This is a genomic window from uncultured Parasphingopyxis sp. (assembly GCF_937129435.1).
GTDB lineage: Bacteria > Pseudomonadota > Alphaproteobacteria > Sphingomonadales > Sphingomonadaceae > Parasphingopyxis.
The window spans coordinates 57,295-113,053 of the sequence record NZ_CAKZNF010000089.1 but is presented as its reverse complement, the minus strand read 5'-3'; the positions used below and the strand labels follow the sequence as shown (position 1 = coordinate 113,053).

The 55,759-nt window shown below is 62.5% G+C and carries 55 protein-coding genes (2 of these 55 running past the window's edge); 28 read left to right on the top strand and 27 right to left on the bottom strand.

All coding sequences use genetic code 11. The features are described 5' to 3' along the window. The 6 genes in view from Q0139_RS14440 to Q0139_RS14415 are tightly spaced (at most 10 nt apart) and all read left to right on the top strand, a layout consistent with a single transcriptional unit that may run on beyond the window. Window positions 1-748, top strand: the 3' portion of a protein-coding gene (locus Q0139_RS14440; protein ID WP_298023588.1) for a FadR/GntR family transcriptional regulator. The gene continues 80 nt to the left of window position 1, outside the view; 748 of the gene's 828 nt are visible here — the last part of the coding sequence; its start codon lies beyond the left edge, outside the window; the stop codon is at window positions 746-748. A gap of 10 nt (window positions 749-758) precedes the next feature. Next, complete coding sequence (locus tag Q0139_RS14435; protein WP_298023585.1) at window positions 759-1,538, top strand: enoyl-CoA hydratase/isomerase family protein; 780 nt, start codon at window positions 759-761, stop codon at window positions 1,536-1,538. A 2-nt stretch (window positions 1,539-1,540) separates the two neighbouring features. Continuing rightward, the gene (locus Q0139_RS14430; protein WP_298023582.1) at window positions 1,541-2,437 is read left to right on the top strand and encodes an SDR family oxidoreductase; all 897 of its coding nucleotides are present in this window, start codon (window positions 1,541-1,543) and stop codon (window positions 2,435-2,437) included. Beyond that, window positions 2,434-3,189, top strand: a complete 756-nt coding sequence (locus Q0139_RS14425; protein WP_298023579.1) for an enoyl-CoA hydratase/isomerase family protein — start codon at window positions 2,434-2,436, stop codon at window positions 3,187-3,189. Before Q0139_RS14430 ends, Q0139_RS14425 begins: the two co-directional genes overlap by 4 nt. Further along, a complete protein-coding gene (locus Q0139_RS14420; protein WP_298023576.1) occupies window positions 3,189-4,340 on the top strand; it encodes an acyl-CoA dehydrogenase family protein in 1,152 nt (383 codons plus the stop codon). The genes Q0139_RS14425 and Q0139_RS14420 overlap by 1 nt, the downstream gene beginning before the upstream one ends. A 4-nt stretch (window positions 4,341-4,344) precedes the next feature. Then, entirely contained in the window at window positions 4,345-5,211 is an 867-nt protein-coding gene (locus Q0139_RS14415; protein ID WP_298023573.1) for an acyl-CoA dehydrogenase family protein, read from the top strand. A gap of 6 nt (window positions 5,212-5,217) precedes the next feature. Here Q0139_RS14415 and Q0139_RS14410 read toward each other — a convergent pair whose 3' ends face one another. Beyond that, the gene (locus Q0139_RS14410) at window positions 5,218-6,759 is read right to left on the bottom strand and encodes an acyl-CoA synthetase (protein ID WP_298023570.1); all 1,542 of its coding nucleotides are present in this window, start codon (window positions 6,757-6,759) and stop codon (window positions 5,218-5,220) included. Between the two features lie 176 nt (window positions 6,760-6,935). Between Q0139_RS14410 and Q0139_RS14405 the strand changes: the two genes are divergently transcribed. Genes Q0139_RS14405 through Q0139_RS14395 form a run of 3 tightly spaced genes read left to right on the top strand, consistent with a single transcriptional unit; the run spans window position 6,936 to window position 9,744 of the window. After that, window positions 6,936-8,099, top strand: a complete 1,164-nt coding sequence (locus Q0139_RS14405) for an acyl-CoA dehydrogenase family protein (protein WP_298023566.1) — start codon at window positions 6,936-6,938, stop codon at window positions 8,097-8,099. 49 nt (window positions 8,100-8,148) lie between these two features. Beyond that, the gene (locus Q0139_RS14400) at window positions 8,149-8,934 is read left to right on the top strand and encodes an enoyl-CoA hydratase-related protein (protein ID WP_298023563.1); all 786 of its coding nucleotides are present in this window, start codon (window positions 8,149-8,151) and stop codon (window positions 8,932-8,934) included. A 3-nt stretch (window positions 8,935-8,937) separates the two neighbouring features. Further along, complete coding sequence (locus tag Q0139_RS14395) at window positions 8,938-9,744, top strand: glutathione S-transferase family protein (protein ID WP_298023561.1); 807 nt, start codon at window positions 8,938-8,940, stop codon at window positions 9,742-9,744. A gap of 46 nt (window positions 9,745-9,790) precedes the next feature. Here Q0139_RS14395 and Q0139_RS14390 read toward each other — a convergent pair whose 3' ends face one another. Beyond that, the gene (locus Q0139_RS14390) at window positions 9,791-10,591 is read right to left on the bottom strand and encodes an enoyl-CoA hydratase/isomerase family protein (RefSeq protein WP_298023558.1); all 801 of its coding nucleotides are present in this window, start codon (window positions 10,589-10,591) and stop codon (window positions 9,791-9,793) included. A 104-nt stretch (window positions 10,592-10,695) separates the two neighbouring features. Here Q0139_RS14390 and Q0139_RS14385 point away from each other — a divergent pair, with 104 nt between their 5' ends. The 4 genes from Q0139_RS14385 to Q0139_RS14370 all read left to right on the top strand — a co-directional run bounded on the left by Q0139_RS14385 (window position 10,696) and on the right by Q0139_RS14370 (window position 14,626). Next, on the top strand, window positions 10,696-11,511 hold the full coding sequence (locus Q0139_RS14385; protein ID WP_298023555.1) for a GntR family transcriptional regulator: 816 nt from the start codon (window positions 10,696-10,698) through the stop codon (window positions 11,509-11,511). Between the two features lie 186 nt (window positions 11,512-11,697). Next, window positions 11,698-13,002 carry a MaoC family dehydratase N-terminal domain-containing protein gene (locus tag Q0139_RS14380; RefSeq protein WP_298023552.1) on the top strand — a complete coding sequence of 435 codons (1,305 nt, stop codon included), beginning with the start codon at window positions 11,698-11,700 and terminating at the stop codon, window positions 13,000-13,002. A gap of 33 nt (window positions 13,003-13,035) precedes the next feature. Further along, on the top strand, window positions 13,036-13,839 hold the full coding sequence (locus Q0139_RS14375) for an enoyl-CoA hydratase-related protein (protein WP_298023549.1): 804 nt from the start codon (window positions 13,036-13,038) through the stop codon (window positions 13,837-13,839). Next, window positions 13,832-14,626 carry an enoyl-CoA hydratase/isomerase family protein gene (locus Q0139_RS14370; protein ID WP_298023546.1) on the top strand — a complete coding sequence of 265 codons (795 nt, stop codon included), beginning with the start codon at window positions 13,832-13,834 and terminating at the stop codon, window positions 14,624-14,626. Before Q0139_RS14375 ends, Q0139_RS14370 begins: the two co-directional genes overlap by 8 nt. Window positions 14,627-14,635: 9 nt before the next feature. Here the strand turns inward: Q0139_RS14370 and Q0139_RS14365 are convergent, their stop codons facing one another. Genes Q0139_RS14365 through Q0139_RS14340 form a run of 6 tightly spaced genes read right to left on the bottom strand, consistent with a single transcriptional unit; the run spans window position 14,636 to window position 19,570 of the window. Then, entirely contained in the window at window positions 14,636-15,691 is a 1,056-nt protein-coding gene (locus Q0139_RS14365; protein ID WP_298023544.1) for a hypothetical protein, read from the bottom strand. Beyond that, window positions 15,688-16,896, bottom strand: coding sequence for a sulfotransferase (locus Q0139_RS14360; protein WP_298023541.1), 1,209 nt, complete (start codon window positions 16,894-16,896; stop codon window positions 15,688-15,690). Before Q0139_RS14360 ends, Q0139_RS14365 begins: the two co-directional genes overlap by 4 nt. Continuing rightward, window positions 16,851-17,279: a nuclear transport factor 2 family protein gene (locus Q0139_RS14355; RefSeq protein WP_298023538.1), complete on the bottom strand. Its 429-nt coding sequence runs from the start codon at window positions 17,277-17,279 to the stop codon at window positions 16,851-16,853. Before Q0139_RS14355 ends, Q0139_RS14360 begins: the two co-directional genes overlap by 46 nt. Then, window positions 17,276-18,163 (bottom strand): SDR family NAD(P)-dependent oxidoreductase, encoded by an 888-nt coding sequence (locus Q0139_RS14350; RefSeq protein WP_298023534.1) that lies wholly within the window; start codon window positions 18,161-18,163, stop codon window positions 17,276-17,278. Before Q0139_RS14350 ends, Q0139_RS14355 begins: the two co-directional genes overlap by 4 nt. 25 nt (window positions 18,164-18,188) lie before the next feature. Next, window positions 18,189-18,692: an SDR family oxidoreductase gene (locus tag Q0139_RS14345; RefSeq protein ID WP_298023531.1), complete on the bottom strand. Its 504-nt coding sequence runs from the start codon at window positions 18,690-18,692 to the stop codon at window positions 18,189-18,191. After that, window positions 18,689-19,570, bottom strand: a complete 882-nt coding sequence (locus tag Q0139_RS14340) for an SDR family oxidoreductase (RefSeq protein WP_298023528.1) — start codon at window positions 19,568-19,570, stop codon at window positions 18,689-18,691. The genes Q0139_RS14345 and Q0139_RS14340 overlap by 4 nt, the downstream gene beginning before the upstream one ends. 71 nt (window positions 19,571-19,641) lie before the next feature. Here Q0139_RS14340 and Q0139_RS14335 point away from each other — a divergent pair, with 71 nt between their 5' ends. Continuing rightward, window positions 19,642-20,262 carry a cysteine hydrolase gene (locus Q0139_RS14335; RefSeq protein WP_298023526.1) on the top strand — a complete coding sequence of 207 codons (621 nt, stop codon included), beginning with the start codon at window positions 19,642-19,644 and terminating at the stop codon, window positions 20,260-20,262. 12 nt (window positions 20,263-20,274) lie between these two features. Here the strand turns inward: Q0139_RS14335 and Q0139_RS14330 are convergent, their stop codons facing one another. The 5 genes from Q0139_RS14330 to Q0139_RS14310 are packed head-to-tail and all read right to left on the bottom strand — an operon-like array spanning window position 20,275 to window position 25,019. Beyond that, entirely contained in the window at window positions 20,275-21,081 is an 807-nt protein-coding gene (locus Q0139_RS14330; RefSeq protein WP_298023523.1) for an SDR family NAD(P)-dependent oxidoreductase, read from the bottom strand. A gap of 9 nt (window positions 21,082-21,090) precedes the next feature. Then, entirely contained in the window at window positions 21,091-21,879 is a 789-nt protein-coding gene (locus Q0139_RS14325; protein ID WP_298023520.1) for an SDR family oxidoreductase, read from the bottom strand. Between the two features lie 10 nt (window positions 21,880-21,889). Further along, on the bottom strand, window positions 21,890-23,389 hold the full coding sequence (locus tag Q0139_RS14320) for an aldehyde dehydrogenase family protein (protein WP_298023517.1): 1,500 nt from the start codon (window positions 23,387-23,389) through the stop codon (window positions 21,890-21,892). A gap of 2 nt (window positions 23,390-23,391) precedes the next feature. After that, window positions 23,392-23,808 (bottom strand): VOC family protein, encoded by a 417-nt coding sequence (locus Q0139_RS14315; RefSeq protein WP_298023629.1) that lies wholly within the window; start codon window positions 23,806-23,808, stop codon window positions 23,392-23,394. Between the two features lie 20 nt (window positions 23,809-23,828). Further along, window positions 23,829-25,019 carry a cytochrome P450 gene (locus tag Q0139_RS14310; RefSeq protein ID WP_298023514.1) on the bottom strand — a complete coding sequence of 397 codons (1,191 nt, stop codon included), beginning with the start codon at window positions 25,017-25,019 and terminating at the stop codon, window positions 23,829-23,831. Between the two features lie 68 nt (window positions 25,020-25,087). On the opposite strand from Q0139_RS14310, the gene Q0139_RS14305 reads away from it, so the two are divergent. After that, window positions 25,088-25,654: a TetR family transcriptional regulator gene (locus Q0139_RS14305; RefSeq protein WP_298023511.1), complete on the top strand. Its 567-nt coding sequence runs from the start codon at window positions 25,088-25,090 to the stop codon at window positions 25,652-25,654. An 18-nt stretch (window positions 25,655-25,672) separates the two neighbouring features. Continuing rightward, the gene (locus Q0139_RS14300) at window positions 25,673-26,431 is read left to right on the top strand and encodes an SDR family oxidoreductase (RefSeq protein WP_298023508.1); all 759 of its coding nucleotides are present in this window, start codon (window positions 25,673-25,675) and stop codon (window positions 26,429-26,431) included. On the opposite strand, the gene Q0139_RS14295 is transcribed toward Q0139_RS14300, so the two are convergent. After that, window positions 26,428-27,204, bottom strand: coding sequence for a thioesterase family protein (locus tag Q0139_RS14295; protein WP_298023505.1), 777 nt, complete (start codon window positions 27,202-27,204; stop codon window positions 26,428-26,430). The genes Q0139_RS14300 and Q0139_RS14295 overlap by 4 nt on opposite strands. A 115-nt stretch (window positions 27,205-27,319) precedes the next feature. Here Q0139_RS14295 and Q0139_RS14290 point away from each other — a divergent pair, with 115 nt between their 5' ends. The 4 genes from Q0139_RS14290 to Q0139_RS14275 are packed head-to-tail and all read left to right on the top strand — an operon-like array spanning window position 27,320 to window position 31,919. Further along, complete coding sequence (locus Q0139_RS14290) at window positions 27,320-28,510, top strand: acyl-CoA dehydrogenase family protein (protein WP_298023502.1); 1,191 nt, start codon at window positions 27,320-27,322, stop codon at window positions 28,508-28,510. Between the two features lie 3 nt (window positions 28,511-28,513). Next, window positions 28,514-29,572 carry an acyl-CoA dehydrogenase family protein gene (locus Q0139_RS14285; protein WP_298023499.1) on the top strand — a complete coding sequence of 353 codons (1,059 nt, stop codon included), beginning with the start codon at window positions 28,514-28,516 and terminating at the stop codon, window positions 29,570-29,572. An 8-nt stretch (window positions 29,573-29,580) separates the two neighbouring features. Further along, window positions 29,581-30,954 (top strand): wax ester/triacylglycerol synthase domain-containing protein, encoded by a 1,374-nt coding sequence (locus Q0139_RS14280; protein ID WP_298023496.1) that lies wholly within the window; start codon window positions 29,581-29,583, stop codon window positions 30,952-30,954. 47 nt (window positions 30,955-31,001) lie between these two features. Next, on the top strand, window positions 31,002-31,919 hold the full coding sequence (locus Q0139_RS14275) for a nitronate monooxygenase (protein WP_298023493.1): 918 nt from the start codon (window positions 31,002-31,004) through the stop codon (window positions 31,917-31,919). Here Q0139_RS14275 and Q0139_RS14270 read toward each other — a convergent pair. Beyond that, a complete protein-coding gene (locus Q0139_RS14270) occupies window positions 31,916-32,938 on the bottom strand; it encodes an NADPH:quinone oxidoreductase family protein (protein ID WP_298023490.1) in 1,023 nt (340 codons plus the stop codon). The two genes, Q0139_RS14275 and Q0139_RS14270, sit on opposite strands and share 4 nt — an antisense overlap. Before the next feature lie 119 nt (window positions 32,939-33,057). Between Q0139_RS14270 and Q0139_RS14265 the strand changes: the two genes are divergently transcribed. From Q0139_RS14265 to Q0139_RS14245, 5 genes are read left to right on the top strand one after another with little or no spacing between them, the layout of a single operon-like run. Then, window positions 33,058-34,044, top strand: coding sequence for a nitronate monooxygenase family protein (locus tag Q0139_RS14265; protein WP_298023487.1), 987 nt, complete (start codon window positions 33,058-33,060; stop codon window positions 34,042-34,044). 25 nt (window positions 34,045-34,069) lie between these two features. Further along, complete coding sequence (locus Q0139_RS14260) at window positions 34,070-34,864, top strand: SDR family oxidoreductase (RefSeq protein WP_298023484.1); 795 nt, start codon at window positions 34,070-34,072, stop codon at window positions 34,862-34,864. A gap of 4 nt (window positions 34,865-34,868) precedes the next feature. Then, on the top strand, window positions 34,869-37,208 hold the full coding sequence (locus tag Q0139_RS14255) for an acyl-CoA dehydrogenase (RefSeq protein WP_298023482.1): 2,340 nt from the start codon (window positions 34,869-34,871) through the stop codon (window positions 37,206-37,208). A gap of 4 nt (window positions 37,209-37,212) precedes the next feature. Continuing rightward, the gene (locus Q0139_RS14250) at window positions 37,213-38,727 is read left to right on the top strand and encodes a class I adenylate-forming enzyme family protein (RefSeq protein ID WP_298023478.1); all 1,515 of its coding nucleotides are present in this window, start codon (window positions 37,213-37,215) and stop codon (window positions 38,725-38,727) included. Beyond that, a complete protein-coding gene (locus Q0139_RS14245) occupies window positions 38,724-39,497 on the top strand; it encodes a tyrosine-protein phosphatase (protein ID WP_298023475.1) in 774 nt (257 codons plus the stop codon). Before Q0139_RS14250 ends, Q0139_RS14245 begins: the two co-directional genes overlap by 4 nt. Window positions 39,498-39,509: 12 nt before the next feature. Here the strand turns inward: Q0139_RS14245 and Q0139_RS14240 are convergent, their stop codons facing one another. From Q0139_RS14240 to Q0139_RS14220, 5 genes are all read right to left on the bottom strand, one after another. Continuing rightward, window positions 39,510-41,714, bottom strand: coding sequence for a CoA transferase (locus Q0139_RS14240; RefSeq protein ID WP_298023472.1), 2,205 nt, complete (start codon window positions 41,712-41,714; stop codon window positions 39,510-39,512). A gap of 10 nt (window positions 41,715-41,724) precedes the next feature. Then, the gene (locus Q0139_RS14235) at window positions 41,725-42,171 is read right to left on the bottom strand and encodes an OB-fold domain-containing protein (RefSeq protein WP_298023469.1); all 447 of its coding nucleotides are present in this window, start codon (window positions 42,169-42,171) and stop codon (window positions 41,725-41,727) included. A 2-nt stretch (window positions 42,172-42,173) separates the two neighbouring features. Further along, complete coding sequence (locus Q0139_RS14230) at window positions 42,174-43,385, bottom strand: thiolase (protein WP_298023466.1); 1,212 nt, start codon at window positions 43,383-43,385, stop codon at window positions 42,174-42,176. Between the two features lie 88 nt (window positions 43,386-43,473). After that, complete coding sequence (locus tag Q0139_RS14225; RefSeq protein WP_298023463.1) at window positions 43,474-44,697, bottom strand: alpha/beta fold hydrolase; 1,224 nt, start codon at window positions 44,695-44,697, stop codon at window positions 43,474-43,476. Between the two features lie 20 nt (window positions 44,698-44,717). Then, a complete protein-coding gene (locus tag Q0139_RS14220; protein WP_298023459.1) occupies window positions 44,718-45,731 on the bottom strand; it encodes a DUF2889 domain-containing protein in 1,014 nt (337 codons plus the stop codon). 71 nt (window positions 45,732-45,802) lie between these two features. Between Q0139_RS14220 and Q0139_RS14215 the strand changes: the two genes are divergently transcribed. Then, complete coding sequence (locus tag Q0139_RS14215; protein WP_298023456.1) at window positions 45,803-47,056, top strand: acetyl-CoA C-acetyltransferase; 1,254 nt, start codon at window positions 45,803-45,805, stop codon at window positions 47,054-47,056. Between the two features lie 46 nt (window positions 47,057-47,102). Here the strand turns inward: Q0139_RS14215 and Q0139_RS14210 are convergent, their stop codons facing one another. From Q0139_RS14210 to Q0139_RS14180, 7 genes are read right to left on the bottom strand one after another with little or no spacing between them, the layout of a single operon-like run. Then, the gene (locus Q0139_RS14210) at window positions 47,103-47,849 is read right to left on the bottom strand and encodes an SDR family NAD(P)-dependent oxidoreductase (protein ID WP_298023453.1); all 747 of its coding nucleotides are present in this window, start codon (window positions 47,847-47,849) and stop codon (window positions 47,103-47,105) included. Then, entirely contained in the window at window positions 47,846-49,177 is a 1,332-nt protein-coding gene (locus tag Q0139_RS14205) for an acyl-CoA dehydrogenase family protein (RefSeq protein ID WP_298023450.1), read from the bottom strand. The genes Q0139_RS14210 and Q0139_RS14205 overlap by 4 nt, the downstream gene beginning before the upstream one ends. A gap of 10 nt (window positions 49,178-49,187) precedes the next feature. Beyond that, window positions 49,188-50,261 carry a phosphotransferase family protein gene (locus Q0139_RS14200; RefSeq protein WP_298023447.1) on the bottom strand — a complete coding sequence of 358 codons (1,074 nt, stop codon included), beginning with the start codon at window positions 50,259-50,261 and terminating at the stop codon, window positions 49,188-49,190. 13 nt (window positions 50,262-50,274) lie between these two features. Continuing rightward, complete coding sequence (locus tag Q0139_RS14195) at window positions 50,275-51,177, bottom strand: SMP-30/gluconolactonase/LRE family protein (protein WP_298023444.1); 903 nt, start codon at window positions 51,175-51,177, stop codon at window positions 50,275-50,277. 3 nt (window positions 51,178-51,180) lie between these two features. Then, entirely contained in the window at window positions 51,181-52,137 is a 957-nt protein-coding gene (locus Q0139_RS14190; protein ID WP_298023441.1) for a hypothetical protein, read from the bottom strand. Between the two features lie 8 nt (window positions 52,138-52,145). Then, window positions 52,146-53,525 carry a phosphotransferase family protein gene (locus Q0139_RS14185; protein ID WP_298023438.1) on the bottom strand — a complete coding sequence of 460 codons (1,380 nt, stop codon included), beginning with the start codon at window positions 53,523-53,525 and terminating at the stop codon, window positions 52,146-52,148. Between the two features lie 43 nt (window positions 53,526-53,568). Next, on the bottom strand, window positions 53,569-54,468 hold the full coding sequence (locus Q0139_RS14180; protein ID WP_298023436.1) for a LysR family transcriptional regulator: 900 nt from the start codon (window positions 54,466-54,468) through the stop codon (window positions 53,569-53,571). A gap of 101 nt (window positions 54,469-54,569) precedes the next feature. On the opposite strand from Q0139_RS14180, the gene Q0139_RS14175 reads away from it, so the two are divergent. Then, the gene (locus Q0139_RS14175; protein ID WP_298023433.1) at window positions 54,570-55,415 is read left to right on the top strand and encodes a sterol desaturase family protein; all 846 of its coding nucleotides are present in this window, start codon (window positions 54,570-54,572) and stop codon (window positions 55,413-55,415) included. An 87-nt stretch (window positions 55,416-55,502) separates the two neighbouring features. Then, window positions 55,503-55,759: the 5' end (the start) of a class I adenylate-forming enzyme family protein gene (locus Q0139_RS14170; protein ID WP_298023430.1), read on the top strand. 1,294 nt of this gene lie beyond the right edge of the window; 257 of the gene's 1,551 nt are visible here — the first part of the coding sequence; the start codon lies at window positions 55,503-55,505; its stop codon lies off the right edge, out of view.

Sequence of the window (55,759 nt, the reverse complement as noted above, 5' to 3'; positions counted from 1 at the left end):
GGAGGAATCCGCCAAGCGCGACACGCGCGTTGGACGCACCGTCCGCAAACTTTTCGGACTGAGCATGGATGCGGATCCGGGGAGCTATCTCGGGTCCGAAGCCGATTTGCTCGATCGGCTCGATGTCAGTCGTCCCACATTGCGGCAGGCGGCGAAGATCCTGCAAAACGATCACCTGCTGGAGATACGGCGGGGGGCGGCAGGCGGGTTTTACGCCGCGCGCCCCGATGTCGGCCATGTCATTCAGTTGCCGGCATTCTATTTGCGCATGCAGGGCGCCTCGCTCCGCCAGATGCGCGAGGCAAGCACGGTGATCGTTGCCGAGACCATCGCCAGCGCGGCGCTGTGCGAGGATAGCGACCGATTGGCCGAACTCGCGGAAATCCGAGCGTCATTGAACATCAGCGTAGGCGATGAAGTGGCAACGCGCTACATCATCGAGGTCGAGCGGCGCCTGTCCCATTTGCTGTCGCGCATGGCATCCAACCCGTTCCTCGGCCTTTTCATGGATATTCTATACGAGTTCGGATTGCTCGAGCGCAATTTGCGCTTTTACGACGGCAAGCCCGATCGGCGGAAGGAATGGCTCGGCCTGCAGCAGAACCTTTGCGACGCCGTGGCTGCCGGTGACACAGAAAGGGCTCGGAAGATATCTCGCGCCCGAAGTGCGCTGATCGAGCAATGGATCGCCGACGACCTCTCTCCTTCCGTCCAAATGGTCAAGCGCGACCACCGGCGCGGGCACTGAGGAACGGACCATGACCAGCACGATCCTGACCCGCACGGAAGACGGCGTGCGCGTCATTTCCTACAACCGGCCAGAGCGGCACAACGCGATCGACGATGAGATGGGCGATGCATTTCGCGATGCTTTTGCCAGTGCCGTCGAGGACCAGTCGGTTCGTGCCATCCTGTTGCGGGGCGAGGGAAAGTCCTTCTGTTCGGGCCGGGACGTCTCGGTCCTCGGCCACCGGGCGCGCGACGAGAGCGATTTCGATTTCGTCCGCCGTGCTCAGGACGGCCGGTTGGCGATCCAGGATTGCCCGAAGCCGATTGTTGCCGCGTTGAAGGGCGGCGTCATCGGCGGCGGATGCGAAGGCGCGCTTTGCGCCGACATTCGGGTTGCCGACAGCACGCTGAAAATGGCGCTTCCGGAGATCAATTTCGGTCTGCTGCCCGATACGGGAGGGACGCAGCTGCTGGCCACGGCGATCGGCTCGAGCAGGGCCAAGTACATGATTTTGTCGGGCGACCCGATCGATGCGGAAACGGCGCTGTCCTGGGGGGCGGTCGATTTTCTCGTAGCACCGGACGAACTCGATACCTTCGCACTCGATATGGCGAAGAAGCTTGCATCGAAGCCGCCGATCGCGCTCGCCATGGGCAAGCAGATGATCGACCAGATGCATGGCGGCGCGATCCGGAACGGCACGCGCCAGGAACTGATGGCGCAGACGGCGCTGTTCCTCACCGAAGATTACAAGGAAGCGCGCGCCGCCCATCGTGAAGGGCGCACACCCAACTACAAGGGGAGATAGCGATGGCGTTGCGGTTGCCCCCGCCTGACGGCACGGCCATGTTGCCAGCAGGCACCTTTGCCGGGCAGACGGTGATGGTTACCGGGGGTGGAACGGGGCTCGGCAAGGGCATGGCGAAAGAATTCGCCCGGCTAGGCGCGAAGCTCGCGATCGTGAGCCGCAAGCCCGAACATCTGGAGGCAGGCGTCTCAGCAATCCGTGGAATCGGTGGCGAAGCCGAAGCATTCGCCTGCGATATCCGCGACGCTGACAGGGTTACCGCCGTGTTCGACGAGATCGAACAGGCGCTCGGCCCGGTTTCGGTACTGATCAACAATGCGGCCGGAAACTTTCCGGTGCCGGCCGAACAGATGTCGCCCAATGCGTGGCGGACGGTTGTCGATATCGTCCTCAACGGAACATTCAATTGCAGCCACGAATTCGGCGCGAGACGTCTGGCGGCCGGCGAAGGGGGCGCGATCCTCAATATCGGCGCGACCTATGCCTGGACCGGCGGACCCGGGACATCGCATTCGGCCGCGGCCAAGGCGGGCGTCACGAACCTTACCCAGTCGCTCGCGGTCGAATGGGCGGGAGACGACATTCGCGTCAATTGCATCGCGCCGGGCCGCTTTCCGCATCACGATCTGCCGGCGCACATGACCAAGCATCGCGAGGACGAGAGCGCCGACGATACAATTCCGGGCGGCCGTGTTGGGCTGGTGCGCGAACTGGGCTGGGCCGCGACCTATCTGTGTTCGCCCTATGCTGCGTATATTACCGGCCACACGCTTGTCGTCGACGCCGCTAACTGGCTGCGGCGTTCGCTCGTCATGCCGGAGTTTGTGCCGATTCGGGAACAGTTTGGCACCGATGCAAGCAAGGCGGCGGTCAAGAAAGCACGGGGTGACCGAAAATGACTGAGACGCTGGTTCTGCGTGTTGACGACAACGGCGTCTGTACGTTGACGTTGAACCGACCGGAAAGCCGTAATGCCGTCAACCGCGACCTGTTCCGCGCCTTCCGCGCCCATGTCGAAGATATCGAACAACAGGGCGATGACATAGGTATCGTCGTCCTGAAGGGGGCGGGCGACCATTTTTGTGCCGGGCACGACCTGAAGAGCAAGCCGCACGCGGATTCCTTCGGCTGGCTGCGGCAGGAGATGCTGATCCTCGAACGGCTGACCAAATTGCGCCAGCCAGTGATCGCGGCGGTCCAGGGCAGTTGCTACACCGGCGGGCTCGAATTCGCGCTGTCCGCCGATTTCATCGTCGCCGCGCAAAGCGCCCGTTTTGCGGACACGCATGGCAAATGGGGGCTGGTCCCCGGCTGGGGTCTGAGCCAGCGGCTGCCGCGAAGGGTTGGGCAGGCGAAGGCGCTCGAAATGATGCTGACCTGCCGTCCCTATACCGGCGACGAAGCCGCGGCGATGTGTTTGGCCAATTATTGCGTGTCCGATGACGAGCTCGACGCGAAGGTGGACGATCTGTGCCGAACGATTCTCGCCAATTCCTGGCACAGCAACGCTGAGAACAAACGGCTGGTCTATGAGACTGACGGTCTGCCGCTTCCCGACGGGCTCAATCACGAGTTGATGCGCAATGCGGGCTTCGATCCGGCGATGCGGAAAAAGGGCGAGCCGATCGGTGGTCGCGGGAAGGGCGCCTGATGGATATCGGGTTTTCGGCCGAGGAGCAGCGCTTTCGCGAGGAATGCCGCGACTGGCTGCACAGCAATGTGCCGGACGAGCGCCGGCCGCTCGACGCCGCCGACGCGCTGGAATTCGACAAGGCGTGGCAGCGCCGCCTGTTCGATGCGGGTTGGGCCGGGATCAACTGGCCGGCTGAATATGGCGGACGGGGATTTTCGATCGTCCAGCAGGTCATATGGCTCGAAGAATATGCGAAGGCGAAGGCGCCGTGGATCGGCGCCAACTTCGTCGGCGTCAATCATGGCGGGCCGACGCTGATCGCCAATGCGACGGACGAACAGAAGGCCTTTCACCTGCCCCGGATCCTGAAGGCCGAAGCGATCTGGTGCCAAGGCTTTTCCGAACCGGGCGCGGGATCGGACCTCGCTGGCATCAAAACGCGCGGCCGTGTCGAGGGCAACGAGTTGGTCGTCAACGGATCGAAGATCTGGACGAGCTTCGCCCATGTCGCCGACTATCAGGAACTCGTTCTGCGGACGGAGGAAGGGTCGGAACGGCACAGTGGGCTGAGCTGGGTCATTTGCGACATGCACGCCCCGGGTATCACCGTCCGGCCGATCCGCAAGATGAGCGGGATGACCGAATTCTGCGAGGTCTTCTACGACGATGTCCGCATTCCGATCGAAAATGTCGTCGGCGGGCTCGGCAATGGCTGGACGGTGGCGATGTCGACGCTGAGCTTTGAGCGCGGCACCGGCTTTATCGCCGACCAGGTGAAGCAGGCGCAAGAGGTCGAGGATTTGATCGAGACGGCGACCGGCAATGGGATGATCGGGGACAACCGTATCGCCGAGGAACTGGCGCAGCTGCGCGCCGAGGTCGCGGCGGCGAGGGCGATGACCTATCGCAATATCTCCGAGGTCGAAAAACGTGGCCAGCCCGGCCCCGAAGCTTCGGTCATCCGCGTGTTCACGTCCGAGCTCGGCCGGCGGATCGAGACGATGGGGGTGCGCCTGATGGGCGAAGAAATGCTCGATTTCCGTTATGGTGATGACGACCAGGTGCAGGATTATCTGCGCGGCTTCGCTTCGACGATCGCCGGCGGATCGTCGCAGATCCAGCGCAACATCATCGGCGAGCGCATGCTCGGCCTGCCGCGGTCGAGATAGGCCGATGGACCTTACTCCCAACGACGAACAGGAGGCGCTGCGCTTCGCCACGATTGCATGGCTCGAGGGCAACATGCCGCTCGCCGAAGCGCGCAACCGCGCACCGACGCTCTGGTCCGGCATGAAGGAGATGGGCTGGCTCGAAATGACGAGGCCCGAGATGGGGCTCGACCATGCGACCGAGGCGCTGATCTTCGCCGAACTCGGCCGTTTCCTCGCGCCGGTTGCCGCGTTGTCGACGGCGGTGGCGGCGCGCTGGACCGGCTTGTTGGACAAGGTGGCGGTCGCTCTGCGTGGCCATGTCCTCGATACCGTAGGCACGACCAGCGCGCTCGGCCTGTTCGACGGCAAGGCGGGCCTGATAGAATTTGCGGCGGAAAGCGCGACGCACGGCCTCGACCTCTCCACGCTGCAAGTGCGGCTCGATGAGATGCCGTCGCCCTCACTGATCGACGAGCCTTTGGCCGCCTTGCATTTCCGGCTGCTCGCCGCTGCCTATGGCGTAGGCTGTGCGGAGGCGGCGGGCGATATGGCGACCGAATATGCCAAGGTTCGCGAACAGTTCGGCAAACCGATCGGCAGCTTCCAGGCGATCAAGCACATTTGCGCCGATATGGCCGTCCGCTCGCAAGTTGCCCGTTCTCAGCTCTACTATGCCGCTTGTGCGCTCGACGCGGGCGACGCAGACACGGCCTTCTATGTCGCGGCGGCGAAGCGACTTGCCGATCAGGCCGCACTCGAAAACGGCCGGGCCAATATCCAGGTCCATGGCGGCATCGGCATGACCGACGAAGCCCAACCGCATCTGCCGCTGAAGCGCGCGCACTTGCTGCAGTTCGTCGCGCCCGTCGAAACCGCCGACCTGCTCTAGCGCCGATCAGGCTTTGGCGAGATAATCGTCGCGAAGTTTCTGCTTGTAGAGCTTGCCGGTATCATGGCGCGGCAGCGATTTCCGGAAATCGATGCTGCGCGGGCATTTGATCGCGGACAGGTGCTCGCGGCAATAAGCATCAAGCTCCTCGGCCAGCTTATGACCGGCATCCGGCCAATGCTCCGGCTGCACGACGGCCTTCACCTCTTCCCCGAAATCCTCGTTCGGGATACCGAATACGGCGACGTCCGCGACTTTGGGATGGAGGGTCAGCGTGTCCTCGATCTCCTGCGGATAGATATTCACCCCGCCCGAAATGATCATGAAGCTCTTGCGGTCCGTGAGGTAGAGATAGCCGTCCTTGTCGACGCGTCCGATATCGCCGATCGTCGACCAGCCTTCATGATCGGCATGACGTGCGCCCTTGGTCTTGTCGGGATCGTTCAGATATTCGAACCGGTTGCCGCCGCTGAAATAGATCGTTCCGATTTCCCCCGTCGGCAGCTCGTTGCCTTCATTGTCGCAGATATGAATCTGTCCGGTCCGTGTGCGCCCGACCGATCCCGGATGCGCCAGCCATTCCTCCGGCGTGATGAAAGTCGATCCACCGCCTTCGCTGCCGCCATAATATTCGTAGATGATCGGACCCAGCCATTCGAGCATCTGCCGCTTTACCGGGACGGGGCAGGGCGCCGCCGCGTGGACGATATGCCGCAAAGAGGACAAATCGTAGCGCGCCCGGACCTCTTCCGGCAGCTTCAGCATCCGGATGAACATCGTCGGAACGAGCTGGGAAAAAGTGACGCCGAATTTCTCGACGGCCGCCAGGAAACCCTCGGCATCGAATTTCTCCATGACAATCACCGTTCCGCCCATACGCTGGACCGTGGTCGAATACATGAGCGGGGCGGTGTGGTAGAGCGGCGCGGGCGACAGGTAGACGGTGTCTTGGTCGACGCCATAGGTTTTCGCGACGACGGGGGCGAAGGGTGGCTCGGCGTCAACCGCCCCTTCGGGCAGCGCGATTCTGACACCTTTGGGCTTGCCCGTCGTGCCCGAGGAATAGACCATGTGAAAACCCGGGCTTTCATCGCCGATCGGTGTGTCGGGCTCGGCGGCGCAGCGTTCGTCCCAATCATCGGCGCCGGCGAGACCGGACAGCCCGAATATTGCGTGAACGCCGGGCACCAATTCCTCGCGCCGGGCGACGAGATCGGATGCGGCTGTGCCGACACCTGCCGACAGAATCGCAACCCGGGCGCCGCTGTCGTTAACGATATAGGCGGCCTCGCCGGGCGTCAGGCGGGTGGAGATCGGCGTGATGAAAAGCCCGCAGCGCTGCGCCGCCCAATATACGATGAAGAATTCCGGCCGGTTCTCGATCATGAGCGCGATAACGTCACCGCGCTTCAAGCCGCAGGACCGCAACAGATGAGCACCGCGATTGGCGCGGGTTTCGAGTTCGCCATAGGTCAGCGTCTCGTTGCTCCCCGCCATGACGACCGCAGGATCATCGCGGTGGCGGTCTAGGTGATTTCTCGGATGCATGCGCCAATCCTCTTCGCCGATCGCAGTTTCTCTGTGGCATATTTAGAGTCTTCCGAGCCCAGATGACCACGGTTGCGCTGGGCCGCCATTTCGACATAGATAACTGAGTAATATATGAAGGCAAAGCCCCCGGCCTGTTGGTCTGGCACCACAAGGCAACGCAAAGGAAGCTTCCGATGAACGCTCTCGGCATACCCGATCCCGAATTCATGCAAGACGAGGAGATTGCGATCTTCAACGATGCAGTGGGCAAATTCTTCGATCAGCACGCGCCGGAGAAGCGCATCAAGCAATGGGAAGAGGACGGACAGTGCGAGCGCGAATTCTGGAACGAGGCCGGCCAGGCGGGGCTGCTCGGCGTGTCGGTGCCCGAAGAATATGGCGGGCATGGCGGCGACTTCCGGCACGATATGGTGGTGGTCAACCAGACTGGAGCGCACGGCGCGACGGGGTTCAATGCATCGCTCCATAACGTCATCTGCGTTCCCTATATCGTGCGGCACGGGACCGAGGAGCAGAAGAAGAAGTGGCTGTCCAAGATGGTGTCGGGCGAACTGGTCACCGCGATCGCGATGAGCGAGCCGGGGGCAGGCAGTGATCTCCAGTCGGTGTCGACGACGGCGCTCAAGGATGGAAACGGCTATCGCCTCAACGGATCGAAAACATTCATCTCGAACGGGCAGGTCGCCGATTTCATCATCGTCGTCGCCAAGACCGATCCGAAGGAAGGCGCCAAGGGCATCTCGCTCATCTGCCTCGAGACCGAAGGCGCTGACGGTTTCCAGCGCGGCAAGAAGCTCGACAAGATCGGCCTCGACAGTTCGGACACGTCGGAGCTTTTTTTCGACGATGTCTTCGTGCCTGCGGAGAACGTTCTCGGCGGCGAAGAGGGGCGGGGCTTCTATCAGCTGATGGGCGAGCTCGGGCAGGAGCGCCTGTTGATCGCGATGGGGGCCGTCGGCACGATCGAACGCGCGCTCGCCACGACGATCGAATACGTCAAACAGCGCAAGGCGTTCGGCAAGACCGTCTGGGATTTCCAGAACACCCAGTTCGTTCTCGCCGACCTGAAAGCCAAGAGCATGGCGGCCAAGGTGTTCGTCAACGATTGCATCGCGCGTCACCTGAAGGGAGAGCTTGATCCCAACACCGCTGCGGCAGCGAAATATTGGTGCACCGAACTCCAGGGCGAGGTCGTCGACAAATGCCTGCAGTTCCATGGGGGCTGGGGCTATATCAACGAGTATCCGATCGCGAAGATGTTCCGCGACAGCCGCATTACCCGCATCTTCGGCGGCTCCAACGAGATCATGAAGATGCTGATCGCGCGCGGAATGTAATGTTGCCTCAAGATTTCCGTCTGCGATAAGGAAGATAGGAGGTTGTGGTATGGGCAGCCCCGAGATACTTGTAGAGAGACGCGATCGCGTCTTGCATGTGACGATCGATCGACTGCATTCGAAGAATGCGCTGACGCTACCCATGTGGGAAACGCTTGCCCGGCTGCTAACCGAGTTTGGTGAGAACCCGGATGATCATGTGCTGGTCTTGGCAGGCAGTGACGGGGTTTTCTGTGCTGGCGGCGATATTTCCGGGGCGCAGGCGGGGGCGGGTGAGCCGCCACCTCGCGACACGCTCATCGATCGTACGGAAAAGACCGTTACTGCGCTCTGCTCGGCTATTCATCATTGCCCAAAACCCGTCATCGCGGCGGTTGACGGGATCGCTGCTGGAGCTGGCGCCAATATCGCTTTCGGCTGCGATCTGGTTATTGCGAGTGAAAGAGCGCGTTTCTGCGAAATTTTCATTCAGCACGGATTGACTATGGATTCGGGGGGCACATGGCTGCTTCCGCGCCTTGTCGGGCTCCAAAAGGCGAAAGAACTCGCCTTTTACGGCGATTGGGTCGACGCCGAGCAGGCGCAGGCGATAGGTCTCGTCAACATTGTGGTTCCCGTTGATAATTTCGACGAAACAGTGGGCCGCTGGGCGAATCGGCTCGCGGAGCGCTCGACGGCGTCGATAGGCGCGATGAAGCGCAGCTTGAATTCCTCTTTCGCAATGAGTTTCGACGAAGCTCTGAGCCGGGAAGCCGGGGACTTAGCCGATCGCCTCAGATCGCCGGAAGTCCGCAATGCCATCAAGGCTTTTTTCGATAGATCCAGGAAGAGGTGAAGGATGATAATCGTACACGGGGGACCGGCAAGCCAGCCATCGCGCGCAGTGTTCTGGACGTGCCTGCTCAAAGCTATCCCATTCCGGATCGTTCCTCCTGATTACCTGAACACCGCACCACTTGAGTCTCTCAATCCACGCAAACAAGTTCCCGTGCTCGAGGACGGCGAATTCGCTCTTTTCGAGATGGCGGCGATCATGATCTATCTGTGCGAGAAGTACGGTGGCGACGATATGCTGCCAAAGACGGTCGAGGCCAGAGCCCGGGTCCATCAATATCTGCACATGCACCATTCGCTGAGCCGGAGCGCGACGATGAAATTGATGGCTCCGCACGTCACCGTTGCATTTCGCGAGGGCTTGGAAACCAAAATGGCCCGCGACGAAGCCAATGACTCTGTGATGGACCCCATGCAACGCACCATGCTGCTAGCGGCGCTGGCCGATCCTGAAATGCTGACCAACGGCCGCAGGACAGCGGCGTTGATCTCGCGAGTCATAGAGAAAAGCTATTTTAGCGATGGCGACGTTTTCCTTGTCGGCAATCGACCGACGATCGCGGACATCGCGTGCTATTCCGAACTCGCTCAGTTGCGCTGGGCGGGACTTTTCGATTTCGAAGGCTTCGAGAAGATTAACCGCTGGTTCGAAATCATGGCTGAGCTTCCCTATCATGATACGATCCACCAGTACAACGTTGCCCTTGGAGACATTCTGGCGGTTCCGAACACCGCCGAGAATTTTGCAGCCGCTACGCAGGCAGGCATGCAGGCCTTGGCGGAGCTCGGCATTCCTGTCGAGAATTCCTGACCGGACGCGGCATACTAAATGGATCGACATTTAAACCGGGTGTCGTTCAACGAGTCTCGAAATTCTTCGCCTTGTCCGCCATCAACGCCGCGCGGTCTACCTGCGCAGTGCCGACGGGGTTCCCGAGCTGGCAATATTTCAGCCCCGTCGCAAGCGCCACGCTTCGCGGCATATCGAGCGATTGCCAGATCGCTTTCAACGAGCCCTGCGTCGCCGCTGTCGGCTTGGCGGCGATCATCCCGGCCAGTTCCTGAGCGCGATCATAGAGCTGATCGAGCGGCAGCACCTCGCTGACCAGGCCGATGCGTTTGGCCGTTTCCGCCGAAATCCGCTCGTCATTGCCCAGCAACACCATGCGAAGCACATCGCCGAGCGGCATCTTATACGTTGCGCCGATCGGTTCCAGCGCGCTTGTCATTCCATATGTGACATGCGGGTCGAAGAAGGTTGCATCTTCCGAACATATGATGATGTCGCATTCGTTGAGCCAGTAAAACGCCCCTCCTGCGGCCATGCCGTGGACCGCGCACACGATTGGTTTCCAGCAGTCATTGGCCTTGGGTCCAAGTTTGTTGCCGGGGTCCTCGGCGTTCCAGACATCGTCGATTACGACTTCGCCGCCCGGTTCGCGCGAAGCCTTCACGTCGACACCGGTGCAGAAGGCACGGCCCGGCGCCGCCTTGAGAACCACGCAATGGATGTCGTCGTCGAATCGGATTGTCGACCAGGCATCGACGAATTCGTCCATCATTTTTCGCGTGAAGCTGTTCATTGCTTCGGGGCGATTGATCGTTATTGTTGCGACATGATCGGACTTTTCAAATAGGATGGTTTCATAGCCGGTCATATCTTTCTCTCCCAACATAGCTAACTAGGTGATATATCCGCTGTGTAGGTTAGGCAACAACGCGCACCCTGGTGCACACAGACTGGACGGAATCCATAAAGACAATGGCTGAAGCAAACGCTGGAAATCCCTCCTCGAAGCGCAGTCGGCTGGCGCCGCGCCCCAATGAAAAGCCGTTGCGCGTGCCGAAGACCGCGGAAATCATCGCCGACAAGATCCGTCACGATATTATCGCGGGGAGGCTGAAGGAAGGCGACTCCCTTCCGCCCGAAGCTCAGTTGATGGAAACGTTTTCAATTTCGCGGCCGACACTGCGCGAAGCGTTTCGCATTCTCGAGGCCGAACGCCTGATCAACGTCGTCAGGGGATCGCGGACCGGCGCACGCGTGCACGAGCCACGCGTGGAAAGCGTATCGCGATACGCGAGCTTCGTCCTCCAGAGCTCAGGGGTTACGGTAGCGGACCTGTACGAGGCTCGCCTGGCCATCGAACCGCATGTCGTCCGCGATCTTGCCAATAAATCGAGCAAGACTGCCGTCAAACGCTTGCGCGAAGAGGCACAGCGGCTGGCCGAAATGGCGGAGGCGGAAAGATATGCCGAATTCATGGTGGGCATCGCCGAGTTTCACCGCGTTTTGGTGGAAGTCGGCGGCAACGAAACCCTGCATCTCTTCACGCGCGTTCTTCAGGACGTGGCCGCGCAATTTCAGGTTCGTAATCTTTCTCTTCGCCCGCGCGACCCTGTCGAACAAAAAAAGAGTTCCCGGGCCGGCAACCGTTCGTTCGAAAAGCTGATCGACCTTATCGAAGCCGGCGAAGCGGACGCTGCGGAGCAGCATTGGCGGTTGCACCTCATCAATGCCAACAAGGTCTGGGCAATCGATATGCCGCTGCGGGACGCGCTTTCGGTCAGCGACTGACTTAGGCGACCACTCGCGGTTTTACGCCAGCTTTTTGGCGGCAGACAGCACTCTTCTCCTTCTCGTTTCGATGGACGCGACATGGTCGATGCACGTCGCAACCAGCGTTGCATCGCTTTCCGAGATAGGTTACCTAGTTAGATATGAAGACAGGCCGCGAGCCGGTCGAATCGAGGAGAGCACGCGATGGCAGATGACAGCGGGACGGCCACGGCCGAAAAGAAGGACGTTCGCGAAAGCGAAGAATGGCAAAAGGCGGTCGAATATTCGATCACCGACGAAGATATCGAACGGCAGAACAAGCTTCTCGGCTATTATCAGCCGGCCAAGACGCGCGAATATATCCAGACGGCAACGACCGACAACATCCGCAATTTCGCCCATGGTTGCGGCGACGACAATCCGCTCTTCTGCGACCCGGAATATGCGCGGGGCACGCGATGGGGTTCCGTCATTGCACCCGGCATGATGACCGGTGTGATCAATTCACCAATGAAGGGCGACCCGACCCCCGATGAAATCCGCGCGCTGAAGAAGAGCCTGTTCAAGGGCGTGCATGTCTTCGTCTCGGGCTCGAAATGGAATTTCTATCGTCCCGTTTTCCCGGGTGACACGATCTACAGTTACAATGGCGACGAGACCTGCGAGGTGAAGCAGTCCGAATTCTCGGGGCGTTCGGTGATCACCGTTCGCAAGGACGTCAAGGTCAACCAGCGCGGCGAGGTCGTCGCGGTCTATCGCATCCTGCGCGTTCTGACCGAGCGCAAGACCGCAGCCAAGAAAGGCAAATATGCCGATCTGAAACCGGCGGAATATGACGATGCGGCCATTGCAGAGATCGACGAGGTGTATGCGAACGAGAAGGTTCGCGGCGCCGAGCCCCGGTTTTTCGACGATGTGACGGTGGGCGACAGCCTGGGCAAAATGGCCAAGGGGCCGTTGACGGTGACCGACGTCATTTGCTTCCACGCCGGCGGTTACGGATTTGTGCCCTACGCGCCCACGGTCGGGCGGCTTGCCTATAAGAACCGGATGCGTATCCCGGCCTTCTACATCAAGAACGAATATGGCGTTCCGGATGTGGCGCAGCGGCTACACTGGGACCCGGTATGGGCGCAGGCGATCGGCAATCCGATGGCCTATGACTATGGCGTCATGCGCGAAAATTATCTCTGGCACTATCTCAACGACTGGGCCGGCGACGATGGCGTCATCACCTATGTCCATGACGAAATCCGCAAGTTCAACTATATGGGCGATGTCCAGTTCGTGACCGGCGAGGTTACGGGCAAGCGCGAAGAAGGTGGCCAGAACCTCGTCGATGTCGAGGTCCGCTTCACCAACCAGCGCGACACCGAGACGGTGAAGGCCAATGCCACGATCGCCCTGCCGAAGAAGAAGGGGATCGCGATGTACCCCGAAGTTCCCCGCGAACTCGCCGAGGAAGCGGCTGAAATGATGGCGCGCCACTGGGAACTCTCTAAACGCTAGGGTAGCCTTGCCCGGCAACAGGAGAAGCGAACGATGGCAGAAACCGGCGAAGTCTTGCTGGAACGCGACGGCGGCGTGGCAATCGTCACGCTCAACCGTCCGGACAGCCTGAACGCACTCAAAAATTCGATCATGACCGAACTACGCGAAACGCTGGAAGCGGTGGCGATCGACGACGGTATTGGCTGCGTCGTGATAACCGGTGCCGGTCGCGGATTTTGTGCCGGCGGAGACCTGAAGGAAGGCGGCAAGGAACGCGGCGGTGGGCCCAACCGCGAAGAGGGCGGCCGGGTGGAACAGGGGTTTACCCGCCTCCGCCGCCATATGGAATCGCCGCGGTTGCTCCACCAGATGCCCAAGCCGACGATCGCCATGGTCAATGGTCCCGTCGCCGGCGCGGGCATCGGTATCGCGGGGGCCTGCGACCTTCGTTTTGCTGGCAAGGCGGCGACATTCCTCGCAGCGTTCGACCGCATCGGCGCAGGCGGCGATTTCGGCTCGACCTGGTTTTGGAGCCGAATCCTCGGCACGGGGGTTGCGCGCGAAATCTTCATGTTGTCGGAAAAGCTGACGGCCGAAGAGGCCTTCGCGAAGGGCATCTACACCAAGCTCTTTTCCGACGAGGACCTGCGAGAGGAAACGCTGAAAGTGGCGCACAAACTCGCCGACGGCCCGCGCATGGGATATCGCTACATGAAGAAGAATCTCAACTTCGCGGAGAGCGCCGCGTTCGATGCCGCGTTAGACCACGAAGCGCTGAACATGACGCTTTCGACGCAGGCCAGCGCCGCGATCTGGAAAGCCGAGCGCGATGCCAGGGAATCGTCCGATGGCTGATTTCGAAGACATCGCGATCGCCATCGAAGACGGCATCGGCACGATCAGCTTCGACCGGGCCGACGCCAACAATACCTCGCGCCCGCAAACGCTGCGTGAATTGTGCAGTGCGCTCGACAGCCTCGAGACCGACGATAGCGTTCGCGCGCTCATCCTGCGGGGCGAGGGAAAGCACTTTTCGGCCGGTGCCGATTTCACCTTTCTCGATGAACTCACCCGCACGCCGCCGGCACAGATTAAGTCGACCATCTACACCCATTTCCAGGGAGCCGCCCGCCGCCTCTATCGTTGCCCCAAGCCGACCATCGCGCTGGTGAGTGGGGCGGCCGTCACGGTCGGCTGCGAACTGGCGCTCGCCTGCGACTTTCGCATCGCGTCCGAAGACGCGATGTTCCAGGAGAGCTGGATCAATCTCGGGATTCTACCGCCGCTCGGCGGGATGTTCCTGCTGCCGCGCATCGTCGGCCTGGCGCGGGCGAAGGAAATGTGCCTGCGAGGGCGACGAGTGAAAGCGGACGAAGCGCTCAGGATCGGGCTCGTGTCGGAGGTCGTGCCGGGCGAGACGCTCGACGAGCGCGGGCGTGAATTCGCCGCCGAATGCGCCGAAATCGCTCCGCTCGGCTATGCCGCGATCAAGGAAGCGCTCCATCGCGGGCTTGAAACGACGATGGAAGCGGAATGGACGGCCAATGTCGCGAACCAGGCGATCCTTATCGACAGCGAGGATTTTGCCGAGGGCCTCGACGCCGTTAAAAACCGGCGCAAGCCCTCCTATAGCGGCCGCTGACGCGAAGAATCAGCCCGACCGTTCATCATGGCCGTATCCGATCTCGCCATCCCATGCGTAGCGGGCGATGGCCTGCTTCATCAGCACCCCGGCTTCGGCATGGCGCGCATAGACGGGCGCGATGCCCGCCGCTGGCGCGTCCCATGCGGGCATCGACCAGTAAAAGGCGCGAACATCCGTGCCTTCGATATCGACCATCCCATGTGCGTCGGTCGCCAGTTGCAGCCAGTATGACCCCTCCTCGGCTTCCCGGTGCGAATGGGGGAATCGCAGGACGCGTGCGGGCTCGAGCCGCGTTCCGTCGGTGACACAGGCTTCGGAAAAGGCGTAGCGCCCGTCTTCGCCGATATTGACGAGGACGCCGAACCCCCTGCCGCTGGGGAAGAGGCCGCTCATCCAGCATGTGCCCGCCATGCCTTTGAGATCCCGGCTGCCGCGGACATGGCAGCGCAAACCAACGCCGTCGAATGGCAATGTCCGGCCGTCGACCCGAATCTCGCCGCACGCGCGCACAAGTTGGTCGTAGCGGAAGCTGTCGGGGTGCATGCCCTTGCTCGTACGCCCTGCAATCCACAGGCCCGCAGGCCCTTCCATGCCTTGTCCGGCTTCGGTCGTCAGCGTGCCGTTACGCCATGCCGGCGCCGCGCACTCCGCCTCGAGCTCGACGGAAAACAATGCACCAGGCGTTTCTTCGGGGGCCACGCCCTGAACCTGCTCGGTATCGGACGTGGCGAAGGCGGGGAGATCGTCAATTGAATAACGCCAGCGTCGAAAGGGTGTCTCGCAACGATAGGCGACCCGGGAACTGCGGGGTGCCGCGCCGTCATTGAACCGTGCCGGCTCATCGAGCCGGCTGCGGAGGATCTTGCCGTCGGGGAGGAACAGGGTCGCGGCCGCCGCCATGGTGCCATTCGCGATCCGGGGGTGGATGTTGAGACCGATGTCGCGCTCGGCATCATAGACCCAGAGGTTCATCGTCTCGGCAACGCTTGGATCGTCGGGGAACGCCTCGGTGAGCGCATGGTCCTGTTCGGGCGCGAGGCCCATCGCAAAGTGGTCGGTCATCCTGCCTCCCCAGCAAGCGCCACGGAATAACGTTCGATATAGTCGGCAAAGCTCTCGTGCAGTCCGGCGCGGCTCAAGCCGAATTCTTCGGCAGTATAGTGATGTGCACCGTGCTTGCCCTGGCGGTTGGCGGCGATGAAGCCTTTCATGGCCGAGATCGCATCGGCATCCGTGGCGAACCCGAAATGGTCGTAGACCACTTCGACCAAAGCGAGGGGATCGCGTATCAGATCGGCATATTGGACATCGACGAATCGATCGGCGAGTTGTGGATGGGCATCGCGAAAGCGCATGGTGCGATCCATGCCGAGCTTCCACTTGGCTGTTTCGTCGGAACCCAGTTTCTTCTTGTCCACCGCGTTTCCCGTCATCTCGTGGAGGAAGCTGATCAAGCTCGCATTGGACGCCATGATCGACGCGGGATCACGGTGGGTGAAGACGATCCGCGCGTCGCGATAGGCCGCGAAGAGCGCGTCGAGGTGGAAGAGGTGCGGCGGCGCTTTCAGCACCCAATTGTCGCGCGGTGCAAAGGCCTGCAGGTGCTGCAGCATGTGGCGATGGACGCTGAACGCCGGTGCCATGTCGGTTTCGAGCAGCCAGCCCTGGTAGGAGGGAAGGGGCCGCGATGCCGCGAAATTCAGCGACCGGAAGGCAAGCTGCATGATCGCGTTGCATTCGTCTGGCAATGTTGCACCCATTGCGTGCATCGCGCGGAAGGTTGCGGGCAGCATTTCGATCGCCGCTTGCTGCCGGGCGATGCGAGGATCGCTCGTGAAAGTGTCGGACCGTGGCGGTGGCGACGGTTCGGCGAGCTCCCAGGATAGCGGACTTCGTGCGCGAGGGTCCGACGCAAGCAGTGCATGGAGGATCGTCGTTCCCGAACGCGGGAAGCCGATGACAAAGAGCGGCGTTTCGATTCGTTGCGCGGCAATTTCCGGATGAGTGGCACGATCGGCATAGAAGCGCAGCCGCTTGACGAGGAGGGCCAGCAATTGCGCTTTGAAGATGGCGGTCTGCTCGGGTGTCGCTCCGCTCTCCGCAACAAAGGAGCGGCACAATATGTCGAGCGCGTCGCGGAATGGCGGCTCGCCCCAATCGTCTAGCTTTGCGTGCTCCTGCGCCCGGGCGACCAGTTCCTCGGCACCGAGCGGCATCGCGGTCACCGCGTCACCATCGGCCGATTGAGACTGGCTTCCGCCTGCCAATCGATGCGGGCCTCGCGGTGGGCGATCAGCCACTGACCTGCGATCCGAATATATTGATCGACATAGACGCCGCTGTGATCGAGCCCGGCATTGGTGATCACGAAGAAATAGACGCGGCCGACGGCGTGATCGGTATCGGCGCCTGGCAGAAGCTCCATCGTTGTCAGATGATGGCGGGTGAGGGTGAGAGCAGGGTTGCGTTCGCCCGACGTCAGGGCCTCGACGATGCCGTCGCGACCCTTGCCGCTTCGTCCCGGAAAGTCGAGCTGTCCGTCCCTAGCAAAGCAGGCCGCAAGTTCGGCAATCCGGCCCCGGTCGGCGGCAATATTGTAGCGCGTGATCAGGGCGCGGATCGCTTCAATATCCTCCGGGCCTAAGTTCATTCACGTCTCTCCCGGCGGACGAATTTCAAACCCTGGTTCAGCGTCCAATCGCCATCGGGATCGCGCACCCATCCCGATGCCGCCCATGTGCCGCCGTCGACCGGCAGGATCGTGCCGGTCACATAGCTGGCGAGTTCCGAGCAGAGGAACACCGCCGCATCGCCGCATTCGCCGTCGATGCCTTCGCGGCCCAACGGAATCAGACGGTCCATCGCATCCTGCGCAACGGCGCCAAGTTCCGTCCAAGCCGCTTTGTCGACCGGGCCAGCGCGGTTGCCGCGTGTGCCGGGCGTCACCGTATGATCGGGCGCGATGCAATTAACCCGGATGTCGTGCTCGGCAAGTTCGACGGCCATGGTTCGCGTAAAGCTGTTCACCCCGGCCTTGCAGGCGGCATAAACGGCAAATCCCGGTGCGGCGCGGACGGCTTCGATGCTGGAGACGTTGACGATCGATCCGCCTTCCGCGCCCGCAATCATGACGGGTATGGCCGCCGAAGTCGCCGCGAGCATGCTGAGCAGATTGATATCGATATGGCGCCGCCAGCTGCCCTCGCTCTGATCGAGAAAAGGCCGCCCGCTGACGCCGCCCGCATTGTTGATCAGGATGTCGATGCGGCCGAATGTCTCGGCCGCCTCTGCGACGAAGGCGCGCACCTGATCGGTATCCATGACATCGGTTGGCCGGGGAAGCGCTTCGCGTCCCATTTCGCGAACGCGTTCGGCAACTTCGTCGCAGCGTTCCGGCACGATGTCGGCGATGGCCACATTTGCGCCCGCCTCGGCCAGCCGCAATGCGATGGCGCGGCCGATGCCGCCTCCTCCGCCGGTGACAAGCGCAACCTGGCCGTCGAGCCGGATCCGGTCCTGCAATTCCATGGTCATATCGCCTCTCCCAGGGGAAACCGTCTCAATCGTCCACCCCGATGCCCATGACCGCGCCCGTCACATAGGCCGCATAATCACTGAGCAAATAGGCCGCCATCGCACCAAGCGCGGGTCCGCCATCGTTCGTCAGCACGGTATTCACCCTGACGCCGTCGCGCGCCCATTCGACGGCGAGCGATTTGGTCAAATTGCCGAGTGCGCCCGCAGCTGCCGCCTGTTCTGCGCCAGCCTGCTGCTCGGGCGAGCCGATGAACAGGATCGCCCCGCCGCTGCCCGCTTTGCGCTTGGCTCCGTTGAACGCCTTGGCCGCTTCGAAGCGGCTGTCGAGACCGGCAGCTATCGCGCCGCGCCATTCGTCGTAAGACAGGTGATGCGCCAGCCTTGTCTGTTCGGCCCGGGCGACATGGACAAGGCAGTCCGCCGTGTCGTCCGTCACGATGGTCGCACCCGCCTTGGCTAACGCATCGGCAAGTGCGGGATCGCTTCCGATTACGCGCACCGCTTTGCCTTCGAGCCAGCCCGTCATTTCCACCCCCATGGGCCGTCTTCGCGTTCGCGCGGCGGTACGAAATCGGGCATCATCAGCGACCGACGCAGCGACTCGCCGCCGTCCTGCAGGATCACCTGTCCGGTCACGCCGTCCATCAATGGCGAGCAGAGCAGCGCCGACAGCCAGCCGAATTCGTGTGTCTTCCCCGTGCGGCCGGCGGGGATCATGTTCTGTAGCGGCGCGATGGCTTCCGGATCGTTGCCGTTGGTAGAGCTTTCATGTGGGAAGAATCCGGCGGCGACGGCGTTGACACGAATGCCGAGCGGCGCCCAGTCCTGCGCGAGCTTGCGCGTCATCGTCGCCTGCGCCGTCTTTGCCGCGGCGGAATGGGCATCGCCGGGAAAGCCCGTCCAGATATATTGGGCACTGTTGTTGACGATCGCGCCGCCCTCGCCCGCGGCTTCGCGCCGCCGCGCGAATTCGGCCGAGCACAGGAAGGTCCCGTCGATGGCGATTCGGGTAACCGCGTTCCAGGCGTTGATCGACATATTCTCGGTCAGTACCGGGAAGTTGGCGCCGGCATTGTTGGCCAGCAGCGACACCGGCCCGAGTACCTTTTCGATCGCGTCGAATGCGGTGGCGACCTGGTCGGGGTCACGCACGTCGCAGCTCGCGGCATGGACCGGAACGCCAAGTGCGGCGATCTTGGCCGCCCCCTCCTTGGCCCTTTCGATCGAGCGGCCCATCACACCGACCGAGGCGCCGCCTTGGGCAAAGGCGATTCCCATGGCGAGCCCCATACCGGAACCGCCACCGGTGACGAGAACGGTTCGTCGATCGAAAATATCGCCGGGATAGGGCGGCTGTTCGAACGGTGGCGGTTCGGCGATGATATGATGGGCGGGCACGGCCATGGCACTGGCTTGCAAATACCGCATCGGTCAGTCAACAGATAAATAACTAGGTTAGATAAGTGGAGGGATATATGCCGGTTATCGGTTTAGAGGCGGGACGAAACCCTGCGCTGGTTATCTCCGAGGTGCAGAACACCATCACCAACCCCGCCTATAATGATTCGCCGCTCATCAGGCAGGCCGGGGCACGCGGAATTATCCCGAAGATCAACACGCTGGCCGAGGGTTTCCGCAAAGCGGGCATGCCGGTCGTCCATTGCACGATCAGCGCGCGCAGGGTCTTTGCCGGCTGGAACGACAATTGCCGGCTGGCCCACCGCATCCTGAAGGAGCGCATCAACGAGGACGGAACGGCCGCTGCGGCCATCCATGACGATATTGTGGTCGGCGAAACGGATATCGTCAGCGCGCGCCACCACGGCATGTCGCCCTTCACGGGGACATCGCTCGATGCGACGCTGCGCAGCTTCGGCATCGACACGGTGGTCTTCGCGGGCGTTTCGACCAATATCGCGCTGCCTGGCGGCTGCACCGAAGCGATCGGACTTGGCTATCAGGTCGTGCTGGCGGAAGATTGTACGGCTGGCGGGACGGCGGAAAGTCACCAGTTTCAGATCACCATGCATCTGCCTTTGCTCGCCACAATCACGGACAGCGCGTCGATCCTCGATGCTCCGGCGCTTAAAGGCTGAGCGAACCGTAGCTCAGCGAGACGCGCTCAGCGATTCGGTGCTGGCGGGTGGCGCGGAAAGCGCCACACGGCCGCCATCGACGATGATCGTCTGGCCGACGACATAGCTGCCCGCCGCGCTCGCGAGAAAGATCACGGCGCCCGCAATGTCCTCGGGCTCGCCTGGTCTTCTCAGCGGTATCGACGAGACGATCGCGCCGAGCGCTTCCTCCTGCTCGAAAATGGGACCGGACGTATAACTGCGGATGAAGCCCGGTGAGACGCAATTCACGCGGATGCCCTGCTTCACATATTCGTCCGCCAGGCTGCGCGTCATATGCGCCACGGCAGCTTTCGCCGCGCCATAGGAGAAGAGGTTGTAGCCCGGCGAGTGTCCGGCGATCGACCCGATCAGGATCAGGCTCCCCCGCGTTGTCGCGAGTGCGTCCCGAAACGCGTTGCAGAGCCGGAAATTGTGATGGACATTCGTGTTGAGGACGCGAGTGAATTGTTCCTCGGGCGTGTCTTCAGCCGGTCCGATAAAGGCGAGCGCGGCGGCGTTGGAGACGAGCAGGTCGACCTTGCCAAAAGCGGCGATGGCGTCTTTGGCGAAACGCTCGATATCGGCGCGATCGTCGAGATCGCATGTGGCATAACGGGCAACTTCCGATCCGGCGGCCTCGTTGATTTCCTCTACGGTCAGCTTGCAGTCGGCTTGGGTGCGGCTCGAGATCACGACCTTTGCGCCATGCGCAACCAACTGCTCGGCGATGCCGCGCCCGATGCCCTTGGTCGAGCCGGTTACGACCGCGATTATGCCGGAGAGATCGAACAGGCTCATTACCGCCTCCTAATTGCGTAGAATGAAACCGCCATCGACATTGAGCGACTGGCCGCTCATCCAGTCGCCGGCCGGCGAGCAGAGCAGCATCAGCGCCCCGACCAGCTCGTCGGGCTGGCCGCGCGGACGCAGGACGCAGCGCGATTCGACAGCTTTGACGAAGGGGCTGTCGGGTGGTGTGAGCGCGGCACCCGCATCCGACATGGTCATCCCGGGCGCGATCGCGTTCACGTTCACGTTCAACGGCCCGAGCTCGGTCGCCAGCGTTTGCGTCAAGCCGTGGAGCGCGATTTTCGACACCCCATAAGTGGTCTGGGCGGGCCATGCGCCGGCGGAAAGCTGATTGACGATCTTGCCGCCGCCGCGTTCCTTGAACAATGGCACAGCCGCCTTCGCGCAGATCAGCGCGCCCGTGACATTGACCTTCATCAGCTTCTCGAAATCGGCGACTTCGGTCTGGATCGCCGGCGTGCCGACCGCTTCGACCATCAGCGCGGCATTGTTGACGAGGATATCGAGGCCGCCAAAAGCCTCCTTGGTGGCTTCCATCATCGCAGCGACGCTGGCCTCGTCGGTGATGTCGACCTGCACCGCCTTTGCCGTTCCGCCATCGGCGTTGATGTCAGCGGCGACGCTTTCGGCTCCCTCGCCGTTGAGATCGGCAACGATCACGCTCGCTCCCGCCTTGGCGAGACCTTTGGCATAGGCGGCGCCGATCGAGTTGCCGCGCCCGCCCGCGCCGGTGACGATGGCGACCTTGCCCGTGAGGTCGAACTGCTGGTTCGGATCGAAAGTCATGCTTTGCTCCTCAACCGAAGATCGGCGCGCCAACGCCAACGGTGACGGTCTTGTAGTGGAGGAATTCGTCGATACCGGCTTTTCCGCCTTCCTTGCCGAAGCCGGAAATTCCCACGCCGCCGAACGGCGTGTGCGGGTTGATCTGGAACCCGCCATTCACATAGACGCCGCCGGCATTCAGCCGCTCGGACAGCCTGTGCACGCGCTGGATGTCGTTCGACTGGATATAGGCGGCGAGGCCGTATTCGCTGTTGTTGGCGATGGCGACGGCTTCGTCCTCGGTCTCGAACTTCATGACGACCACGGCGGGACCGAAAATCTCGACCTGCGAAATCTCGTGATCGGGATCGGCGTCCACGATGAGCGTCGGCTCAATGAAATTGCCGCTGGCGAGTTCGCCTTCGCACCTGCCCCCACCGAGCAGGAACTTGCCTGCATTGTCGGCCTTTGCGCGCTCGAACATGCCGAGGATGCGCTCGGTCGCCGCGCTGTTGATGACCGGACCGACCATGACCTCGGGGTCGAGCGGATCGCCGACCTTGAATTTCGCAATGATCGCCTCGAGCCTTGCGATGAAATCGTCATAGACATCGGCGTGGACGAGCTGTCGTGTCGGCAGAGCACAGCCCTGACCGGCAAGGCAGCCGACCGTCCAGAACACCGCGCGTTCGGCGGCGGCTTGGATATCGCAATCAGGGAAAACGAGGCTCGCCGATTTGCCGCCGAGCTCCATCACCGTCGGCTTGATCTCCTCGGCGCAAGCCTCGAGGATCTTGCGGGCGGTGATCGGTCCGCCGGTGAAGCTGATCTTACGGATCGCCTTGTGTCGCACGATCGCCTCGCCTGCCTCCGCAGTGCCGGGAAAGATCGAGAGCACCCCGTCAGGCACGCCGGCTTCCTTGCACAACCGTGCGAACATTTCGGGCGCAAAGGGGGTGATTTCCGCCGGTTTACAGATGACGCAATTGCCGGCGGCAAGCGCCGCGGCCACCTTCATGCCGAGCGAGATCAGCGGCCCGTTCCAGGTGATAATGATGCCGACAATGCCGATCGGCTCGGGCACGCTGTACGAAAATTCGCCGCGAGTATCGAAGGTGCTCATCAGCTCGCCGGTCAGCTTGTCGCACCAGCCGGCATAATAGCGCGTCCAGCCGACCGCGGTGTCAACGCCGCGCTCGCCAACCATCAGCGTCGTGCCCCCGTCGAGCGCAGCCATGCGTGCGAGTTCCGCCTTGTTCTCAACAAGCAGATCGGCGAGCCGATTGAGAATGGTACGGCGCTCTTCTGGCGAGGTGCGGCGCCACTCCTCGCGCACGGCCTCGGCCTTGGCCACCGCCTCGTTCACCTCGGCCGCTCCGGCCAGCGGGATTTCGGCCTGCACCGTCTGGCTGACCGGGTGCAGGTGTTCGTGCGTGCCGCCGGCACCGGATGTGCGGGCGTCATGGCCCAAATGCAGGTGGACGGTGGGCGTGTCGCTCTTTGCCGGTGCTTCGGCCTCTACGGTTGCCATCTTCAACTCTCCTGAGGGATGTTCAGTGTAATCGCGTCGTCTTCGCCAACCGGCATCACGGGACTCCACACTATTTCCCACGCATTGCCCTCGGGATCGGTAAAATATCCCGAGTACAGGCCGCCGTCCCGGTCACGGACCGCGCTGGTGATCGTTCCGCCGGCTTTTTCGACGCGGGCCATCTGCTCGTCGACGCTACGCTTGTCGTTGACGAATACCGCATAAATCGCTCGCGGCGTGGCGGCGACATCGATCCCGCTTTCGGATGCAAGATAGTTTCGGTCGAGAAAGACCATCAAAGCCGAGCCGACCTTGTACATGATCGAGGCGGGCATCTCGGGACCCCAGGGGTTCCACCCCAGGCCCTGCTCGTAAAAATCGCGTAAGGAGTCTAGATTGGACGCCGGCACCATGATCATATTCACGCGACAGTCCATCTCTATGCCTCCCAAGCCAGGTGTAGATGCTCGAGCGCCATGACCGAGCCGCCCCGACATGTCTCGTCGCCCTTTTCGATCTGCCGGAAGTGTCCGACGTTCGAGAACCAGGCGCGGTAGAAGATCGCCAGCTCCATCCGCGCCAGGTGGAGCCCGAGGCAGGTGTGGATGCCCGATCCGAAAGCGGCATGGCGATAGAATTGGCGGTCGACGGACACCTCTTCGGGTTCCGGGTTCAGCTTTTCATCCCAACCGACGAGCGGCAGCGGCGCGAGGATGGAATCGCCGGCTTTGAGTTGAACCCCGTCGAGTTCGACATCCTGCGTGATGTAGCGCGGCGTTGCGACGAAGGCGTAGCGGCGCAGCAATTCTTCCACGAGGTCAGGGATCACTTCCGGATCGTCGATCGCGCGCTGGCGCAGCTGCTCGTCATGCGCCAGGTGCCGCATGCCGAAGCTCATGGCGTTGGTCACCGTATCGAGGCCCGCCAGGAACATCAGAAAGCCGATCGACATGAGCTCGTCGAACGCCAGATCGCGGCCATCGACCTTGCTCGCTATGATCTGCGAGATCATGTCGTCCTTCGGCTCGGCCATGCGCTGCTGGATCAGTTCCGCCAGATGGCCGAGGATCGTCTGGCCTAGCTGGTTCCGTTCTTCGGGTGTCGCACGCGCGTTGAAAAAACTCACCACGAGATGGCGAAACTCCTCGAACTTTTCCATCGGAAATCCGAACAGTTCCATGAAAACGGCGACGGGGAGCCGCGAGGCGACAGCGCTGACGAATTCGCATTCGCCCTTGTCGATTACCTTGGCCAGCAGGTCGTCGGTCCAGTCGACGACACGCTGTTCGAGCGGGGCGATCGCCTTGGATTCGAAGAACGGCCGCAGCATCTGCCGATAAGGCCGGTGCTCGGGCGGATCGAGCATCTCGGGAATCATTTTGGGCTGGTCGGGATTGGGCGGGATCGAAAGGATCTGGCTGGAAAAAATCTCTGGGTGACGGACAACGTGATTGGCCAGCGGCCCCGTATTGCAGACCCAGTGACCGCCATTGGCATTGGTCCAGAACAGGGGCGGAGCCTCGCGCTTCAGCTCCCAATAACGCGCGTGGCAATCGGCCAGAAGGCCGGGATCGGCGATATAATCGAATTCGAAAACGGGCGCTCTCGCGCCGTCGTGCGACTCGTTCATCCTTCCTCTCCTCCGTTGACAGTTAAGTAAACCGTCGTTTACTTAACTGTCAACGGAGGAGAGAGGGCATGGCAACACGGATCGCGGAGAAAGGCCGGGATGCGGAGCGAACGGCGGCGGATATCCTGGCCGCCGCGCAGCACGTGTTTGCGATCCGCGGCTATGCCGATGCGAAAATCCGCGACATCACTGCCATGGCGGGGGCAAATCCGGCGCTAGTCAGCCGCTATTTCGGCGGCAAGCTGAAGCTTTATGCCGCCGCGTTGGATGCCGCGCTCGACGCCCGCCTCATCACTGATCTCGATCGCGCCACTTTCGGCGAAACCATCGTCGCGCGGTTCGTGGAGGATCGCACCGATCGTGTGCAGCCGCTTCCGATCATGATGTCGGGCGCTTCCGACACGGAAGCGCGCGAGGTGGCGAGGACGCTGCTTCACGACCGTATCTTCGCGCCGCTGAGCGACTGGTTCGGCGGGGAGGCGGCCATGTTGAAGGCCGCGCGCTTCATGATCGTCTCGACCGGCTTCTTCGCCTATCGCGACCAGCTGCCGCTCGACATGTTCGGCGGCCCCGTCGATTCGGCTTTGCGCGAATGGCTGGTCTCGGAGTTTCAGGCAATCGTCGACACACCCTAGAATATCAGGAGAGAAGACATGGGCGAATTCAGCGGAAAGACCGCAGTGGTCACCGGGGCATCGCGCGGGATCGGCGCGGAAACGGCGAAGCGGATTGCCGCCGAAGGCGCGCGCGTCGCCGTGCACTACGGCAACAGTCCGGACGCCGCGCGCGATGTGGTTGCAGCGATCGAGAGCGCGGGCGGCAGTGCGTTCGCGGTGCAGGCCGATCTTGCGGACTCCGCTGCGATCGTGCCGATGGTCGATGCAATCCGGGAGGGTTTCGGCAGTCGGCCGGTCGACTTCCTCGTCAACAACGCCGGGGTCGGCAGCGAATGGGGTAAGCACGGTTTCGGCAATGTTACGGCCGAGCATTTCGATGCACTGTTCCACGTCAATGTGCTCGCCCCCTTGCTCATCACACAGGCTTTGGCCGAGAATTTCGCCGAGGGGGGCAGGGTGGTGCTTTTGTCCTCGGTGTCCGGCCGTTCGGCGCAGCCGCGCTCTCCCGTCTATTCGGCATCGAAGGCGGCGGTAAACAGCCTCACGCCCATGCTGGCGCTGGCCCTCGCCAAACGCGGGGTTTCGGTCAATGCCATTGCCCCGGGCGCGGTCGACACCGAATTCTTGACCGGTATCCGAACCGTGCCGGGTTTCGAAGAAGCGGCGAAGAAAGCGTGCTGGTCGGGCCGTCTCGGCACGGTCGAGGATATTGCCGGCGCGATCATGATGTTGCTGCGCAACGAGTCCGGCTGGATCAACGGCCGCGTCATCGAAGCGACGGGCGGGCTCGCCTAGTCGCGGCGCGCCTTGTCGACGAAGAGGATCTGCTGTCCGCGTGCGTAGATTCCCTCCTCATCGGCGAACATGCTGCGCGCCAGTGCGTGGCCGTTGCCCGCCGTTTCCGTGATCGAATCCATCATCAACCATTCGCCGACCGGCATGCGCAGAAAGTGGATCCCGATGTCGAGATTGGGGAATGTCCAGTCCTTGCGCGGCAGGACGTTCCCCACGCCGACTCCGAAATCCGCGATAATGGCGGCGCGCGCCAAGGGGGGCATGTCCTCGCCCGCAATCAGGTCCACATTGTATTTCAGCCAGACGGTGCCCGGCCCCGTCTCCATCACCTTGCCGCGAACCGGGCGAACGTCGGGCACGCCGCCGAAAAAGCCCGGCATGAAGAACTCGCCGGGTTCGAGTGTATCGAAGCGGGGAAACGGATTGGGCTCGACAACGGGCATCGTGTCGCGCGTCGCGACGCAAAGGGCCGTGGCCCGCGCTCCGACCCGGTCACCCGCAAGCAATTCGGTTTCGACCATCGCAATGCGGCGCCCTTCGCGCAGCCACCGCGTCCGCGACTCGATCCGCCCGTGCGGCACTTCGCCCAATATGTCGACGGTGAAGCGGGCGACATGCTTGCCCGAACCGGCCACGGCCTCGTCGATCAGATGCCCAAGCAGACCGCCGATCGCGGCGCCGTTAATCGCGCTCGCTGACCAGGGACTGCGCGTCATGCCCGTCGGCTGGTAACTGTCCCCGTCGCGTTCGAAAAAAGCTGGCCTGTCGTTCATTCCCATCCCCGCTTATTGTCCGCGCATGGTCTTTTGCAGCAATGCGGTGCGTTGACCAGATATGTCACTTAGTTATACATGTCGAAAGACGAGGCCTGCGGCCGGGAGAGAAGACATGGACTTGAGCTACGGCGCCGAGAACGAGCGCTTTCGTCAGGAGGTTCGCGAGTTTCTCGAGCGCGAATGGAATCCGGCCGAACTCGATCGTGCCGCGATGAAGGACTATGTCGCCACCTTTCGGCAAAAGGCGACGGGCAAGGGGTATCTCTACCGCGCCATCCCCAAAGAATTCGGTGGGTCCGAGCAACCCATCGATGTCGTCAAGGCGCAGGTGATCCGCGAGGAATTCGCCCGCGCCCGTGCGCCGATGGAGGTCGGCGGAAACGGGATGAACATGGTCGTTCCCACGCTTCTGGAACGCGGGACGCAGGAACAGAAGGACGCCTTCATCCGCCAGACGATGTCGGGAGAATATGTCTGGGGACAGGGCTATTCGGAGCCCGGTTCGGGTTCCGATCTGGCGTCCGTGCGCACCAAGGCCGTGCTCGATGGCGACCAGTGGGTCATCAACGGGCAGAAGATCTGGACAAGCCAGGGAATGGACGCGACTCACATGTTCATGCTGGCGCGCACCGAACCCGGCGCGCCGAAACATGCCGGCATCACCTATCTCTTGCTCAGCCTCGATCATCCGGGCGTCACCAGGCGGCCGATCAAGCAGATTACGGGCGGCGCAACTTTTTGCGAATTCTTCTTCGAAGATGTGACGACGCCGGTCGCGTGGCAGGTCGGAGATCGCGGCGATGGGTGGAACGTCTCCAAGACGACTCTGAAGCACGAGCGGGCCGCGATCGGCAGCGCCGACGGGCTCGGCCATCAATTCGCACAATTGGTGAAGCTTGCGAAATCGGTCGAACGAAACGGCAGACCGGCGATCGAAGATCCGCTCGTTCGCGATGCGCTGGTGCGCGTCGAGGGTTGGGCGTTGGCGCATCGCTATTCCAGCTACCGCCTGTTCAGCAACGCCGCGGCTGGCGAGGAAACGCCGATGGTCGGCTTGATGATGAAATTGCTGCTGACCGAAATCGGTCATGATATTGCGCAGACGGCGCAGGACCTGATCGGCGATGAGGCGATGATCGAAGCCGCGCCGCCGGGTACGAAAGGGCGGGGCCCTGAAAAGTGGCTCGACCAGATCATGGGTTCGCTCGGCAATTCGATCGCCGGTGGCACGACGAACATCCAGCGCAACATCATCGGCGAGCGGGGTCTGGGGTTGCCGCGCGACCAGGCGATGGGAGCGTAGCCGATGCAGTTTCATCTGACCGAGGAACAGGGCGCCATCCAGGACGCGATCCGCGGCACGCTTGCCGACACGCTGCCCAGCGAAAGGCTGCACAAGTTCGTCGATGACGACGCCGAAGTGGATCGGGAAAGCTGGGACGCGCTGATGGCGCTCGGTCTCGGTGGATTGATGGTGCCCGAAGATCAGGGCGGAAGCGGCCTGGGACTGCTCGAGGCGGCGCTTTCGGTTGAAGTCGGCGGCGAAGGCGCGGCCACCGGTCCTTTGATCGGGCAGACGCTCGCCGGCCTTGCCATCGCCCAAGGAGGCGATGAAGACGCCAAGGCAAAATGGCTGCCGCGGCTTGCCGGCGGCGAGGCCATGGCCAGCCTGGCCTTTGGCGGCGACTGGCTGCCGGAAAGCTGGGACGTCAGCGAGAGCAATGGCAGGGTCAGCGGGCGCGTGCGTTTCGTCCAGGCCGCGAATTCGGCGGATGTCTTTCTGGTCGGACTTGACGGCGAACGGCTGGCGCTCGTCGCGGCCGGGGAGGGCGTTTCGGTCGAACCGCTCGACTCGCTCGATCGCACCCGGCGGCAATCGGCACTCGTTCTCGATAACGCGCCTGCGACGCTATTGGCCGCGAATACCGGACGGATCTTCGATGCCGCGCTCGTGCTGGCGGCGGCCGACGCGCTTGGCGGGGCGCAGCGGGCGCTGGACATGACGGTCGCCTATGCGAAGGAGCGCGAACAGTTCGGCCAGCCGATCGGCCAGTTCCAGGCTCTGAAGCATCAACTCGCACAGATGGCGCTCGAGGTGGAGCCGGCGCGCGCGCTCGTCTGGTATGCGGCTTATGCTTTCGATTCGGCACGCGACGACGCCAGGCGCGCGGCGGCGATCGCGAAGGCTCATCTTGCCGATCGTTTCGTGTCGATCGGCCGGGCTGCTGTCGCCGCGCATGGCGGCATCGGCTATACCTGGGAATACGACCTGTCGATCTGGTACCGCCGTTCGCTATTCAGCCGCGCCTTTCTTGGTAGCCCGTCCGTGCACAGGGAGCGTGCGGCGAAGCTCGCCGGCTGGTAGCGGCAAGGGTGGCGGACCGCCTTCTACTCGTTCCCGGTGTCCGGCGGATGCGGCCCGACGATCATTTCATGGTTCTTTCGGAGACCGATGCCTCGCCGATGCATGTGGGGGCGCTCCTGATTCTCGAAGTGCCGGAATCGGATAAGCCGTGCATCGCCGAAGCGTTTCGGCGACAGCTGAGCGAGCGGCTGCCCGGCACACCGCTACTGGCGAAACTGGTCGAAGCGCCGGACGGGTACGATTCGGACGTTTGGGTCGATATCGCCGCGGCCGATCTGGAAGCGCATGTCGTCCGGGAAGAAACAACGTTCGCCGACGATACGGCCCTTCATGCTGCGGTTGCGGAGCGCAACATGGAGCGGCTCGATCTTTCCCGGCCGCCGTTTCAGGCGCACGTCTATGACCGGCTCCTGGGCAGCCGCGCGGCCGTCTATTTCAAGATGCACCATAGCGTGGCAGACGGTATCGGTTTTCAGGAAATCCTTCGGCGCCTTAGCGACGAGGTTGCGCCGTGCGATATACGGAACGGCGATGCGATCCTTCCCGGCGGGGATGAATGGAAAGCGATGGCCGAGCGTCGCTTCGCCGAGGAAGAGAAGGTGCGCGCCGCGCAGGCGTCGAAGCGCAAGGAGGTGATCGAGCGGATCAAGGCCCTCCCGTCAAACCGCGCGGCGACACCCGAATTCGGCCTGTCCGGTCCGACCTCGGACCAGCGACGGTACACGACGATCAGCCTTTCGGTCGATGCCTTCAAGGCCGTTGCGAAAGCCCACGACGCGACCGTGAACGACCTGTTCCTCGCATGCGCGGGTGGCGCGCTTCGCCGCTATCTTGCCGACATCGGCGACTTGCCGGAAGCGCCGCTAGTGATCAATTCGGCGCGCAGCTACCGCCACCCCGAACATGGGCCGTTCGGTAATCGGATCGTCGCCCTCCATCCGCATATCGCCACGCACCTCGCCGAGCCGCTCGAGCGCCTTCGCGCCGTTCAAGAATCGATGGCCGTCGAACTGGGCCGGACCGATCTCGACGAGGCATTGCTCGATGCCTGGGAGAAGCCCTTTGGCGCTCGCGACCGGCGATCCGCTTTTGCTGATCGACTGGCCGGGGGCACGCGCGTCCTTCCCGGTAACCTGACGCTCTCCAATGTTCCCGGCCCCGCCACCGAACGAAGCTTCGCCGGTTATCGGCAGCTCCACAATTTTCCGGTTCCGATCATCGGTAGCGGACGGTTTCTCAATATCACCTCCCGGCGTAGCGGCGCCAATTTGGACATGGGCGTGATCGCCGATGCCGGGAAAGTCGCGGACGTCGAACCGATAGCCGCATGTTTCCGCGATGCCGTGGACGAGTATCGCCGTGCCGCGCATATTTCGGACTAGCGCGCACTCCCCTAACATACCGAAATTCGAAAGAGAGCCGGTCATCCATGTTCGATAATCTACGCCTGCCGTTGATGTGCGCCCCGATGTCGTTCGCGAGTTCGGTGCCGCTCGCCGTTGCCTGTTGCCGTGCGGGCGTTCTCGGCGGATGGCAGGGCGGCACGGTTACGCCGATCGACGAATTCGAACGCTATCTGGATGCGCTGGCCGAGATCGAGGGCGGCGCACCGCCGATCGTCAATCTCCCGGCTCGAATTGCGAGCGAAGCGACCGGAGCGGACAAGCTCGACCTGCTCGAACGGCACCGCGTGCCGCTCATCCTGTCGAGCATCGGCGATCCCTCGCTGCTCGTCGACCGGGTCCATGGCTGGGGCGGCAAGGTCATTCACGATGTGACGACGATGCGCCATGCCGAAAAGGCGCTTGCTGCCGGAGCGGACGGGCTCATGCTGACCTGCGCTGGGGCGGGCGGGCATACCGGGTTCGTCACCCCGTTCGCTTTCGTCCCCGCGATCCGCCGCATGTTCGACGGGCCGTTGATCGTCGCCGGGGGCATTGCCGACGGACATGGCATCGCGGCCGCGCTGGCGCTCGGTGCCGATATCGCCTGCATGGGTACTCGCTTCATAGCGACACCGGAATCGGGGGTCGTGGAAGGCCACAGGACTATGATTCCGGAAGCGGGAATCGACGAAATCGTCGTGTCGGCGGCGATGAACGGCGTTCCCGCCAACTGGATGAAACCGTCGATCGAAATGGTCGGATTAGACTATGCCGTTCTGCCGCAAAAACGGTCGCCGATGCCCGACGGCGTGACGCCGTGGCGCGACATCTGGAGCGCAGGGCAAAGCGTCGGCCTCATCGATGCCGTGACACCCGTCGCGGACCTTGTCGAACAGCTAGCGTCCGAATTCGAAGCCGCGGAAGCACGAGGCGACTGGCGAGGCAGACTGGAACGGCTCTAGCCCCCGTTCCTGTCCGCCCTCTGGCCCATCTCGATGACGATGCGGCCCGCCGCCTGTCCCGCATAGGCTTCGTCCATCGCTTCGGCGAAGCGCTCGATCGGATAGGTGCGGGCGATGTGTGGCTTGAGTTTCCCTGCAGCACAAAGCGCCGAGATCGCCTCGAGATTCGCCTGGACGACATCGGGAAACTTTTCGCCGAATTGTCTCACGTCGACGCCGATCAGATGGGCTCCCTTGAGCAGCGGCAGGTTGGTCGGCAATCGCGCGATGCCGCCGACGAACCCTATCACCAGATGGCGGCCGCCCCATGCCAGCGTGCGAAACGCGCGTTCGGTGGCATCCCCGCCGATCGGATCGACGACGATATCGGGCTTCCCACGGTCGCAGGCATGCGCGACCTGCTCGCGCCAATCCCCAGCCCCCGATTCGACGACGGCGTCGGCACCGCATCGGGCGGCGAGGTCGCGCTTTTCCGGTGTCGAGGCCGAGGCGATCACGAAGGCGCCAAGGGCTTTGGCAACCTGCACCGCGGCAATTCCGACGGCGCCGCCCGCCCCGAGAACCAGCACGGTCTCATCCCGCTCAAGCCGTCCCTGCTGGACAAGGGCGTGATAGGCGGTGGCATAGGACACGCGAAAACATGCCGCTTCCGCGAAACTCAGCCCCTTCGGAATCGGATGAGCGAGTTTGGCGGGAATAACGGCGGCTTCGGCAAATGCCGTTCCGAAAGCGGAGGCAAAAATGGGATCGCCTGGTGCGCAATCGGTCACACCCTCGCCGATCGAATCGACTATCCCGGCGAATTCGCTTCCGGGAATGAACGGCGTGGGCGGCTTCAACTGATATTCGCCTCGCGAGACCAGCACATCGACATAGGAAATCCCCGCCGCGCGGACGGCGAGCCGGATCTGGCCGGGGCCGGGAATGCCGGGGTCGCGAGGCAGAAGGCGATAATGGGCGATCGGACCGAGCTTGTCGCCGATCACGGCGCGGGGCATGTTCTTTTGATCCGACTGCATGAGGATTTCCCTACTATCGGCACTGCCCCGAAATGAAATGCACAAAGGCGGGTCAACCGGATTGACCTCACATGAGCAGATATATAACTAGGTTATATAGGACAGAGGGCTTGCTTGATATGGCTATCGAGACGCGCCTTACGAGAATGCTCGAAATCGAGCGTCCGATCGTACAGGGCGGAATGCAGAGCGTGGGTGTCGCCGAACTGGCGGCGGCTGTCTCCAATGCGGGCGGGCTTGGAATCATTACCGGTCTGACGCAGCCTTCGCCCGAAGCCTTGCAGGCGGAGATCGAACGCTGCCGCACAATGACCGACAAGCCGTTCGGGGTGAATCTGACCGTTTTTCCGACGATGCGTTCGCCCGACTATGGCGCCTATGCGCGCGCCATTGTCGACAGCGGGGTTCGTATCGTCGAGACGGCGGGAACGTCGGCGGTCGCCGAGGTCTGGGAGATCTTCAAGGCGGGTGGCTGCCGGATCATCCACAAATGCACTTCGGTCCGGCATTCGCTTTCGGCCGAAAGAAAGGGCGTCGATGCGATTTCGATCGACGGCTTTGAATGCGCCGGCCATCCCGGCGAGGACGATATTCCGGGCCTCGTGCTGATCCCGGCGGCGGCCGATCAGGTGAAAATTCCGCTGGTCGCCTCGGGCGGCATCGGCGACGGGCGCGGCCTGGTGGCGGCGCTGTCGCTGGGAGCCGAGGGGGCCAATATGGGCACCCGTTTTTGCGCGACGAAAGAGGCGCCGATCCACGACAATGTGAAGGCCAGATATGTCGAGAATGACGAGCGCGGGACGCATCTGATTTTCCGGCAGTTCCGCAACACGGCGCGGGTCGGCAAGTCGGAGGTGTCGGACAGGGTCGCCGAAATCCTCAAAAATCCCGATGCCGAATTCGGCGATGTCGCCGAGCTGGTGAGCGGTGTGAAGGGAAAGGAACTGCTCGACAGCGGCGATCTGAGCCAGGGCGTATTCTGGGCGAGCATGGTTCAAGGCCTGATCCACGATATCCCGAGCGTTCAGGAATTGATGGACCGGATCATGGAAGAGGCCGAGACGATCATCCGCGAGAAGCTGGCCAGGATGGCCGGAGCAAATTGAAAAATCGAGACTAGGGGAAGAGGGAATGAAGTTCGATCAAGGTCTGGCGGCAGTGGTGACCGGCGCGGCGTCGGGCTTGGGCAAGGCGAGTGCCGAGGCGCTGGCCGGTGCCGGGTTCAAGGTCGCGGTGTTCGATGTGAACGAGGAGGGTGGCAAGGCAACCGCTGATGGCATCGGCGGGACGTTTCACCTTGTCGATATCACCGACGAGGATTCTGTCGTGGCCGGCTTTGAAGCGGCTCGTGCCGCGAACGGGCAGGAGCGCGTCCTCGTGCATTGCGCCCAGATATCGAAGAACGGCAAGACGGTGGGCTACGACAAGGCGATCGGCGGCTATAAGCGGTTGTCGAGCGAGGACTATGCGTTCTCGACCCAGGGCATCCTCGTCGCCAGCTACCGCATGGCCTCGATCGCGGCGCTCGGCATGGCGGAGGCCGATCCGCTGAACGAGGACGGAGAGCGCGGGTGCATCATCCTGACAAGTTCGGCCGCCGCGCAGGACGGCCAGATCGGACAGGTCGCATATGGAAGCTGCAAGGCCGGGGTGAACGGGCTCGTCCTGCCGATGGCGCGGGATTTGATGTCGCTCGGCATCCGCGTCAATTCGATCATGCCCGGCATTTTCGCGACGCCGCCCATGCTGGGCGTGAAGGACCGCGCACCCGAAGTATGGGAAGGGCTGAATGCATCGGTGCCGTTCCCGAAGCGGCTGGGTCATCCCGAGGAATTCGGCAGCCTCGTGTTGGAGCTCGCCCGCAATACCTATTTCAACGGTCAGGCGCTGCGGCTCGACGGTGCGATCCGGATGCCGCCGAAATAGCATCATGCAGTTCGAACGCTCCGAAGAACAACAGCTATTGGCCGAACAGGTCGGGCGATTGCTCGCCGAGCGTTCGTCGCCCGACCGGCTTCGCGAACTGATCGATGCCGGTAGCGAATGGGACGAACCCCTGTGGCGCGAATTGGCCGAAATGGGGATTCTCGGCGCCGCGCTGCCGGAAGCGCATGGCGGTCTTTCTATGGGCGCATCCGATCTCGGCGTCATATCCGAGGAACTGGGGCGGGCGAACGCTGCGCTGCCCTTCGCCTCCTCGATCGTTCTCGCCGCCGAGGCGATCAGGCTTTTCGGCACCCCGGAGCAGCAAGCAAAATGGCTGCCGGGCATTGCGACTGGTCAGACGGTCGCCTGTTTCGCCTATGCCGAGGGGAATGACGAGTTCGATCCGTCGCGCATCGCCACACGCTTTGCCGACGGTGCGCTTATGGGCTCGAAAAGCCCCGTGGCGGATGCGGGAATTGCATCGCTTGCGGTTATTCTCGCCAAGGATGCGGACGACAAGCCGGTCTTGGTCGTGGCCGACCTCGCCGATATCGAAAAGGAACGGCTCAAAAGTTTCGACGAGCTTCGCGCGCATTATTCGCTGCAACTCGATGGCGTTCCGGCAGAGAAGCTTTCGAGGGCCGGATCGCGCCTGGATTGGCGATCGCTTTTTGATCGCGCGGCTGTCCAGGCCGCCTATGAAGGGGTGGGTGGCGCCGAGGCCTGCCTGAACATGGCACGCGACTATGCGATGGAGCGTTTCATCTTCGCCCGTCCGTTGGCGAGCTATCAGTCGATCAAGCACAAGCTGGCCGATATCCGCATGCGCATCGAACTGGCGCGATCGTCGGCCGAATTCGCCGGATGGACAGCGGATCACGATGCGTCGGCCCTGCCACACGCCGCGGCGAGTGCGCGGCTTGCCGCCATCGCAGCGTTCGAGCCGGCCGCGCGTGAAAACCTGCAGGTGCACGGTGGGATTGGCTATACCTTCGAAGCCAATTGCCACTTCTATTACCGCCGTGAACGGACGCTTTCGCTTTCGCTCGGAGGCCGTGAATTCTGGGCCGATCGACTCGTCGAAACACGCCCGCGCGGCACGAGCGAACTCGAGTCGGTGGAACCCGGCGCGCACGACAACCCCGAAGATGCCGCCTGGCGCGAGGAAGTTCGGGCATGGCTGGCGGCCAATGCGCCCGAATTCGAATTTGCGCGGGGCGAGAAGATCGAAGATGCACGGCATGCCGAAGTTGCCCGGCGCTGGCAGCGCAGGCTCCACGAAGGCGGCTATGCCGGCCTGCTCCTTCCGAAGGAGGTCGGCGGGCGCGGTGCCAGCCTCGTCGAGGGGTTGATCTTCGTCGAGGAGGAATCGCAGTACAACGTCCCGCGCGGGCCCTTCACCAAGATCGGTCTCAACATGGCGTTGCCGGTCATTCTCAAACACGGCACCGACGCGCAGAAGGCACAGTTTACCGAACCGACGCTGAAGGGCGAGACGACCTGGTGCCAGCTCTTTTCAGAGCCTGCGGCTGGATCGGACCTGGCGGGGCTGCGCACCAAGGCGGTCAGGGACGGCGACGAATGGGTCGTCAACGGCCAGAAGGTCTGGTCGAGCTGGGCCCATCTGACCGACTGGGCCATCCTGATCGCGCGGACCGATTCGAGCGTGCCCAAGCACAAGGGGCTTACCTTCTTCCTGCTCGACATGAAAACGCCGGGCGTCGAAACACGACCGATCCGCCAGATCTCCGGCGAGCATGATTTCAACGAAACCTTCCTGACCGATGTACGCATTCCGGACGAATATCGCGTCGGCGAGGTTGGTGAAGGCTGGGCCTGCGCAATGACCGTGCTGATGGGCGAACGGCTGGGTTCGGGAGGGAATTCGGGCGATGGAGGCATCGGTAAGCTGATCGATCTCGCCAGTGGCCTGAAGCGCGGCAACGGCACGGCGCTTGATGACCGCTATATCCGCACGCGGCTCGGCGAATTTCTTGCCGAAGAGGAAGCCGAAATTCAGTTCCAGGCGAAGCTGCGCGGCATGGTCGCGCGCGGGGACAATCCCGGGGCGCTGGCGAGCGTGGTCAAGCTCGCCTCCTCGTCGCGTCTACAGAACAGTTCCGGTTTCGCCATGGAAATGCGGGGAGCGGGAGGCATTGCGCACGATCCAGCGGATGCCGAATCCTCGCGCATCTGGGACGATTATATCTGGTCTACGGCGCTTCGTATCGCCGGTGGGGCTGACGAAGTGTTGCGTAACCAGATTTCGGAGCGCGTCCTCGGCATGCCGGGAGAAATCCGGGCGGACAAGGACGTCCCGTTCGATCAGATCAAGCAGGGTTAGTTTCATGTCATATATTTCCGAAACGCTTTCCACTGTGCTCGCCGTCGATCCCGACGCCGACGTCCTCGACTATCAGGATACATGGTACAGCTGGGCTCAGCTCGCGGGGTCGATCGCGGCCATATCCGGCCTGCTCGACGAGCTCGGCCTGGGGCGGGATTCGCGGATCGGCATCATGGTCCGTAATCGCCCTGATGCCGCCGCGGCGATCCTTGCGGCGGCTGCGCGCGATTGCTGCATCGTTACGATCAACCCGATGATGCCGAAGGAAAAGCTTAATCCTGACCTCGAACGACTTGAGGTCCCGGTAGTCATCGGAGAGCCGGACGATTTTGACCGTGACGGCGTACTCGATGTTCTCAAAAAAGCGGGCTCGGCGATCATCGAAACCGAGCCGTTTCTACAAGGCGCGCATTTCCGCGACGGGTTCGACACGATCACGGGAGAGAGTATTCGGACGACGGAGCCGGGCACGATTATCGAAATGCTGACCTCGGGTACGACCGGCACGCCGAAACGCATTCCGATCAAGCGTGACTCCTTCGTCAGCGCGATCACCGGCGCGCTGGCATATGAGAAAGGGCGTTCTGCCGACGATAAGCCGCGCCTGCGTAGCGGGACAGAGCTGTTGAGCAATCCGCTGGCCCATATCGGCGGCATGTATTTCATCCTCACCGGGATTCTTTCGGGCCGGAAGCTGTGCATCCAGGATCGTTTTACCGTCGAGGGCTGGCACCACGCGATTGTGCGCCACCGGCCGAAGATTGCAGGCGCCGTCCCCGCCGCGCTCCGCATGATCCTTGAAGCGGACATCCCGAAAGAGGATCTCGAAAGCCTCGTCGCCCTGCGTTCAGGCACGGCGCCGCTCGACCCGGAAATCGTCGATGAATTTCTGCGGCGCTATGACCTGCCCGTGATGGGAACTTACGGCGCGACAGAGTTTGCGGGCGCGGTTTCGATGTGGCGGTTGCGCGAATTCCGCGAATTATGGGACAGCAAGCGCGGGAGCGTCGGGACGTTGACGCCCGGTGTCGAAGGTCGCGTCGTCGATCCGGAATCGGGGGCAGAGCTACCGGCGGGCGACGAAGGCGTGTTGGAACTCAAGGCCGGGCAGATCGGAGATGGCAAGAGCTGGGTCCGGACCACCGATCGGGCGATCCTCGACGAGGACGGCTATCTGTTCATCAAGGGCCGCGCGGACAATGCAATCATTCGCGGGGGGTTCAAGGTTCACCCGGACGATGTGGTCGAGATCCTTCACAAGCATCCGGCCGTACGCGAGGCGGTCGTGGTCGGTATCCCCGACAAGCGGCTGGGTTCAGTTCCAGTGGCTGTGCTGATGTTGAAGGACGGTGCCGACGAGCCCGAAATCGACGAGCTCAAGACCTTTGTGAAGGAGCGTGCCCTTCCCTATCAAGTACCGGTCCAATTCAAGTTCGCCGACGATGTTCCGCGCACGCCGTCGTTGAAACCGGCCCTTCCGCTCGTTCGCGAGATGTTTCTCGACGAAGCGGCGTGAACCGGGACGAGCGCATCGTCGCGGCGCAGGGTATCCTCAACTTTCGCGATTATGGCGGTTATCCCGCGATGGGCGGGAGCCGACTGAAACGCGGCATCCTATTCCGTTCGGCACAGCACAAAAATGCAACCGACCGGGATCTTTGCCTGCTTCCCGACAACGATATTCGCACCGTTATCGATTTGCGTGGCGATGGCGAACGGACCGATCATCCCTGTCGCAGGCACAGTGAATTTACCGGCAGGGTCGTCTTCGTGCCGGGCGAGACCGTCAACCCGGCGAAAAGCGACGGTGCATTGGACAGCGCCGAGGCGGCGATGGTCCGCATGCGGCGGTCTTATGCTGAAATGCCGTTTCGTCCGCTGCTCAAGCGGGCATTCGCGCTCTACTTCAAATCGCTGGTCGAAGAAGAAGGCGGATCCCTCGTCCATTGTCTGGCCGGCAAGGACCGAACGGGGATGGCGGTCGCGCTCTTTCATCACATCCTCGGCGTCCATCCCGACGATGCGATTGCCGACTATTTGCTGACCAATGACGTCGCTCCCGTCGATCAACGGATCGAATCGGGTGCGGACGTGATACGGGCGCGCAACGGGCCATCTGTGCCTATAGAGGCGATACGCGTCCTGATGACGGCCGATGCCAGCTATCTCAGTGCCGCATTCAACGCGATTGTCGAGCGGCACGGCACTGTCGATACCTATATGGAGACCGAACTGGGCGTCGGTCCCGAAGCGCGGGTCGCGCTTTCGGAGAAATATCTGGCGTAGCGCGGGTATCGGTTAGCCAAGGATTTCCTTGCTGCGATACTCGGCCGTTTCCGTTTCGGAAAAACCCATCTGGGTCATGATCTCGTCGCTATGTTGGCCGATGGCGGGGCAGCAACGCTCGATCGCCATCGGCGTCTCGCCGAAATTCCAGAAGGCGCCCGGCTGCTCTACGATCCCGTAAAGCGGTTGCGGCAAGGCGGAGACGAGTCCGAGCTCGCGGTGGACCGGGTTGTCGAAGAAGCGGTTGAGCGCATCGTCGTACAGCACGGCGTCGCATGGCACACTTGCGGCATCGAGCGCGGCCAGAAGCTCGTCCGCCGTCATCGCCTTGGCTTGGTCTTCGAAACGGCTCTCGTCTTCTCCCAAGACCGAACGCAGACCCGCGCGTGCAGCATCGCTATGCGCGGCCACCGCTACCCAATCGCTGTGCGTCTCGAATATGCGATGATAGGGGGAAAATCCGGTTTGAGAGCTGTTCAGCGCGCACGTCTCCGTCAGCGAACCGTCTTCACGCAAAAGCCTTTCACCCTGGGTGAAGGCAGCGACGCCCAACAGCGATGCCTGTGTGCCATGCGCCTTGCCGCCGGCCCTTTTGGCGTAGAGCGATGCCATAATGCCGACGAGGCAGCTTTGTGCCGATGTGACATCCATCGTGCCGGGCCGGTTGAAGACAGGCGGGTTTCCTTCGCCCGCATTCTCGAATTCCCAGCCGGCAATGGCGTTGAATATCGAATCATATCCCGGCCAGTTCGCCCGCTCCCCGCGCTGCCCATAGGCACTGACATAGGAATAGACGATGTCGGGATTGATCTTGCGCAGGGCCTCTTCGGTGATGCCGAGTTTCTCGGCCGCCTTGGGCCGCATATTGTGATGCACGACGTCGGCCCATTTGACGAGGCGCTCCAATATCGGCCGGGATTCAGTTTTGGTCAGGTCCAATGCAATCGAACGCTTCGATCGTGCCGCTGCCTGATAATAGCGATGCATGAACCGGATCCGGTCCCCGGTCAGCGCCTCCAGCTTGATGACGTCGGCGCCCATGTCGCCCATCATCGAGGGGCCCATCGGGCCGGCGAGGAACATGCCCATGTCGAGCACCTTGACGCCGGCAAGCGGATGGGCCGGCGCGCCATTGTCGCCGACCGGCGCGGCTGTTGCCGGCCAAGGCGCATCGCCGCCTTCCCCCAGGCGTGGGGCAGAGTGGCCCGTTTTCAGCTCGGCATCGGTATGGATCGGCAGATTGGGCTGCGTCGTGCGGCCGAATTCCGGGTCGTCGATCTCGATCGCATAGCCGTTGGCGAGCACATCGGAATGACGCAGAACCTCGCCCATCGGCTGCGCCGGCTCCACCGCGATGTCGGCGGCGCGCAGATCGGTTTCCCACCGTTCGATCGGTCGGCGCTTGAATGCTTCGATCAGGCCTTCGGGCGTATCGATATCGACGCCTTCGGCCATGACCTCCCACATTGTCGGCATGGTCGCGAACTCGAATTGCCGTGTCGGATCCATGATCTGGAGCCAATCGCCGCCCTGACACTCGAACAGCTGCTGCGCCGTTGCGGTCGGCTGGTCCTTCGGCTTGATTTCGGGGTTGGGCATCGGCCCTTCGCTGTTGCGCGCCCAGACGAGCGGCAGCTTGGCCATGAAGCCCTGGAAGATCGACGTATGCGCGCCGCCGCCCCGGCCCGACTGGAGGCGCATGATCAGCCTCGCCATGATCCCGGCAAAGGCGAGGTGTGCCGCCGACCAGCTGCCCATCCGGTAACGCCAGACGATCGGTCCAGGCCTGTGCCCATCATTCTCGTAAAGCACGCCCAGCCGCGCTGCGACGAGCAATTCATCGTCCGACCGCTCGACATCGGGGTGATTTCGCGGCGAGCCGGTGATGCCGCAGACGACGAGACGGGGATTGGCTTCGCTGAGCGATGCATCGTCGAGACCGAGTGCTTCTGCCTTGGCAGGCGAGAATTGGTGCACGAGCACATCGGCATCGGCCAGCCGCTGTTTCAGAGTGGCGATGCCGTCCTCGGTCTTCAGATCGAGCGCAAGGCTTCGCTTGCCGCGGTTCCAGTTCGCGAAACTCGCCATCCCCCGGCTTGGATCGCCACCGGGCGGCTCAACCTTGAGGACATCGGCGCCGAACTCGCTCAGCATCAGCCCGGTGACCTGGCCGGCCATGCCGTTGGCGATCTCGACGATCCGCAGGCCGTTCAGCATCGTGCCGCGCTCAAGCTGGCCTGAAGACGGGCAGCACCCAATCGTCCTTGATCGGGTTCCAGTCGACGGCGACCTTCATGCCGATCTCGACATCGTCGGCATCGCATCCGCCGAGATTGCTGACCAAGTGCGCACCGTCCGTGCCGTCGAGCTCGACCACGACCGGAACATAGACATAGTCCTCGCCGTTCTTGGGATTCCTGGTGCAGATCGCGAAGCTGAACACGGTGCCCGTGCCCGGCAGTTCGGGCCACGACTTGTTCGAGGACTGGCATTCCGGGCAATAGGGGGAGGGCGGCATGCGAAAATGGCCGCAATCGGCGCATTGGCACGCGGTCAATGTGCGCGCCTTCGCCTTTTCCCAAAAGGGTTCGGTATCCGGATTGGTGGTGATCGCGATCTGGTCTCCCGGCAAGGCGTTGGCGGGGCCGTAGCTGATGTTCCGATTGTCCGTCATCTCTATGCCCTCCTCAGGATCAGGCCCGAAACCGGGAGCGATGCGGGGCCGCCCGTGCTCAATGCGAATTCGCAATCCTCGATCTGATTGATCGCCGTACCGCGAATCTGTTCGACCGCCTCGGCGACATGTGTCAGGCCGATGATATACGCCTCGTTGAGGTTGCCGCCATGGGTGTTGACCGGAACGGCGCCCTCGACTGTGTCGCGATTTGCATATCGGATCGCGCCGGAGAGCACATAGTCATTGCCCTCGCCCTTTTCGCAGAAGCCGTAATCCTCGAGCTGCATCAGGACCATGCAAGAAAAATGGTCGTAAATCTGCGCGCAGCTCATGTCTTTTGCGGTTAGGCCGGTCTGCTCCCATAGCCGGTCGGCGACGAATTTGTGGCCGGACGACGCGAAATCGGGGTCCTGCATGCCCATCCAGGCGAAGGCGCGGCCCCAGTTGCGCGTGCCGCCATGCGCTGCGCCATGGATCAGGGCAGGGGGGTGTTTGCAATCTTTCGCCCGTTCGGTCGTCGTCGTGATGAAGGCGACAGCGCCATCGGTTTCGAGACAGAAATCGAGCCGGCAGAGCGGATCGGCGAGCATCGGCTGCGACCAGTATTCCTCGTCTTCGAGCGGCTTGTTGCGGATGGCCTTGGGCCGGTTCAGCGCATGCTCGCGCGTCGCCTGGACGATCTCCTTGAAGGCCTCCCGCCGCGTTCCATAGAGGTGCATGTGGCGCCTCGCGAGTACGGACATCAGGTAGCCGGGTCCGACAAGACCGGATGGTTGGAGAAAGCTGTTTTCCGGGTTGGGCGCCGCGGCGCCGACGACGACACCGAGGCGATGCTGCGGCAATTGCTGGAGCGCCATGACGGTGACGCAATATTTGCAGTCCTCGTTCATCAGGCCGGCCGTGGCCAGCCCAGCGGCACCCGACGCGCCGCCGCCGCCGCTGGTCAGCGTCGCGGAAAATCCGACATGCGGGATGCCGAGCGTTTCCATCAGGCTCGCCGTATCGAATTTGTCGAGATAGCCGGCGCCGGCGGTCGAATAATAGGCGAAACCGTCGACGTCCTTGATCGAGATGCCCGCGTCTGCGCAGGCTTTAAGGATCGCTTCGCCTGCCATGTCGTTGATCGTGCGCGGCCAGCTCTTGCCGCGCAAATAATAATCGGTCGCGCCGATGCCGACGATTGCCGTCTTGTCCTGATGCGCCCAGCCCATAGCGTTCCTCTCATATCCCGGCTTCACTCTGATAGACAATCAGGTGCCTAATTAGGTCACTAACCTAGTTAGATATGTGCCGCAAGGCTCAGGCGAAGTGCAGGCGGCGATATTTGCCGCGGAAATACAGCAGCGGATCGCGTCTTGGTTCGAACCGGACGCGATCGACTCTGCCGATCAGGATCACATGGTCGCCGCCATCGTGCATCGCATATTTCCGGCACTCGAAACTGGCCAGCGACCGCTTGATGATCGGTACGCCGGTCGACCAGGTTTCACAGTCGGTTTCGGCGAACCGGTCCTCGCCCTTCATGGCAAACCGGTTCGAAACCGGCTGCTGGCCGATATGAAGGACATTGACCGCGAAATGTTCCGTCTCTTCGAAGACCGAGAGGCTGGATGCGGTTTTGGCAAGGCAGACAAGTAGCAGTTCAGGGTCGAGCGAAACGGAAGTAAAACTGTTGGCAGTCAGCCCGACGGGGGTGCCTGCATCGTCGACGGCCGTTACTACCGTCACGCCGGTGGCGAAGCAGCCAAGGGCGTCGCGAAGCGTGCGGCTGTCCGAGCCCGCCTGATATTCGGGCGGATCGCGGGGTATCCGCCGTTCCAGAAATTCCAGCAGCACCGCGTTGAACGCGTCGGCTTGATCGATGGCGACGAGGTGACCGGCATTTTCGATTTCGACGGCCTCGGCTTCGGCAATGCTTGCGGTAAGCTCTTGTACGGATTCGCGCGTCGAAAGTTCGCTGTTCGCGCCGCGGATCACGAGCGTGGGCAGCTTCAGCGCGACGGCAGCTTTGGCTAGCCGCTCCTCGACCGCTGGCAGGTTCATCCCCGCAACCGAACGGGGATCGAAGCCGATGTCGTCGCTCGTTTCGGCATATCTCCTCAAAGTTGCGCCGACCTGCCTGGCCTTGTCAGGCTCCATGTGCGGCGGCGAATCGACGAGGACCAGGCCGCTCGCGAGGTCGGGGCCGCCCTCGCCGAGCACCGTCATGGCGATCCAGCCTCCCAGAGAGGCGCCGACAATGACGGGGCGCGAGGACAATTGGGCGAGGATCGCCGAGAGGTCTCCGACATAGGCATCGAGATCGTAGCGGCCGTCTTCGGGGCGGGCGCTACCGCCATGGCCGCGCAAATCGACGCTGACGACATAGCGGCCCGTGGCCGCCAATGATTCTGCCGCAGCCCGCCATGTTTCTCTCGACTGACCGGCACTGGGGATGAGCAGCACGCAAGGGTCGTCTTCCTGACCGTAGATGTCAGCGGCAAGGCTCAGCCCGCCAAAACCTTCGAATGTTCGTTGCGGCATCGGCGCCTCCGGTCTTCGCCTTAGCCGTTCCGAAGATGTGCTGCCAGTTGCGGCACTTCAGCCATCGATCGGAGCACGTCATTGAGATGCGTGCACCCCGCTGTTCCCTTCAACTCGAGCAAGACCGCTTCGCGCAGTTCACGCAGCGGCGTACCCACCATTATAGCTGCATTGGGCGAAGCGGCCGGGCATTCGCGGAAGGGCAGGACGCGGGGATCGACATCGACCGATGAGAGGACGAGCGTATCGGGATCCGCCGTCGCGCGGACGCGATATTCGTGGATGGCGGCCCGGTGATCGCCTTCGGGTGTCGTACCGCTGTCCTGGAAGCCGATATCCATCTGAATCAGTCCGTCCTCGCGCCAGATGTCGATCCAGCGCGCCCGCCGCTTGCCGACGCCCTCCTGTTCGGAAAGTGCGTGCCATCCTTCCGGGTCTTCCGGATCGACGAGCGATGGGACCTTGGCGAAACTCTGTACGTCCTGACGCGCCGAACCCTGATCGTCGAGCGCGGTAGAGCCCGGCCTGAAGCCCGCGCAGATCCCGGCCATGTTGCCGTTTTTCCCGGCGGTGCTGGCCGTTCCCTTTGTGCGCGCCATTGCCCGCCAGTCATCGACCCAGCGCGACCATGCCCAGCCCGCGACAAGGCTCGCGCCCGCAAAATCGTCGAGCAGCAGGTAGAGCGGCGTACCGGCCGCCTTTTCATCGGGTAGTGCCTCGGCAAGGACCGAGCGCGACTGGCCTCCGGCGCGGCACCCGACGAGTTTCTGCGCTTCGGGGCGGTCGGGAAAGACTTCGATGGCCAGGATTTCCCGCCTGGCCGTTGCGCGAATTCGGAATTCGTCCTCCGCTATGAGGTCGATTGCGCCCTTTTCATCGGTGAAGATGTCGCGCGCCTGACCGCGCATGACCATGGGTTCACCGAAGCCGTCAGGCCAATGCGTGCTGATCGTCGATGTGCGGCGGATCGAATCGGGACGCCTGTTGGGGACATGGCCGGACGGGTTGGCGGGTGCCGCAAGAACTGCATTCATATTGATCGACATATATAACTTGGTTATCTATCACAAACGGAATTTCATGACAGCCGAAAAGGAATCTTAGGATGGCCGACGCCTATATCATCGACTCATGCCGGACGCCGCGGGGCATCGGCAAGATCGGCAAGGGGTCGTTGGCGCATCTGCATCCGCAGCATCTCGGCGCGACCGTGCTCAAGGCAATTGCCGAGCGCAACGACCTGAAAACCGGCGAAGTCGACGACGTCATCTGGTCGACGAGCGTCCAGAAGGGAAAGCAGGGCGGCGATATCGGACGCATGTCGGCGCTGGCAGCCGGATATGACGTCAAGGCATCCGGCATGACGCTCGATCGCTTTTGCGGCGGTGGCATCACCTCGGTCGGATTGGCCGCCGGCCAGATCATGGCGGGGCTTGAGGATTGCGTCGTTGCCGGCGGCACCGACATGATGTCGCTGCACCAGACGGTCATGCAGGATGAGATGGCGGCGGGCTCCGGGCCGCTCGGCATGGGGGCGGGCAATCCCGAACTGGCCAAGCTCCATCCCCAGTCGCACCAGGGCGTGTGCGGCGATGCGATCGCGGCGAAGGAAGGCATTACGCGCAAGGATGTCGACGCGGTCGGGCTCGAAAGCCAGAAGCGCGCGGCGAGGGCTATCGAGGAAGGGCGCTTCGACAAGAGTGTCGTCGCCGTTCTCAATGTCGACGGCAGCGTGGCGCTGGACCATGAGGAATTCCCGCGGCCGCAAACGACGGCCGAGGGGCTGGCCGAACTGAAGGCGTCGTTCGACGCCGTTGCCGATATGGAAATGTATCCGGGCGGCCCGACCTTCCGCCAGTCGATCCAGAAACGCTATCCCGATCTCGAATGGGAAGGCGTGCACCATGCCGGCAACAGCTCCGGCGTGGTCGACGGGTCGGCGGCAATACTGATGGCGTCGAAGGGTTATGCCGACAATCAGGGCTGGAAACCGCGCGCGAGGATCGTCACCGCGATCAACGTCGGCGACGATCCGACGCTGATGCTCAACGCTCCGGTGCCTGCCGCTAGAAAGGCGCTGGAACGTGCGGGCATGACAACGAGCGATATCGATCTGTGGGAAATCAACGAAGCCTTCGCCGTGGTCGCGGAAAAGTTCATGCGCGACCTCGATCTCGATCGCAGCACCGTGAACGTCAATGGCGGCGCGATCGCGCTCGGCCACCCGATGGGCGCCACCGGCTCGATCCTGATCGGCACCGTGCTCGACGAGCTCGAACGGCAGGACAAGCAGGTCGGCCTCGTCACCATGTGCGCGGCGGGCGGCATGGCACCCGCGGTGATTATCGAACGCGTCTAGGGTCGCGAGCCGGCGTTCCGCAAAGCAATTGCGATAAAGGGTTGCCTTAGCGCTGCCCGCCGTCGACGCGGATCAGCGCTCCTGTCGTGAAGGAGGAGGCGGGGCTGGCGAGCGCCAGCGCGGCCGTGACGATTTCTTCGGGATTGCCGGGCCGGCCCAGCGCGACGGGCTGCTTCTCCCGCTTCTTCGGTTCCCAGGCCTGGGAGATATCGGTCAGGAAGGGGCCGGCCGAGATCGTGTTGACGCGCACCTTGGGCGCGTATTCACGGCTTAGCGAGACGGTCATCGCGTTGAGCGCAGCCTTTGCCGCGCCATAGGGAACGACGCCTGGCAGCGCCATAAGCGCGCCGGTCGAGCTGATGTTGATGATGCAGCCGCCATCGCCCTGCGCCATTCGATGGCCTATCTGCGAGGCGAGGCGGAACGGACCCTTGAAATTCAGGTTCATCACCGAATCGAACAGGTTTTCGGGGATTTCGTGGCTGGGGAAGGGCGGCGACATACCGGCGTTATTGATGAGGATGTCGATCCGCCCGAACTCGCCATAGGCGGCTTCGATCAAATCGTCGATTTCATCCCACCTGCCGCAATGCGCGGAAAATGGCAGGGCGCGACGCCCCAGCGAGCGGACCTCCGCGGCGACCTCTTCGCATTTGTCGAGCTTGCGGCTGGCAATCACCACATCCGCTCCGCGTTCGGCCAGCGCCTTGACCATTTCGTAGCCGAGGCCGCGAGAACCGCCAGTCACGAGCGCAACCTTGCCGGTGAAATCGAAGAGCGGATCGGGGGTCATGCGGCATTCTCCAGCAAGCCATGTTTAGCGAGGATCGTCCGGTGCTTGTCCCGCGCGATATCGAGTCGCGTCGGGATGTGCTTGCTCGGGAAGAGGCCGTTTTGCGGTTCGGCATTTTTGAGCAGCGTCTTGGCGACCTGCACCTTGTGAACCTCCGTCGGGCCGTCGGCCAGAGAAAGGCTCAGAACGCCGGCCCACATATCGACAAGCGGCAGTTCCAGCGTGACGCCGAGGCTGCCATGGATCTGGATCGCCCGCTGGGTGATGTCGTGATAGACCTTCGCCATCGTCACCTTGCACATGCCGATCAGCTGGCGCGAGGCGCTGTGCGGCTGACGGCCGGCTTCCACCTCGTCGATCGTCCATGCCGTCTTGAGGACGAGCAGGCGAAACTGTTCCAACTCTATCGCGCTGTCCGCGATCATCGCCTGCACCATCTGATGCTCGCCGATCGTCTTGCCCTGCGCGCGCCGCGTGACGGCGCGCTCGAGCATCATGTCGAGCGCCTGGCTGCACTTGCCGACGGTGCGCATCGCATGGTGGATGCGGCCGCCGCCGAGGCGCGCCTGTGCGACCTTGAAACCCTCACCCGGCCCGCCCAGCATTGCGTCGAGCGGAACCCGCACTTTGTCGTAATGGATATAGGCATGGATGCCGGTATCGAGCGCAGGATGATCGCCAAGCGTCTTCACGTTGCGAATAATCTCGACGCCGGGTGTGTCCGTCGGGACGATCAGCATCGACATCCGTTGGTGCGGCGGATTTTCCGGGTTCGTGACCGCCATGACGATCAGGAATTCCGCAAAACGCGCGTTCGACGAGAACCATTTATGGCCGTCGATCACCCATTCGTCGCCGTCGCGATAGGCGCGGCATTCGAATTCCTTGGGATCGGCCCCGGCCTGCGGCTCCGTCATCGAAAAGCACGAGACAATGTCACCGTCCATCAGCGGCTCGAGATAGCGTTGCTTCTGTTCGTCGGTGCCGAACAGTGCGAGGATTTCGGCGTTGCCGGTGTCGGGCGCAGCGGTGCCGAAAACGGTCGGTGCCCAATAGGAGCGGCCGAGGATTTCGTTCATCAGGCCGAGCTTGAGCTGGCCATAGCCCGGTCCACCGAGGTCCGGGCCGAGATGACAGGCCCATAGACCCTCCTCTTTGACGCGCTGTTGTAGTGGTCTCAGGATTTCGCGCGAAGCCTCGTTGCGGACATCATAAGGGTCGCCATGATCGGGGAAAAGAATATCGAGGTCGGCGCACTCGGCATCGACGAAGCCTCGCATCCAGTCGAGCTTTTCCTGAAATTCGGGTTCGACCGAAAAATCGTACATATCCTCTCTCCTATCCGGCGCGGCGGGCAAGCTCTTCGGCCTTTGCGAAATTGCCCAGAACCAGCTTGTCGAAGAAGCGGCCGGTCGCTTCGGGCAGGATACCCGCCGCCGCCTGCGCCACTTTGTATTCGAGGATGCACCCGCCCTTGAACAGCGCCAAGATGCAGTAATAGTCGAAGTGCGAGAGATTGCGCCCCGTACCGGCTGCATAATAGCGCGCCAGCTCCTGCCGGGTCGGAAAATTTTCGATGTTGTAGAGCACGTTCTCGCTGGTGCGCTCCGGGTTGTCGCAATCGCGCAGCTTGTTCGTGAACCAGGCGAGGTCGATCAGCGGATCGCCGATCGTCGAAAGCTCCCAATCGATCAGCGCGGTCAAGCGCGCCGGCCGGTCGAAGGCAAATAACGCATTGGGCGTGCCGACATCGCCATGGATGATGCCCGCGCGAAAATCGTCGGGGATGTTGGCGCGCAGCCAGTCGCGGGCATAATCGTGCCCCGGAATGTGTCGGCCGGGATAGTTGTACAACTCGGCATAGGAATCGAGCTGGCGGTCCCAACGGTCGACCTGGCGTTCGAGAAAGCCGTCGGGCCTGCCAAACCCTTCGAGGCCGACGGCGCGATAGTCGACATTCGCCAACGCGATCAGGCCGTCGACCATCGCATAGGCGATACCATATTCGCACGGCATCGTATCGAACGGCGCGCGGTGATAAATCCGCTCGCCACGCAGTTCGGCCGCCCAGCCTTCGACACGCTCCATCACATAGAAGGGGACGCCGATGACGTGCGCGTCGTCGCAGCTGCCGAAACAATGCGGATGCGGCACGTTGGTGCCATTGAGCGCAGTCAGCACACGCGCCTCGCGAAGCACGGTCCTTTCGCTCCCCGGGGGCGGTACCGGGGGCGGTCGGCGCAGCACCATCGTCCGCTCGCCGCGATCGAGCGTAAGGATCACGTTCGAAGTGCCGCCATGCAGCTGCTCGATCCGGAGAGGACCGTTGCCGAGTTCGGGAATATGCTCATCGAGCCAGATGGCCAGCCTCTCCGGATTGGCAAGCTCGTCACGGTCGGAAGCGGATGTCATCGGAAGCGAAGCATCAATATGGGTTGAAGTGGAGGACAAGGCCCGGCTCGGGCCAATCCACAGCAATGATCTTGCCGGTATGCGCCAGAGTGATGAACGCGGTGCGGCGGTCCGTGCCGCCGAAGCAGATATTCGTCGTGAACATGTCCGGAAGCGCGATATGGGTGCTGTCGCCATCGGGGGTGAACGTTGTCATGCCGGCGCCGCCATAGAGTGTTGCCACGCAGATATTGCCGGCGTCGGTGAGCGCCAGACTGTCGAACCCTGCGCCGTCCGCGCCGGTACCGACCAGACGTTGTTCGCCGAGCCGTCCTTCATCCTCGACCGGCCAAGCCCATAGCATCGTGCTCATGGTTTCTGCGGCGTAGAGCGTGCCGCCACCGGGCGAGAGGCCGACGCCGTTGAAGCTCGAGCCGAGCGCCGCTTCGACGATGATCGATCCGTCGGGGAGGGCATAGTGAATCGACGATTCGCCCTCGGTACCCGGCGCGCTCCTGCCGAAGTCGGTGAACCAGAACGCCCCCTCGGCGTCGAAGACGATATCGTTTGGCGAACCGAGCTTTCGCCCGTCGCAACAATCGTAGATCCGATCGACGCTACCGGTCCCCAGATCGACGCGTTCGATGCGCCCTGTTTCCTTCGCATCCGTCCGCTTGGCTGTCGGATTGATCTCGCCATTCGGCCCACGCGTCCAGTCCATGCCGCCATTGTTGCAGACATAGAGCGCGCCATCGGGCCCGAGCGCCGCGCCGTTCGGCCCGCCGCCGAGATGGGCAATCACTTCCGACTTGCCGTCGCCCCAGAGCCGCGTGACGTTGCCGCCGGCGATCTCGACAAAGACGAGCGATCCGTCTGGAAAGGCGACCGGACCCTCCGGAAAGAGAAAGCCTTCGCCGAGAATCCTGAAATCGGTCATCGCCTATTTCTTCACCGGTACGGGGCGCCCGCGTAGCACACCTTCCCATTGGTCAAAGCGCCAGACGTCCTGATCTTCGCCATAGGCCGAGTGGCCGTTCACGTCCCAGCGGATCGAGCTGTAGCAGCCGAGGCCGCGCGCGTTGGAGTGGATGAAGCGGCTCTCCACCACGCCCTTTGCCTGGAGGGGGCGCCCCTCTTCGTCGATGGCGTCGATCTCCATCGAAACCGGGAAGTTGGTCGCCGGATCGCGCACGACGTTTCGCGTGCCGCTCGTGATCAGCGTCTTCTTACCGTCCTGCCAGAGGAAGCCGTGATTGACGCGCTCATTGTCGTCGCTGAGATCGCGGTTCGGGCGGACGAACACGCAAAAGGCAATGTCGCTCGCACAGGCGAAGGGATAGCCGATCCGCCCGCCGCGATGGTCGAGCCGCGGACCCCAGCTGCGGTCGCGGATCGAATAGCAGTCGATCGGAATGGTTTCACCGTGGAGCACCATTTCGCCGGTCACATGACCCATCTGATCGAGATGCGGCTGGGCATGGAAAGGCGGCTCGTTGCTCGTATAGCCATGCGGCGGGAACAGCGCATCGAACACGCAATCGATCTTGACCAGATCGCGATCGGCGAAGCTCAACTCGTATTTCATCAGCGGCTCGATCATCTTGATCGAATAGCCTTCGGGAAAGGTGAAATCGCGCAGGTCGCGCTCTTCGGGCAGGGGCTGGGTGTGCTGATATTTGTAATAGGGGATGGACCAGGGTTCGGTGCCCTTGTCGTCCCAGACGAAGAAGCCGCCGCCGCAATTCCCGAGATTGGGCCGGACCCACGCATAGAACCAGCCACCCATCTTCCTTTCGGGGACATTGAAGGAGAACCAGCTCGTTTCGGTGAACCAGGTTTCGTCCGCCGGGGCTTCGTGGAAATTGTCGTCTTCGGGCGTGAATTGCGCTTGGGGCATGGTGATCCTCAGTCCAGGGGTGGGAAATAGGTAGTGCGATAGCGGCCGAGAGCATCGCCCATCGTTTCGGTGTCGCGCATCACACGCGAATGGCAGAGAGCCAGCGCCTCCTCGAACGCGATCGCGCGATCGGCGATCTTGCGGGCGAGTGCGGCACGGCCTTCGACCAATCCTGCCGGTCGTTTGCCGAGCGCCTGCTCCAGTTCGGCGAGTTCCGCCTCGCGAAAGGCGGCGCCGCAACGATCGCGGCCCTTCCACCACTTCACCGTGCGCGCGAGCGCTTTGGCCTTGGCGCTGGCCTGCTGGTCCTCGATCCGGGGAACGATGATATCCTTCAGGTCCCTCAGCACGATATCGTAGGTGCGCTCGGCCTCGCCGGGCGGCGCGTCGGGGACGTTGGGATCGGGGAGCGCTGTCCCCGACAGCTCGGCCATCTGCTCGACGATCACCCGCATATGTGTGGTCGCGAACAAGAGCGTCGTGCCGAGCGCGGCGGGCTCCGGCGCCTCCGGGTCGCTGAGCAGGGCCTGGCTGTTGGTGGTGAAGCTGAGCTGAAAATAGAGCCGCAGATATTTGACGCGCTCGACGTCGACGGGCCTGCCGGATGCCTCTTCGTAGAGGCGGAAGATCTCGGAGGGCTTGGCGAAGGGCTGGAACAGCATCCGCACCCAGATCTGCGCGAGATCCTCCATGGGATCGCCGTAATGAGTGAGCTCCCAGTCGAGCAGCGCCGTGACCTCGTCCCCATCGATCATGAAATTGCCGACGCCGGCATCGCCATGGACGAGCGCGGGCGCAACATCATTCTCGGGTAGATTGTCCTCGAGCCAGTTGTAGGCGAGCTGCAGCACTGGATCGGGTGCGCGTTCGAGATTGTCCTCGCGCCATTTGACGATGTTCGCGAGCATGCGCTCGCGCACCGGAATCGCGGGGTCGCCAAAACCGCCGAGCGGGTGTGCGCCGATATCGACGGCATGCAGCGCGGCCAGCTGGTTCACGAAATCGCGGACCAATGCCTCACGCTGGTCCGCATCCTCGATCCGCTGAAACGCATCGTGGCCGGGCACGAGTTCGGTAAGGAGCGCGAGCTCTTCGGCATCGTAGGCCACGAGCCTGGGGACGCGCACGCCGCAATCCGTCAAAGGGCCCGACAGTGCAGCAAGAACGGCGACTTCGCGCTCGAAGAACGGCATCCGGCGCGGATCCTTCGCGCGCGTGTCGTAGGCGAGATAGCAGCGCTTCGTTTCGCCATCGGGCCAGCGCAATGTGACCTCGGCGCCTTGTCGCGATGCGCCGCCGCCGCCGCGTGGCACGATATCGACGATCGCCGCGCCCGTGCTGCTTTCCAGACGCGCCATAAGGCCTTCCGACAGCAAATCTCTCTCCATCACATAGTTTACTTAGGTAGATAGGTTGTTGCGCCGGGACGAGTCAATCGCCGCCAGTGTCAGCGTTGCCATGCGCCGCAAATATTGCACGGGCGCCGTCGCGGTATCTTCGCGCCGCCGGTGTCAGCTTCCGGTCGCTCAACCGCACCACGGCCACGTGCGATGACCAGTTCTCGAGGCCCCGCACCTTGAGCGTGGTCAACATACCGGTATCGAGGTCGGCCGCGATCGCGAAGTGCATCGCGAGCAGGATCGCATCCCCGTTGCGGGCGAGATCGCACAAGGGCTCAAGCATTTCGCACGCGACATGGCCGTTCCAGCTGCTTGCCGCCGAAGCTCCCTCGCGCTGCTGGAGATTTGGCGATGCCAGCGGATAGGCATGGAGCTCGGCCGCGTCATGCCAGTGTCCATCGGCGAGCGGGTGACCGGTACGTGCATGATAGCCGACCGTAAGATCGGCAAGCGGCTCGACGATGAGCTCGGGATGATCCTGAGCGGATCGCGAATCGGCGACGAAAAAATCGAGCTGCTCTGCCAGCACCATTTCGATCATGCGTTCGATCGGCAGGATATGCATCTGCAGCTCGACTTGGGGGGCGGACGCCCAGCAGCGCGCGATGAATTCGCCGGAGAGGTGCGAGAACATCGGTCCGAAGCCGATCGCGACCCGCCCGGCATGGCCCGCATTGAGATCCGAGGCGGTTCTTTCGAAATCGCGCGATTGCCGGATGAGCGACCGGGCGAGCGGGATCAGCTGGGCACCGGCCGATGTCGGCCGCACACCCTTGGCCGAGCGGTCGAACAGAATCTGACCAAGCTCGGCTTCGAGCGACTGGATGCTGCGGCTCAGCGCGGACTGTGTGATCGCCAGATCGTCTGCTGCCGCCGAGAACGAGCCGGCATCGGCAAGGCCCACTGCGTGTCGAAGCTTTCTCAGATCCATTCGAGGAGTATGCATAAAGCGCATAAAAGGCGCAATTAAAATGCATTGGACGAATAGAAAAAAGCTCGCGAGGATGGCGGGATCAATGGGAGACGCTGGTCATGCAGCCTGCATATTGGATCCTCATCCTGGTCGCCGGTATCCTGGTGATCGAGATCGTCCGCGGTCGCCACAAGGGTGTTCATCGTCGGCAAGATTTCTATATCCTCGCCACCGCGTTCTTCGGCAGTCAGCTGACGCGCCCGCTTTGGGCGCTGATCACGGCCGGAGCAATCGGTTTCCTGCTGCCGGCCTATCGCGGGGCACTCGCCGATGCTCCGTTCGTGCCGGCGCTGCTTGTCCTGCTGCTCGTCGCCGAATTCTGCCAATACTGGATACACCGCGCCGCGCACAACACGATCAGATTTCCTTGGCTGCATGGTATGCACCGGACGCATCACAGTGCGCCCTATGTCAACGTCACCCTGATGTATCGGACCAATCTCGTCTGGCCGCTGGTGCACAGCTATACCTGGTGGACGGCGATTGCCTTCTACCTCGGCATGTTCGGTCCCGCGACGGCGTTTTACCTCATCATCATGGCCTGGAACGCGATGACCCATAGCGACTGGCGTTGGGACGATGCGATCGCGGAGAAAGGCCCCGGCGGTGCGAAGCTGGTTTCCGCGATCGAATGGGTCTTCGTCACGCCGCGCATTCATCATACGCATCACGGTTATGGCAAGGACGGCAAGGTTTACCGCAATTTCTGTACTTTTTTCAGCTTCTACGACCGGCTGTTCGGGACGCTTCACATCCCGGAAGGCCGCCCGTGGCGATACGGCTTGCCAGGTGGCGAGCACGACTGGTGGCGGCAGATGATCTACCCGCTTGTGCCGCTGGGTGAGGCAAGGAAGCTGCCGGTGCCGAAGCCGGTCGATCATCCGGGCACGATCGAAACGGCCTGACCCGCCTATCCCGGTTCGCGGAGTTTCGCTGGATCGGACAAGCCGATAAGGTCCGCCCGAATCGACATCATGGGAAGGGACGGGTCGGTGCCGGCAAAGGAAAATGGTGCAACGCTCGGCGATTGCTTGAGGCGTATCGAACGCGAACGCCCCGAAGCGCGCCTGATCATTTTCGAAGATGGTGCCGACCGGATCGTTTCGCATGGCGAGGTGGCGGAACAGGCGCGGCGGCTGGCCGCTGGACTCCGGTCGCTCGGTCTCGGTGCGGGCGATATACTGGCGGTTCAGATGCCGACGCGGCTTTCGACCGTGATCGCGCACGCCGCGGCCGGACTGCTCGGCCT

Coding starts and splice junctions, on each gene's coding strand:
- Q0139_RS14345 (WP_298023531.1), bottom strand. CDS start 18,692: ATGACGGGCTGGCTCGAAGGCAAAGCGGTGCGCGTAATCGGAAGCGAT.
- Q0139_RS14230 (WP_298023466.1), bottom strand. CDS start 43,385: ATGGGCTGGGCGCATCAGGACAAGACGGCAATCGTCGGCATCGGCGCG.
- Q0139_RS14220 (WP_298023459.1), bottom strand. CDS start 45,731: ATGAATGCAGTTCTTGCGGCACCCGCCAACCCGTCCGGCCATGTCCCC.
- Q0139_RS14265 (WP_298023487.1), top strand. CDS start 33,058: ATGGCTATCGAGACGCGCCTTACGAGAATGCTCGAAATCGAGCGTCCG.
- Q0139_RS14335 (WP_298023526.1), top strand. CDS start 19,642: ATGCCGGTTATCGGTTTAGAGGCGGGACGAAACCCTGCGCTGGTTATC.
- Q0139_RS14305 (WP_298023511.1), top strand. CDS start 25,088: ATGGCAACACGGATCGCGGAGAAAGGCCGGGATGCGGAGCGAACGGCG.
- Q0139_RS14375 (WP_298023549.1), top strand. CDS start 13,036: ATGGCAGAAACCGGCGAAGTCTTGCTGGAACGCGACGGCGGCGTGGCA.
- Q0139_RS14300 (WP_298023508.1), top strand. CDS start 25,673: ATGGGCGAATTCAGCGGAAAGACCGCAGTGGTCACCGGGGCATCGCGC.
- Q0139_RS14185 (WP_298023438.1), bottom strand. CDS start 53,525: ATGGAGAGAGATTTGCTGTCGGAAGGCCTTATGGCGCGTCTGGAAAGC.
- Q0139_RS14200 (WP_298023447.1), bottom strand. CDS start 50,261: ATGACATCCGCTTCCGACCGTGACGAGCTTGCCAATCCGGAGAGGCTG.
- Q0139_RS14425 (WP_298023579.1), top strand. CDS start 2,434: ATGACTGAGACGCTGGTTCTGCGTGTTGACGACAACGGCGTCTGTACG.
- Q0139_RS14355 (WP_298023538.1), bottom strand. CDS start 17,279: ATGAACTTAGGCCCGGAGGATATTGAAGCGATCCGCGCCCTGATCACG.
- Q0139_RS14420 (WP_298023576.1), top strand. CDS start 3,189: ATGGATATCGGGTTTTCGGCCGAGGAGCAGCGCTTTCGCGAGGAATGC.
- Q0139_RS14350 (WP_298023534.1), bottom strand. CDS start 18,163: ATGACCATGGAATTGCAGGACCGGATCCGGCTCGACGGCCAGGTTGCG.
- Q0139_RS14330 (WP_298023523.1), bottom strand. CDS start 21,081: ATGAGCCTGTTCGATCTCTCCGGCATAATCGCGGTCGTAACCGGCTCG.
- Q0139_RS14400 (WP_298023563.1), top strand. CDS start 8,149: ATGGGCAGCCCCGAGATACTTGTAGAGAGACGCGATCGCGTCTTGCAT.
- Q0139_RS14435 (WP_298023585.1), top strand. CDS start 759: ATGACCAGCACGATCCTGACCCGCACGGAAGACGGCGTGCGCGTCATT.
- Q0139_RS14255 (WP_298023482.1), top strand. CDS start 34,869: ATGCAGTTCGAACGCTCCGAAGAACAACAGCTATTGGCCGAACAGGTC.
- Q0139_RS14310 (WP_298023514.1), bottom strand. CDS start 25,019: ATGAACGAGTCGCACGACGGCGCGAGAGCGCCCGTTTTCGAATTCGAT.
- Q0139_RS14365 (WP_298023544.1), bottom strand. CDS start 15,691: ATGACCGACCACTTTGCGATGGGCCTCGCGCCCGAACAGGACCATGCG.
- Q0139_RS14385 (WP_298023555.1), top strand. CDS start 10,696: ATGGCTGAAGCAAACGCTGGAAATCCCTCCTCGAAGCGCAGTCGGCTG.
- Q0139_RS14325 (WP_298023520.1), bottom strand. CDS start 21,879: ATGACTTTCGATCCGAACCAGCAGTTCGACCTCACGGGCAAGGTCGCC.
- Q0139_RS14275 (WP_298023493.1), top strand. CDS start 31,002: ATGTTCGATAATCTACGCCTGCCGTTGATGTGCGCCCCGATGTCGTTC.
- Q0139_RS14225 (WP_298023463.1), bottom strand. CDS start 44,697: ATGCCGCAACGAACATTCGAAGGTTTTGGCGGGCTGAGCCTTGCCGCT.
- Q0139_RS14370 (WP_298023546.1), top strand. CDS start 13,832: ATGGCTGATTTCGAAGACATCGCGATCGCCATCGAAGACGGCATCGGC.
- Q0139_RS14210 (WP_298023453.1), bottom strand. CDS start 47,849: ATGACCCCCGATCCGCTCTTCGATTTCACCGGCAAGGTTGCGCTCGTG.
- Q0139_RS14290 (WP_298023502.1), top strand. CDS start 27,320: ATGGACTTGAGCTACGGCGCCGAGAACGAGCGCTTTCGTCAGGAGGTT.
- Q0139_RS14175 (WP_298023433.1), top strand. CDS start 54,570: ATGCAGCCTGCATATTGGATCCTCATCCTGGTCGCCGGTATCCTGGTG.
- Q0139_RS14180 (WP_298023436.1), bottom strand. CDS start 54,468: ATGGATCTGAGAAAGCTTCGACACGCAGTGGGCCTTGCCGATGCCGGC.
- Q0139_RS14260 (WP_298023484.1), top strand. CDS start 34,070: ATGAAGTTCGATCAAGGTCTGGCGGCAGTGGTGACCGGCGCGGCGTCG.
- Q0139_RS14295 (WP_298023505.1), bottom strand. CDS start 27,204: ATGAACGACAGGCCAGCTTTTTTCGAACGCGACGGGGACAGTTACCAG.
- Q0139_RS14215 (WP_298023456.1), top strand. CDS start 45,803: ATGGCCGACGCCTATATCATCGACTCATGCCGGACGCCGCGGGGCATC.
- Q0139_RS14430 (WP_298023582.1), top strand. CDS start 1,541: ATGGCGTTGCGGTTGCCCCCGCCTGACGGCACGGCCATGTTGCCAGCA.
- Q0139_RS14190 (WP_298023441.1), bottom strand. CDS start 52,137: ATGCCCCAAGCGCAATTCACGCCCGAAGACGACAATTTCCACGAAGCC.
- Q0139_RS14380 (WP_298023552.1), top strand. CDS start 11,698: ATGGCAGATGACAGCGGGACGGCCACGGCCGAAAAGAAGGACGTTCGC.
- Q0139_RS14390 (WP_298023558.1), bottom strand. CDS start 10,591: ATGACCGGCTATGAAACCATCCTATTTGAAAAGTCCGATCATGTCGCA.
- Q0139_RS14395 (WP_298023561.1), top strand. CDS start 8,938: ATGATAATCGTACACGGGGGACCGGCAAGCCAGCCATCGCGCGCAGTG.
- Q0139_RS14285 (WP_298023499.1), top strand. CDS start 28,514: ATGCAGTTTCATCTGACCGAGGAACAGGGCGCCATCCAGGACGCGATC.
- Q0139_RS14250 (WP_298023478.1), top strand. CDS start 37,213: ATGTCATATATTTCCGAAACGCTTTCCACTGTGCTCGCCGTCGATCCC.
- Q0139_RS14415 (WP_298023573.1), top strand. CDS start 4,345: ATGGACCTTACTCCCAACGACGAACAGGAGGCGCTGCGCTTCGCCACG.
- Q0139_RS14240 (WP_298023472.1), bottom strand. CDS start 41,714: ATGCTGAACGGCCTGCGGATCGTCGAGATCGCCAACGGCATGGCCGGC.
- Q0139_RS14205 (WP_298023450.1), bottom strand. CDS start 49,177: ATGTACGATTTTTCGGTCGAACCCGAATTTCAGGAAAAGCTCGACTGG.
- Q0139_RS14320 (WP_298023517.1), bottom strand. CDS start 23,389: ATGGCAACCGTAGAGGCCGAAGCACCGGCAAAGAGCGACACGCCCACC.
- Q0139_RS14410 (WP_298023570.1), bottom strand. CDS start 6,759: ATGCATCCGAGAAATCACCTAGACCGCCACCGCGATGATCCTGCGGTC.
- Q0139_RS14315 (WP_298023629.1), bottom strand. CDS start 23,808: ATGATCATGGTGCCGGCGTCCAATCTAGACTCCTTACGCGATTTTTAC.
- Q0139_RS14270 (WP_298023490.1), bottom strand. CDS start 32,938: ATGCAGTCGGATCAAAAGAACATGCCCCGCGCCGTGATCGGCGACAAG.
- Q0139_RS14405 (WP_298023566.1), top strand. CDS start 6,936: ATGAACGCTCTCGGCATACCCGATCCCGAATTCATGCAAGACGAGGAG.
- Q0139_RS14340 (WP_298023528.1), bottom strand. CDS start 19,570: ATGGCCGTGCCCGCCCATCATATCATCGCCGAACCGCCACCGTTCGAA.
- Q0139_RS14195 (WP_298023444.1), bottom strand. CDS start 51,177: ATGACCGATTTCAGGATTCTCGGCGAAGGCTTTCTCTTTCCGGAGGGT.
- Q0139_RS14235 (WP_298023469.1), bottom strand. CDS start 42,171: ATGACGGACAATCGGAACATCAGCTACGGCCCCGCCAACGCCTTGCCG.